The organism is Streptomyces sp. NBC_00385, assembly GCF_035917155.1.
GTDB classification, from domain to species: domain Bacteria; phylum Actinomycetota; class Actinomycetes; order Streptomycetales; family Streptomycetaceae; genus Streptomyces; species Streptomyces poriferorum.
This window is the reverse complement of the sequence record NZ_CP107951.1, coordinates 686,686-744,356: the sequence shown is the minus strand read 5'-3', so window position 1 is coordinate 744,356 and position 57,671 is coordinate 686,686. Positions and strand designations below refer to the sequence as shown.

Sequence of the window (57,671 nt, the reverse complement as noted above, 5' to 3'; positions counted from 1 at the left end):
GACGGGCGGCCGCTGGACGGGATGACCGTGGTGGTCACCGGAGCGATGACGGGGGCCCTGGAGAAGCTCTCGCGCAACCAGATGAACGAGCTGATCGAGCGCGCCGGCGGGAAGTCCTCCTCCAGCGTCTCCAAGCGCACCACACTTTTGGTCGCCGGTGAGAAGGCGGGGTCCAAGCGCACCAAGGCGGAGGACCTGGGCGTGCGGATCGCCGGCCCTGAGGAGTTCGCCGAACTGATCGCGGAGTTCCTGCCGTCCGAGGGGTGACGGCGCGAGGCCGCCGGGCAGGGGGAGCCCGGCGGCCGAAGGCGCGGGCGGCCGCGCGTACGGAACCATTACTGCCCCCGCCGCGTCCCCCTGGCACCACGCGGCATGCCCCGTCCTTCGATTCGGGGAGGGAGTGGCTTTCTTTGCCTCCCTATTGCATAGTGAGGGTTCGGCCATGCCTCGCTATGTGCGGGTCAATGGGTGTGTGTGAACGGCCGCGTGAGCGGGCCGGGGGTGAGGGGCGATGCGTTCTTTGCGCGACGGACAGCGACAGGCTCGTTCCGTTCACCGGCACCACGGGCAGCAGCACCGGGGCCTCACCCGCGGCCTCGCGCTCGACCTCGGCAGTTCCCGCACGCGCGCCTGGATCCCCGGGGAGGGCGTCGTCGCGGACACCGGATCCGACCCCGCCGCTGACTACGGGCACGGCAGCCGTCCGGTCCGGCGCGGACGCATCATCGACGCGGAGTCCTGCGGCCGGATGCTCGGCCGGATTGCCGAGACGGCGCTGGGCGCCGACCGCAGCGACACGGTGATCGTCCTCAGCCACCCCGTTCTCGCCGGATCCGGACACCGCGCAGCCGCCCGGGACCTCCTCACCGCGCTCGGCCCGTCGCGCGTCATCGTCCTCGACAGCGCGAGAGCCGCAGCGGCCTGCGCGGGACCGCGGGACGGCGGCCCGCTCCTCGTCGTCGACATCGGCGCCGACCTGACCGAGGTGACCCTCCTCGTCGACGGAAGGGTCCGTGACGCGCGCCTCGCCGAGACGGGGACCAGCGACCTGGAGCCCGGTGAGGCACCCACCGCCGTCGTCCGGGCCGTCATCGACATGGTCATGGGGATGTGGCGGCAGGACCGGCACGGCGCGCTGCTCGGAGCCCTGCGCCGGGGCCCGTTGCTCGCCGGAGGCGGTGCGCTGCGCCCGGACGTCACCAACCGGGTAGCGCTCCGCCTCGGCGTCCCCCTCCGGCTCACGGACGACCCGGCGACCACGGTCGTGCGCGGTGCCGGGCTGATCCTCAGCTCCGTGCTCCGCCACGCCTCGGCCGCACCGGCCCTGCCCGGCCGATCCGGGTGAACCCACTCCCGGGGCCGCCCCCGGGGAACGCGCCCCCCGGGAGCAGGCCGGACGCCCCGGCGCACCGCGGACGCACGGCGGCGGCACGGCAGTTCCTCGCCGCGCTGCTCCTCGCCGTGCTCGCCGTCGCCGGCGGCGCACCCGTGGCCGCCGGAGCCGGCCTCCCCGTCCGCTCACCGGCCGGACCGGCAGCCACGGCCGAAGGCCCGGCCGGAAGCCGTCCGTCCCCCGCCCACACCGACCGCTCCCCGCGTACGGACCGCACCGTGCGGACCCACCCGGCAGGCCGGACGCCGGGCGCCCGCGACCCACGCGATGCCCGCGACACGCGCGAAGCCCTCCGCCGCACCGGTGCCGCCACCGCCGCGGGTGCCCACCGTCCGGGACCGGCAACGGGACCGCAGCCGTGGGCCGCCGCGGAGCATCCCCGTACCCCGCAGCACCTTCCGCCGCCCGGACCCGGCACCCTGCCACCGCTCCCGCCCGGGATCCCGCTACCGCACCCCGTCCCCCTTTCCGCGCCCGTCCCGCCCTCCGTAGCCGCCGAGCGTTTCCGCGCGGCGCTCCCCGGTGTGCGCGGGCCTCCGAGGGCCGCCGTTCCCCGGCCCGGGGACCACTCACCGGTCCCGATCTCCAACACCGTGCCGCTTCCGCCGTCCTGACGCCCCTCGCGGCGACCGGGGAGGGGCGGGTGCGGCCGCCCCTCGGAGGAATCACGCATGACCCGCGCCACCACGGTGCGGGCAGTTCTGGCTGCGGCCGTGCTGCTCGTCTCCGTGCTCATCACGCTGACCATGTCCCCCAGACTCGGCCTCGATCTCCAGGGCGGCACCCGCATGGTGCTGCAGGCCAAGGACTCCGACACCGCGAAGGCCGACCGGGAGAGCACCGACCGCACCCTGGAGGTGCTGCGCAAGCGCATCGACTCGCTCGGTGTCACGGAGCCGACCCTGACCCGTTCCGGCGAGGACCGGATCATCGTCGAACTCCCGGACGTCCAGGACCCGCGCAAGGCCGCCGACGTCATCGGCAGGACCGCCCAGCTCACCTTCCACGCCGTCCAGGGCCCCGGCGACCCGGCCGGCGACAAAACGGTGCTCCCCGACGAGGAGGGCAGCACCCTCGCGCTCGGCCCCGCCGCGATCTCGGGCGCGGGAGTCAAGGAGGCATCCGCCGCGTTCGACGCCCAGCAGGGCGCGGGATGGTCCGTCTCCCTCGACTTCCACAAGGACGCCGGCCGGGACTGGACCCGGCTGACCGGCGACGCGGCCTGCCACCCCGTCCAGGACGAAAGGCGCCGCGTCGCCATCGTCCTCGACAAGAAGGTGATCTCCTCGCCGCAGGTCTCCCCGACCGTCGCCTGCAACACCGGGCTGCCTTCCGGATCGACCCAGATCACCGGCTCCTTCAGCGCCGGCGAGGCCCGTGAACTCGCCCTGCTGATCCAGGGCGGAGCGCTGCCCGTGCCCGTCGAGATCGTCGAGCAGCGGACGGTCGGCCCGACGCTCGGCGCCGATGCCATCGACGCCAGCGCACGCGCCGCCGTCATCGGGGCCGCGGCCACGGCGCTGTTCATCACCGTCGTCTACCGGCTCTTCGGCGCCCTCGCCGCCGTGGCCCTCGGCGCCTACGGGGTGATCTCGTACGCCGCGCTGGTCGCGCTCGGCGTCACTCTCACCCTGCCCGGCCTGGCCGGGTTCGTCCTGGCCATCGGGATGGCGGTCGACGCGAACGTGCTGGTCTTCGAACGGGCCAGGGAGGAACACGCGCTGCGCCCGGGCAAGTCGCTGCGCACCTCGCTCACCGCCGGGTTCCGGCACGCCTGGAGTGCCGTCGCCGACTCCAACGTGACGACGCTCATCGCGGCGGGCCTGCTCTTCTTCCTCGGCTCAGGCCCGGTCAAGGGCTTCGGCGTCACCCTGGGCATCGGCGTCCTCGCGTCGATGTTCTCCGCGCTCGTCATCGCCCGCGCCCTCACCGAGACGGCGGCCCGCTCACGGTTCGTCAGTGACTACCGGGGTGTCAACGGCATCGCGAGTCCGGGCCGGGTCCGGAGCTGGATCAACCGCCGTGATCCGCAGCTGATGCGTTCCCCCCGGCGCTGGCTGCTGATCTCCGCCGTCCTGATCGCGGTCGCGGTGGCGGGCATCCTGGTGCGCGGCGTCAACCTGGGCGTCGAGTTCACCGGCGGCCGGCTCGTCGAGTACTCCACCAGCCGCCCCGTCGACGTGGAGAGCGCGCGTACCGCACTGGCCGGTGCGGGCTTCGGCGACGCCGAAGTCACCACGGCGGGCGCCGGCGACATCTCCGTGCGCACCGGAGACCTCGACAACCACGACGAGTACGCCCTGCGCGCCGCCCTCGCCGAGGAAGGCGGCGAGACCACCAAGGTCCGCGACGAACTCATCGGGCCCAGCCTGGGCGACGAGCTGCGGCGCAACGCCCTGATCGCCCTGGCCATCGCGGTGCTCGTCCAGCTGGGGTATCTGGCGATCAGGTTCCGATGGACGTTCGCCGTCGCCTCCGTCGGGGCGCTCGTCCACGACGTCGTCATCCTGGTCGGGGCCTTCGCCTGGCTGGGACGCACCGTCGACGGCATCTTCCTGGCGGCGCTCCTCACCGTCATCGGGTACTCCGTCAACGACTCCGTCGTGGTGTTCGACCGGGTCAGGGAGCTGTGGGCGAAGGCCCGTGGGAAGCCGCTGTCCGACGTGGCGAACCGGGCGGTCCTGCAGACCGTCCCCAGAACCGTCAACACGGGGATGGGCGCCCTGTTCATCCTTGTCGCGCTGGCGGTGCTGGGCGGCGACTCCCTCGCGGACTTCGCCCTCGCCCTGCTGATCGGCATCGTCGTGGGGACGTACTCGTCGGTCATGACGGCCGTCCCCGCCGCCCTTCTCCTGGAGCGCGGCAGCAAGGCCCCGCCGCCCGCGCACACCCGGCGCAAGAAGTCCGGGGCCGGGCGCCGCGATCCTCTCGACAACGGGGCCCGCGTGTAGCTCCGAGCCCTGCCGGGCCGTCGTCCCTGCGCCGTTCGAGCGGCGCGGGTACGACGCGCCCGGTCGCGCCCATGGCTGGGGACACGACGGGACCATCCTGATCAACCGTCCCGCGATCGGAGCGCGCCCGTGCCGATGCCCGTGCCCGTAGTGCTGCGTGAGGCATGGACCACGCTCGTACCGGACATGAACGACCGGCACGGGCCGCTGCCGCCGCTGATGCTCGCCCTGACCGTCGTCACCGGGCTGGTCGATGCCGTCAGCTATCTGGAACTGGGCCGGGTCTTCGTCGCGAACATGACCGGGAACGTGGTCTTCGCCGGGTTCGCCTTCGCCGGAGCCCCCGGATTCTCCCTGGTCGCCTCGTTCGTCGCGCTCGGCGGGTTCGTGGCCGGGGCGGTGACCGGGGGACGGTTCGTCCACCGGTCCCACGCACACCGCGGCCGCATGCTGCTGCACGCACTGTGCGCGGAGACGGCGTGCGTCCTGGCGGCTCTCGTCGTCACGCTCGTCTCGGGCAGCCCGTACACCGGCGGTGTGCGCTTCACCCTCATCGCGCTGCTCGCCCTGGGCCTCGGTCTGCAGAACGCCGTCGCGCGGGCACTCGCCGTTCCCGACCTCAAGACGACCGTGCTCACCCTGACCATCACCGGTATCGCCTCCGACGGACGGCTCGCCGGAGGGCCCGGCAGCAAGGCGGGACGCCGGGTCCTCTCGGCGGCCGCCATGCTGGCCGGAGCTCTCGTCGGCGCCATGGGCGTCCTGCACGGGCACCCGGTCCTGCCGCTTGTGCTGGCCGTGGTGATCCTCGCCGTGGCCTGCCTGGCCGCCTGGGTCCTGGCCCGGGCCGACGCCCCGTGGACCCGGCCCGTAGTCAGTCGATGAGCGACCGCAGATACGCGGCGGTGGCCGCGTCCGCCGGCAGCAGCGTCTCGATGGCCAGCTCCGCGACCGTCACGTCCATCGGGGTGTTGAACGTGGCGATGGAGGCGACGAAGGAGAGCACCCGTTCTCCGTGCTCGATGACCAGGGGCAGGGCGAAGGGCACCGAGGACGAGGGCGCGCAACGGTCCGCTTCACCCGCCGCCCCGTCCGGGACGGGATAGCCCGCGACCTCCTCGTACAGCGCACGCAGTTCCGCCGAACGGACCAGCGCGATCTGACGCTCCATCTGGGCCAGCAGATCGGCCCGCCACTCCCGCAGATTCCGGATGCGCGGGGCCAGGCCCTCCGGGTGCAGAGTGAGCCGCATCGCGTTCAGTGGCGGGGCGAGCAGATGCTCCGCCACCCCGTCCAGCATCCGGGTCATCCCCTGATTGGCCGCCACCACGGTGTACAGGCCGTCGACGACGAACGCCGGATACGGGTCGTACCCCTGAAGCAGCCGCTCCATGCCCTCCCGCAGCGCCCCCATCGCCGGGTCGTCGAGCGCGGTCTCCGTGAAGCGTGGGGCGTAACCGGCTACCACCAGCAGGGCGTTGCGTTCCCGCACCGGCACGTCCAGATGGCCGGCCAGCCGCAGCACCATCTCCTCGCTGGGGCGGGAGCGGCCCGTTTCGATGAAGGAGATGTGCCGGGCCGAGGAGTCGGCCCGCAGCGCCAGCTCCAGCTGGCTGATCCGGCGTCGCTCCCGCCAGCTGCGCAGCAGCGGCCCTACCCCCGTGTCAAGCGCGACAGTTGTCATACCGAGACCGTAACGTCACCGGCATCGTCGACCGATACCCCCGAGTGAGACCGACACCCGCTAGTGAGGGAGCCACCGCATGCCCGCCGCACCGCTGCCGAAGGACGAGATCGAGCGCCGGCTGCGCGACCTGCCCGGCTGGAGGCTGGAAGGGGACCGGATCACCCGCACCTACCGGCTCCCGTCGCATTTCGCCGCCGCCGCACTCACCGTGCATGTCGCCCGGATCCAGGACGAGCTGAACCACCACTCCGACCTGACGCTCGGTTACAACACCGTCGCCCTCTCCGTGAACTCCCACGACGCGGGCGGCAGGGTCACCGAGAAGGACCTGGCCCTGGCCGCCGCGGTCGAGGACGTCGCCCCCGGGCACGGGGCGGAGTAGACCCGTCCGGAGGTCAGGACGCGGCACCGAAGCGGGGGTGCGCGGCGAGCCAGCGCGTGTAGCTGTCGCTGCGCTCCACCGCCTGGGCGTACGCCGCCCGGGTGTGCCCGCTCACCGCTCCCGCCGCCGCCGACGCGGCAGGGGACCGGGGGTGCCAGCCCAGCAGATGGCGCCAGCTGAGCGGTGACCCGGTCACCGGGCGGGTCACCACGCCGGGCGTGGGCGGGAACGTCGCCCGGCACAGTCCGACCGCCCGGCCCACCTGCACCAGATGGACGACGGACGCGGTGTCCGTCTCGTACACCGACACCGGGCTGAAGCCGGCCCGTGCACAGGCGCCCACGAAGCAGTCCGCGAAACAGCCGTCGCCGGGCACATCCACCCAGCACTCGTCGGCCAGCGCGGAAAGCTCCAGTTCGGCCTCGCCGGCCAGCGGATGGTTCTCCGGCAGCATCACGAAGACCGGGTCGATCCCGATGACCTGCCACTCCAGCCGGTCGGGCACCGGCGGCGGACTCTCACCGCACGCCCCGATGAGGACGAAGTCCAGTCGGCCATCGACCAGTTGGGAAGCCAGTTCGGTCACCGACCAGGCGGTGTACGTGGACACCGGTGCCGTCGGGTGCGCCGCGGCCAGCCGGTCGACGAGCCCGCCGAGCAGCGGGCCGTGCGTGCCGCCCAGCCGGAAACGCTCCATGGCGCCCCACGCGTTGGCGAACCGCACCGCCTCCTCCTGGAGCTCGCTGACCGCGGGCAGCACCACCCGGGCCCGCTCCAGCACCAGTTCGCCCAGGAGCGTCGGCCGCGCACCCGTGTGGTCCCGGTCGAACAACGGGCCGCCCAGCGCCTTCTCGATCCGCCGCAGCTGCGCACTCAGCGCAGGCTGGGCGAGGCCGAGCGCGGCGGCCGCCTTGGTGAGGCTTCCGGTGTCGGCGATGGCACGTACCGTTCGCAGATGGCGCAACTCCAGCTCCATAACCGCAAGTTATGGCCCCGTTGGCCCGCTGGCAATCGGGATCGGGTGTTTCGGTGGTCAGGCTTTCCCTCGACGAACCTCCGGGCCCGTCGGCTCGGGCCGACGGGCGACCGGGACCGGCGACGGCTCGGGGCCAGGCGGGTCGGGTGCCCTGCCGCCCGCCGGCGTCGGCCTGGCGGCCGTCCGGACCGGCGAACGCGACGACGTCACGCAGGGACGGCGAGCGGCGGGTGCTCAAGCACGCGGGGCCGGTACTCGACCAGTTGGATGCCGCCGTCGAAGGTGCGGTGCCCGATCATGTCGAGGGCGACGTCCGGATAGCCGTCGTAGATGCGTTCTTCACCCGTGGCCCCGGTGATCACCGGGAACATCACGACCCGGAAGCGGTCGACGAGGCCGGCACGCAGCAGGGACCGGCTCAGGCTGAGGCTGCCGATCGTGCTGAGGAGCCCCGATCCACCCGACTTCATGGCGCGGACCGCCTCGACGGCGTCTTCGCGGACGAGCGTGGAGTTGGCCCACGTCAGGGGTTCTTCCAGCGAGGAGGAGAACACCACCTTGGACGCCTGCGTGAGCTCGTCGACGGATGTCTCCTCCTCGGGCCTGAACTCGTCCTGGCCACTCGGGACCTCGCCTGCGGCGAAGCCCGACATCAGGCGGTAGGTGTTCGCTCCCATCAGATAGGTGACCTCGGGCTGCTCACCGAGCCATGCGAGGTACTCCGGGCCCTCAAGGCCCCAGAACCCGGGCCACCCCTCTCCCGATGCGTGGCCGTCGAGGGAGGTGATGAAGTCGACGAGAAGCTCCGACATGGCGGTGTCCTTTCCTGAGGTCTCACGAGTTTGGACCGGCGGGGAGCCACAAACTCATCGGCCACGCTGCGGAGCGACAAGAAGACGGTCCGGCCACCGCCAAGCTCAGCCGGGCCTTGCCGTAGATCGCGCAGGGGCCAACTTCGGTGCTGAGCCCCAGCGGAACCAGCCCCAGCTCTTCACCGCAGCACGCTTCCGTACGACGCAGGCACCGTGTTCTAGAGTTGTTCGAATGCTGAACTACGACGACGAGGCGGCCGTCTACGACGCCACGCGCGGCGGCGTGCCCCGGGCGGAGGCGGCCGCGGGTGCGGTGCTCGGCCTGGTCCCGCCGGACGCCCGCACCCTGCTCGACATCGGCTGCGGTACGGGGATCGTCACCGAGCGCATCGCCGGTGGCCGCCCCGGTCTGCGGGTGTTCGGCTCCGATGCCGCTCACGGCATGGCCCGCGTCGCCCGGCAGCGGGTCGCCGGTGTGGTGCTCGCCGACGCGCGCCGGCTGCCGCTGGCCGACGCGGCGGTCGACGCGGTCACGGCCGTCTGGCTGCTGCACCTGCTGCGAGAGGAGGGCGCCGCGCGAGCGGTGGTGGCGCAGGCGGCCCGGGTGCTGAGGCCCGGTGGGGTGTTCGTCACCACGGTCGACAAGGACGCGGGGCACGACGTCGGGAGCGACATCGACGAGGCGTTCGCGCCGTACCTCGTGCCGGCTCCGTCCGACGGTACGGATCGGATCATCGAGTACGGCGCCGCGTACGGCCTCGACGTGGTGGGCAGTGCGGTGTTCCGGGGGCACGGGCAGGGACGGACCCCGCTGAGCGCCGCACGCGGGGTGCGGCGCGGCTACTACGCCTCGCGCCTCGCACTGCCCGGCGCGGCGGCGGAGGAGCTCGGCCGGGTCCTGGCCGCGCTGCCCGGACCCGACCTCCGGCGCGCGGACCCGCAGTACCGGCTGCTGGCGTTCCGCCGCCGGTAGGCACGGAGGGCGCCCCCGACCGCGCACCGGGTGGGGAGGGCCTTTCGTCCGATCCGAACGAGAGGCCCTACGCGTCCCAGGCACCGTTGCGCGCCGCCTCGGCGGCGAACGCGGCGAACGGCTTCGGGGCGCGGCCCAGAGCCTGTTCGACCCCATCGGTCACCGGCGCGTTGTGCCCGTCCAGCAGGAACGTGAACAGTCCGGCGAGGAACCCCGCTTCGGCCTCCGGGACCCCGTACCGCTGCAGCATCGCCGCGTACTGAGGGCCCGTCACCGCGACGTAGCGCACCTCCCGCCCCGTCGCGCCGGTGAGCTCGGCGGCGGCCTCGGCGAAGGTCAGCGCACGGGGACCGGTCAGCTCGTGGACCGTGCCCCCGCCGCCGTCCCCGCACAGCGCCGCGACCACCACGTCGGCCAGATCGTCGACGTCCACGAACGGCTCGGTACATCCGCCCGCCGGGAACACGACCTCACCGCCCAGCACCCCGTCGAGCAGCGCCCCCTCGCTGAAGTTCTGCGCGAAGAACGCCGAGCGCACCACCGTCAGTTCGGCATCACCCGCAGCCGCGCGCAACGCCTCCTCCGCCACCACGGCCTGCGGCTCGCCCCGCCCCGAGAGCAGCACCAGCCGCCGCACGCCGCACCGCCCCGCGATCTCCCCGAAGGCACTCATCGCCTCCGGTGCGCCGGGCGCCGCAAGGTCGGGGTAGTACGCGACGTACGCCGCGTCCGTGCCGCTCAGCGCGGCCTCCCACCCGGACGGGTCCGACCAGTCGAACGGCACCGCGCCGCTGCGCGATCCGGCTCGCACCGGCACCCCGCGCGCCGCCAGCCGTGCGGCGACCCGGCCGCCCGTCTTGCCCGTCCCGCTCGTCACCAGCACCGGTCGTGCGCCGGGGGATTCCTGCTTCTGGTTCTCCGTGTTCCGTGTCATGGCTCAAGACTCTCCGCCCCGCCCCGCGCGCTCCATCCCCGAGCCGCTCAGCTCCCTACGCGTGCGTCTACGCTGCCCTGCATGGACGCACTCGCCGGACTGCTGGACGGGCCGCGGGCCCGGGGCGCCTTCCTGCTGCGGATGGTGATGGAGCCGCCCTGGTCCGTACGGATCGAGGACCGGGCCCCGCTCTGTCTGATGTCCGTGACCGCAGGCGAGGCATGGATCGTTCCCGCCGCAGGCGGCGAACCCGTGCTGCTGCGCCCGGGAGACCGGGCCGTCGCGCGCGGGCCGGAGCCGTACACCGTCGCGGACCTGCCGGACACCGAACCCCGCGCACGGATCGGCCCGGGCGGGACCTGCACGACCCTGCACGGGGAGCCGCTGTCCCAGTCGATGGACCTGGGGGTCCGTACCTGGGGCAACGCGCCGGACGGTTCGACGACCGTGCTCGTCGGCACGTACCTGCTGGACGGCGAGATCAGCGGACGACTGCTCGACGCGCTGCCCCCGCTGCTCGTCCTGCCCTCCGGCGGCCGGCCGGGACCGTTGCCGGCGCTGCTCGACGACGAGATCGCGCGGGACGAGCCGGGCCAGAGCGTGGTGCTGGACCGCCTGCTGGACCTGCTGCTGATCGACGCCCTGCGCACCTGGTTCTCCCGGCCGGGCGCGGAGGCCCCGGCCTGGTACCGGGCCCTGGGGGACCCCGTCGTCGGCCGGGCGCTGAGGCTGCTCCAGAACGAACCCGCCCACCCCTGGACGGTAGCGGCGCTGGCCGGCCGGACCGGCGTGTCCCGGGCCGGGCTGGCCCGGCGCTTCACCGAGCTCGTGGGGGAGCCCCCGATGGCCTATCTGACCGGCTGGCGCCTCGCCGTCGCGGCGGATCTGCTCCGCGAGACGGACGCCACCGTCGAGGCGGTGGCCCACAAGGTCGGCTACAGCCAGGCGTTCGCCTTCAGCACCGCCTTCAAACGCGTCCGGGGGGTCAGCCCGCAGGACTACCGCAGAGGCAGCGGCTTGCCGTAACGGCAACAAATTTTGCCCCACGGTCATGCTGTGGTGACGCTGTTCCCATGAGCAACCACACCGGGCACGGCCACCACGACGCCGGCCACACGCACGACCACCAGCACGGCGGCACGCAGGGACACCACCACGGACCCAGCGACCCCGACTGGGACGTCATGGGGCCGCTGCTGGAACAGAACGCCGAACTCAGCAGCGAGCAGTACGCGCAGGCGGCCCGCTGGATCGCCGGCCTGCCCGACGCGCCGAAGGTGCGCAGGGTCCTGGACATCGGCAGCGGACCCGGCGTGATCTCCTGTCTGCTCGCCGAGGCGTTCCCCGACGCGGAGGTCGTCGCGGTTGACGGCACCCCGGCCCTGCTGGAGCGCACCCGCGCCCGCGCCGAGCGGCTCGGGCTCGGGGACCGGGTCGCCACCCTGCACGCCGAACTTCCCGGCGAGCTCACGGGGCTGGGACAGGCGGACCTGATCTGGGCGGGCAACACACTGCACCACATGGGCGACCAGCGCGCCGTGCTGGCCGGCTTCGCCGGGCTGCTGAACCCCGGCGGCACCGTCGCGCTCGTCGAGGGCGGGCTGCAGCCCCGTCAGCTCCCGCGCGACCTCGGCTTCGGCCGGCCCGGCCTGGAGGCCAGGATGGAGGCGGTGCAGGCCGAGCTCTTCGAGGAGATGCGCGCGGACCTGCCCGGCGCCCGCCGGGAGAACGAGGACTGGGCCGCCCTCTTCACCGCGGTGGGCCTCGCCCCGCAGGGCACCCGCAGCTTCCTGCTCGACCTTCCCGCGCCGCTCGGCGACGTGGCGCGCGAGCACGTCGTCGCCGAACTCACCCGCCGACGCGACGGGCTGCGCGAGCGGCTCGCCGCCGACGACCTCGCGGTGCTGGACCGGCTGCTCGACCCCGAGGACCCGGCCGGGCTGCACCGGCGCCCCGACACCTACCTGCTGCTGGCCCGCACGGTCCACCTGGGCCGCCGCGCCTGAGCGGGAGAGCTCACGGGGAGGCCGCGCCGGACACCGGCTCCAGCCGCCACCACTGGCCGGGGGAGTCGGTGTCCTCCCACTGCTGGACGGGCGCAGCCTTCGCCGTACTGCCGTCGGCGACCTCCAGGACCAGTCCGCTGACGAAGCTCACCAGCGTCACCGTGCCGGGTGCCTCCAGATGCCGTTCGACCAGCCACTCCTGGGCGCCGAAGTTGTTCGCCCGCCACTGCTGGACCACGGCCCCGTTCTCCGTGGAGGCTCCGCGCACGTCCAGCCGTTTGCCGCTGTGGGCGTTGACCACGTGGTGCAGGGCCGCGCCCTCGTGGACGGGGGTGAACTCCCATTGCTGGGAGGCCGAACCGTCGACGTCGTTCTGCTGCACCGGTGCGCCGCCGCCCTTCGCGGCGTCCCGCACCTCCAGCACGAGCCCGCTGCCCACGTTGCGCAGCCGGTAAAGGCCCGCCCCGACAACGGGCGCGGTGTCCCCGGTCATGTCCGGTGTTCCCTTCGTACGCCTCGTACGGCGAAAACCGCCGCCCGGCTCCGGGCCGGGCGGCGGTCACAGGTGGTTCAGCGGCGGTACGTCAGGCCTCAGGCGCCGGCGTTGAACTCGCCCGGGTTCGGGCCGAGCCGCTTGCCCTCGTCCAGCGCCGCGAACGCGGCCAGGTCGTCGGCGTCCAGCTCGAAGCCGAACACGTCGATGTTCTCCGCGATCCGTGACGGCGTCACGGACTTGGGGATCACCACGTTGCCCGTCTGGAGGTGCCAGCGCAGCACCGCCTGGGCGGGGGTGCGGCCGTGCTTCTGCGCGACCGCGACGACCGTCGGGACCTCCAGGAGGCCCTTGCCCGAACCGAGCGGGGACCACGCCTCGGTCGCGATGCCGTGCCGGGCGTGCAGCGCACGCGACTCGGCCTGCTGGAGCTGCGGGTGCAGCTCGATCTGGTTGAGGACCGGTACCACGGAGGTCTCGCCCAGCAGGCGCTCCAGGTGCTCGGGGAGGAAGTTCGACACACCGATGGCCTTCGCGCGGCCGGCGGCGTAGATCTTCTCGAACGCCCGGTACGTGTCGACGTAGGCGTCCTTGGCCGGCACCGGCCAGTGGATCAGGTACAGGTCGACGTAGTCGAGGCCCAGCTTGTCGAGGGAGGCGTCGAAGGCGCGCAGCGTCGCGTCGTAACCCTGCTCCGAGTTCCACAGCTTCGTGGTGACGAAGAGCTCCTCGCGGGCGACACCGGAGGCCGTGATGGCCTTTCCGGTGCCCACCTCGTTCTGGTAGATCGCGGCGGTGTCGATGCTGCGGTACCCGGACTCGATGGCCGTGGCGACCGCCGCCGTGGCCTCGTCGTCCGGCACCTGCCAGACTCCGAAACCGAGCTGCGGCATCTCGACGCCGTTGTTGAGGGTGAGGGAGGGGACCTGGCTCACGAGCGGTCGATCCTAACGTTGTGGGGTGGGACTCCCAGAGTGAACGATCAAGACGGCCAGCACATTCCCGTACGCGCGCCGTTCTCACCGGAAACGGTACTCCCGCGGGGTGCCGCCGGAGCGGCACGCGCACCGAGCCGCGCACCGGCCGGGCCCGGTCAGCGGTAGAGCGCGTCCACCTCGGAGGCGTACGCCGTCTCGATCGCCTTGCGCTTGAGCTTCAGCGACGGTGTCAGCAGGCCGTGCTCCTCGGTGAACTGGTGGGCCAGGATCCGGAACGTACGGATCGACTCGGCCTGGGAGACCGCCGTGTTCGCGGCCACCACCGCGCGCCGGACCTCCATCTCCAGGTCCGGGTCCCGCACCAGTTCTCCCGGGGTCAGCGCCTGCCGCCCCTGCATCGCGAGCCAGTGCTCCACGGACTCCTGGTCGATGGTGACCAGCGCCGCGATGTAGGGCCGGTCGTTGCCGACCACGATGCACTGCGCCACCAGCGGATGGGCCCGCACCCGCTCCTCCAGGCCCGCCGGCGAGACGCTCTTGCCGCCGGACGTCACGAGGATCTCCTTCTTGCGCCCGGTGATCGTCAGATAGCCGTCCTCGTCCAGCGCACCCAGGTCGCCGGTGGCCAGCCAGCCGTCGTTGAGGACCGCGGCGGTGGCCTTCGGCGCGCCCAGGTAGCCGCCGAACACATTGGCGCCGTACACCCACACCTCGCCGTCGTCGGCGATGTGCACGGTCGTGCCGGGGATCGGCTGTCCCACCGTGCCGTACCGGGTGCGCTCCGGAGGGTTGGCCGTGGCCGCGGCCGTCGTCTCGGTCAGGCCGTACCCCTCGTACACGGTGACGCCCGCGCCCGCGAAGAACAGCCCGAGCTGCCGGTCCATCCCCGAGCCGCCCGACATGGCGTGCCGGATCCGGCCCCCCATCGCCTCGCGCACCTTCCTGTACACGACCTTGTCGAAGAACTGGTGCTGCATCCGCAGCCCGGCGGACGGTCCGGGACCGGTGCCGAACGCCCGTGCCTCCATCGCCTCCGCGTACTTCACCGCGATGTCGACGGCCTTGTCGAAGGGACCGATCCGTCCCTCCGCCTCGGCCTTGCGCCGGGCACCGTTGAAGACCTTCTCGAAGATGTACGGCACCGCCAGGATGAACGTGGGACGGAACGACACCAGGTCCGGCATCAGCGCCTTCGCCGACAGCTCCGGCTGGTGCCCCAGCTTCACCCGGCCGCGGATCGCCGTGACCTCCACCATCCGGCCGAAGACGTGCGCCAGCGGAAGGAAGAGCAGCGTCGCCGCCTCGTCGCCCGGCCTGGAGTGGAAGACCGACTCCCAGCGGGACGCCATCGTCTCCGTCTCGAACATGAAGTTGGCGTGCGTGATCACGCAGCCCTTCGGGCGTCCCGTGGTGCCCGAGGTGTAGATGACGGTGGCCACCGACTCGGGGGTCACCGCGCGCCGGTGCCGGTGCACGACCTCGTCCTCGACATGGGCCCCGGCCTCGACGAGCTCGCTCACCGCTCCGGCGTCGAGCTGCCACAGCCGCCTCAGCTGCGGCAGCCGGTCGATCACCGACGCGATCGTCATCGAGTGGTCCTCGTGCTCGACCATGACCGCGGACACCTCGGCGTCGTGCAGCATCCACAGGACCTGCTCGGCCGACGACGTCGGATAGACCGGTACGGACTGAGCGCCCACCGCCCACAGGGCGAAGTCGAAGAGGGTCCACTCGTACCGTGTGCGCGACATCAGGGCGACCCGGTCGCCGAACCGCACGCCGTGGGCGATCAGCCCCTTGGCCAACGCCAGCACCTCGTCACGGAACGTCGCCGAGGTGACATCCCGCCAGCGTCCGTCCGCATCTTTCCGGCCGAGCGCGACCCGGTGCGGATCCTCCTCGGCGTAGTCGAACACGACATCGGCGAGCCCGCCTACGTGGGGCGCGGCCGCCATGGGTGGGACAGTGAACTCACGCAATGACCTGCTCCTTGTGGCGCTCCGCACAGCGCCGTGACGCTACCCCACCGGACGCCGCGCCGGGAGTGCCGGGAGAGGCCCGTACCAGGTTCGATATGCACGGGTCAGGTGGTGAAATCCGGCCAGATGGGCAAGGCCCGGGCACGCTTCTGACCATGGAGTAAGTGGCTCGCGCGGGAATCTCCACCGAATCTGTACGCGGCGATCACGCGGTTGTGTACGGGTATGGGCGATCCGTCCGCCACTGTCGGGCCGGCCGGGCCGGGCCGCTCCGGGAGGCGCCGCCGCGTCCCGTTCATTCTCCCCCTCCCGGCACCCCGTCATGCGCGGTCCTGCGGACCGATCGCCCCCACACCGCCGCGCGGACGGATCAGCCGGTCGCCGCCCGCCAGGATCGCCGCGGCCAGCGCGTCCGCCGCCTGCTGCGCACCGTCCCGCCGCCGACCGTGCAGCAGGACGAAGTCCACGTCGCCGAGGTCCGGCAGTCCCGCCCTGGCCGCCACCGGGACGAGCCCCGGCGGGACCAGGCCGCGGCTGTGCGCCATCACTCCGAGCCCCGCATGGGCGGCGGCGATCAGCCCGCTGAGGCTGCCGCTCGTGCAGGCGACCCGCCATGAGCGGCCCTGCTCCTCCAGGACCTCCAGTGCGCGGGCCCGGGTGATGCCGGGCGGCGGGAAGAGGATCAGCGGTACCGGCCCGTCCGGGTCGATCCGCAGCCGCGGGGCGCCGATCCAGACCAGCGCGTCCTGCCAGACCAGTTCCCCGTGGGTGTCCCCGGTCCGCCGTTTGGCCAGTACCAGGTCCAGACGGCCCGCGGCCAGCTGCTGGTGCAGCGTCCCGGACAGCTCGACGGTCAGCTCCAGCTCGACCTCCGGATGGTCGCGGCGGAACGACTGGAGGATCTCCGGCAGCCGGGTCAGCACGAAGTCCTCCGAGGCTCCGAAGCGCAGCCGCCCGCGCAGCCGGGTGCCGGTGAAGAAGGCCGACGCGCGTTCGTGGGCCTCCAGGATCGTCCGCGCGAAGCCGAGCATCGCCTCGCCGTCCACCGTGAGATCGACCCGGTGCGTGTCCCGGGTGAACAGCTGACGCCCGGCCGCGCCCTCCAGCCGCCGCACATGCTGGCTGACCGTGGACTGCCGCACCCCGAGCCGGCGCGCGGCCGCGGTGAAGCTGAGCGTCTGGGCGACGGCGAGGAAGGTGCGCAGCTGTGCCGGGTCGTACATGGCGCCAGGTTATCGCGAACCGTGATCACAGTCAGAGCGGTATACGGGATTCCCGATGTGGGTGATCAGGCGCAGGATGGTGGGCGCACGCTTCTGAACGAGAGACACGTGGAGCACATGAGCCGCCGAACCCCGCGATTGCCGTCCTGGCTGCCGGTCGACCCGTACATCATGGCGTTGATCGGTACCGTCGTACTGGCGGCTCTGCTGCCGGCCTCGGGCGCCGCGGCCGATGTGGCGGGCGGGGCCTCCACCGGGGCGGTCGCGTTCCTGTTCTTCCTCTACGGCGCCCGGCTCTCCACCGCCGAAGCCGTCGAAGGACTCAAGCACTGGCGGCTCCACCTCACCGTCCTGGCCTGCACGTTCGTCGCCTTCCCGCTGCTGGGCCTGGCGAGCCGGGGGCTCGTGCCGTACGTCCTGACGCCCCAGCTGCAGAGCGGCCTCCTCTTCCTCTGTCTCGTCCCCTCGACCATCCAGTCGTCGATCGCCTTCACCTCGATCGCCCGAGGCAACGTGCCCGCCGCCATCTGCGCGGGCTCCTTCTCCTCGATCGCCGGCATCTTCGTCACCCCGCTGCTCGCGGCGGCGCTCCTCGGCAACGACGGTGGCGGCTTCTCCGCGGACGCCCTGCTGAAGATCGGCGTCCAGCTGCTGCTGCCGTTCGTCGCGGGACAGCTGCTGCGCCGCTGGATCGGCGGCTTCCTGACCCGCCACAAGAAGGTCCTCGGCCTCGTCGACCGGGGCTCGATCCTGCTGGTCGTCTACACCGCGTTCAGCGAGGGCATGGTCGCGGGCATCTGGCACCAGGTCACTCCGGCCCGGCTCGGCGCGCTGCTCGCCGTCGAAGCGGTGCTGCTGGCCATCATGCTGGCGGTGAGCTGGTACGGGGCGAAGCGGCTCGGCTTCGGCCGCGAGGACCGCATCGCGATCCAGTTCGCCGGATCGAAGAAGAGCCTCGCCTCGGGGCTGCCGATGGCCAGCGTCCTGTTCGGCGCGCAGGCGAGTCTCGCCGTGCTGCCGTTGATGCTCTTCCACCAGATGCAGCTCATGGTGTGCGCCGTGATCGCGAAGCGCCGGGCCCGGGATCCCCTGGAGGACACCTCCGGCAGCGCGGCGTCGCGGGAGGCCGCCCCGGTGGGCTGAGGGGCCGGGAACGGTCACGGGCACCTCAGCCCCGCACGGCCGGCGCCTCCAGGGCGATGCGGTGCTCTCCCGCGTACACGTTCATGGAGGGCCCCCGCAGGAACCCGACCAGGGTCAGTCCGGTCTCGGCCGCCAGGTCGACCGCGAGGGACGACGGCGCCGAGACGGCCGCCAGCATCGGGATACCGGCCATCACCGCCTTCTGGGCGAGCTCGAACGAGGCCCGGCCCGAGACCAGCAGGATCGCCCGGGACAACGGCAGCCGGCCGTCGGTCAGGGCCCGCCCGACCAGCTTGTCGACCGCGTTGTGCCGGCCGACGTCCTCCCGTACGTCGATGAGCTCGCCCGTCTCCGAGAACAGTGCCGCCGCGTGCAGGCCCCCCGTCCGGTCGAAGACCCGCTGCGAGGCGCGCAACCGGTCGGGGAGGGCGGCCAGCAGCTCGGGTGCGACCCGGACCGGCGGAGTGTCGGCGACCGGGTGCCGGGTCGTGGTGCGGACCGCGTCCAGGCTGGCCTTGCCGCACAGACCGCAGGACGACGTCGTGTAGACGTTGCGCTCCAGCGTGATGTCGGGGACCACGACGCCGGGCGCGAGCTTCACGTCCACCACGTTGTAGGTGTTCACCCCGTCGGCCGTCGCTCCGGCGCAGTACACGATCGACTGCACCTCGGAGCCCTCACCGATCACGCCCTCGCTCACCAGGAAGCCGGCCGCGAGCGCGAAGTCGTCGCCCGGGGTGCGCATGGTGATGGCGAGCGGCTTGCCGTTCAGCCGGATCTCCAGGGGCTCCTCGGCGACGAGGGTGTCCGGGCGGGTGGAGACGGCTCCGTCCCGGATGCGGAGGGTGCGGCGGCGCTCGGTGACCCGTCCCATGACAGTCAGCCCCGATTCTGTGCGTGAGGGAAAGCCGAAACGGCTCTTGGTGCAGAGGATGCCGTGGATCACCGGGTCCCGTGCGGCGAGGTGACCCCGACGATGTCATTGTCCCGCACGGGGAGCGGGGAGCCGGAGGCACCGTGAAATCGACAGAATTTTGCCTACGGTATGCGGTGAGGAGGCTCGGGGCTGTTGTCAAGCCTCCAACCTCCGGGCGGTATTCCTGTGGGATCACGTGCCCTTGTACCGGGCGGTAGCGACCAAGACTGGATGGTTCCTGCCATATGTAGCGAGGGGAACCTGAATATGACCGGCTCACGTGTCGTGGCGCTCGGCCACTATCAGCCCGCCAAGGTGCTCACCAACGATGATCTGGCGGCCATGGTCGACACCAGTGACGAGTGGATCACCAGCCGCGTCGGCATCAAGACCCGGCACCTCGGCGGCCCCGACGAGCCGGTGGACGAGCTCGCCGCGCACGCGGCGGCCAAGGCGCTCGCCGCCGCAGGGCTCCAGCCGGCCGACATCGATCTGGTCCTGGTCGCCACCTCCACCGCGATCGACCGCTCGCCCAGCATGTCGGCCCGGGTCGCCGCTCGCCTCGGCATGTCCTCGCCCGCGGTGATGGACATCAACGTGGTCTGTTCAGGTTTCACCCACGCCCTCGCCACCGCGGACCACGCCGTCCGGGCGGGCGCCGCCACGCGTGCGCTCGTGATCGGCGCCGACAAGATGGGCGACATCGTCGACTGGACCGACCGCTCCAGCTGTGTGCTGATGGGCGACGGTGCCGGTGCCGCGGTCGTGGTCGCCGACTCCGGTGCGGCCGGCCGGCCCGGGATCGGGCCGGTGCTGTGGGGTTCCGTGCCGGGAATGGGGGACGCGGTACGGATCGAGGGCACGCCGCCGCGTTTCGCCCAGGAGGGGCAGTCCGTCTACCGCTGGGCCACCACCCAGCTGCCGCCCATCGCGCGCAAGGTGTGCGAGAAGGCGGGGGTCACCCCCGAGGATCTCGCCGCGGTGGTGCTGCATCAGGCCAATCTGAGGATCATCGAACCCGTTGCCCGGAAGATCGGTGCCGTCAACGCGGTCATCGCCCGGGATGTGGTGGATTCCGGTAATACGTCCGCGGCCTCGATCCCGATGGCCCTGTCCAAGCTGGTGGAGCGGGGCGAGGTCGCCACCGGCGCTCCGGCGCTGCTTTTCGGCTTCGGCGGGAACCTGAGCTACGCGGGACAGGTGATCCGCTGTCCCTGAGGGGGAGTGAGATCAGTAGACTGTAGACGATAAGCAATTGCTCGTCGCCCGGAGGGGGACCGCGATGTTGTCCACAGGACTGCCGCAGGGGGCTGTGCCGAAGCTGGAACGGCCCGGTCCGCTGCGCGAGCGCGTCTACGAGGCGCTGCTCGAACTCATCACCACCCGGGCACTCCGTCCCGGCCAGCACCTGGTCGAGAGCGAGCTGGCCGGGCTCCTGGGTGTGTCCCGGCAGCCGGTGCGTGAGGCGTTGCAGCGGCTCAACACCGAGGGCTGGGTCGATCTGCGGCCCGCCCAGGGCGCGTTCGTCCATGAACCCACGGAGCAGGAGGCGGACCAGCTGCTCTCGGTCCGCATGCTCCTGGAGGCCGAGGCCGCCCGCCTCGCAGCCGCCCACTCCACCCCGGCGGGCATCGCCGCGCTGGAGGATCTCTGCACCAAGGGTGAACGGGCCGTCGCCGACGACGACGTGGACCTGGCGGTGGCGACCAACGCCGCCTTCCACGCCAAGGTCATGGAACTGGCGGGCAATGTCGTCCTCGCCGAACTGGCCGGGCAGGTGGACCGGCGGGTCCGCTGGTACTACACCCCCGTCGCCCGGCAGCGCGGTACGCAGTCCTGGATCGAGCACCGTTCCCTGATCGCCGCGATCTCCTCGCACGACGAGCGACGGGCGACGGAGATCATGCGGACCCACACCGAGCACACCCGTCAGACGTACCACCAGCGCGAAGAGGCGTAGAACCTCGCCGCTCACGTCCTCGATCGCCGGCGCCGCCGCGGTCGGGGACGTTTCCATGTCCCGGCCCGGCGGCGGACCCGTCACCCCCCTTTGTCCTCAGGGTGGAGAAAGTTGTAGCGGATTCCTGCGCAACTTCTTCCCACTCCCGGCAACCGCTGCTACGTTCCCCTCCAAAGCCCGACGGACAGGCCGATGTGGCGGGGAGGGGCGCGTGAGACGAATGACGGCACGACCCGCGAATGCGCATCAGGCGCGACTGCTCCGGCTGTTGCGCGACGGCGGGCCCAACTCACGGGCACAGCTGGGGGATCAGGTCGATCTCTCCCGCTCCAAGCTCGCCGTCGAGGTGGACAGACTGCTGGAGACCGGCCTTGTCGTGGCCGACGGACTCGCCGCATCCCGCGGCGGGCGTCGCTCGCACAACATCCGGCTCGCCCCGGCACTGCGCTTCCTCGGCGTCGACATCGGCGCCACCTCGGTCGACGTGGCGGTCACCAACGCGGAACTGGAGGTCCTGGGGCACCTCAACCACCCCATGGACGTACGCGAAGGCCCCGTCGCCATCTTCGAGCAGGTGCTGTCCATGGCGGCCAAGCTCCGGGCCTCCGGGCTCGCCGAAGGGTTCGACGGCGCGGGCATCGGCGTACCGGGACCGGTCCGCTTCCCCGAAGGCATCCCGGTCGCACCGCCGATCATGCCCGGCTGGGACGGCTTCCCGGTCCGCGAGGCGCTCAGCCAGGAACTGGGCTGCCCCGTCATGGTGGACAACGACGTGAACCTGATGGCGATGGGGGAGCAGCACGCGGGCGTCGCCCGCTCCGTGGGCGACTTCCTCTGCGTCAAGATCGGCACCGGCATCGGCTGCGGCATCGTCGTCGGCGGAGAGGTCCACCGCGGTACGACGGGCAGCGCCGGCGACATCGGCCACATCCAGGTCGAACCCGACGGCCGTCCCTGTGCCTGCGGCAACCGGGGCTGCCTGGAGGCACACTTCAGCGGCGCCGCACTGGCCCGCGACGCCGAGGACGCGGCCCGCGCCGGTCAGTCCCTGGAGCTCGCGGCCCGGCTGGAGGCGTCCGGGAAACTCACCGCCGCCGATGTCGCCGCCGCCGCGGCCGCCGGCGACCCCACCTCGCTCGACCTGATCCGTGAAGGCGGCAACCGGGTCGGACAGGTCATCGCGGGACTCGTCAGCTTCTTCAACCCCGGTCTGGTGGTGATCGGCGGCGGGGTGACCGGACTGGGCCACACGCTGCTGGCCAGCGTCCGGACCCAGGTCTACCGGCAGTCCCTGCCGCTGGCCACCGGAAACCTCCCGATCGTGCTGGGCGAGCTCGGACCGGCCGCCGGAGTCATCGGCGCGGCCAGGCTCATCAGCGACCACCTCTTCTCACCCGCCTGATCCTTCACCGCCTGTTCCCTCACCTGCCTGATCCCGCACGATCCCGCACCCGCCCTGCCCTCCACCGGCCCGCATCGAGGCCCGACGGCACCAAAGGCACCGCCCCGCGCCCAGGCCGGGGTCCGGGGAACACCCCCGGGACCGCACTGCGTCCTGCCCGCTCACCGGCCCTTCCCCCTGCTTCCGGACTCGCCCGCGCAGGGGCACCCCATCCGCCGAGGGGATTCGTCATGGCTCCAGAACCACCGCTGCTCACCATGTCCGGCATCACCAAGTCCTTCCCCGGTGTGCGCGCCCTCGACGGCGTGGACCTGGAGGTCCAGGCCGGCGAAGTCCACTGCCTCCTCGGCCAGAACGGCGCCGGCAAGTCCACGCTCATCAAGGTCCTCGCCGGGGCCCACCAGCCCGACGACGGCGAGATCACCTGGTGCGGTGCGCCGGCCGTACTCAAGTCGCCCATCACCGCGATGCGGCTCGGGATCGCCACCATCTACCAGGAACTCGACCTGGTCGAGGGCCTGTCGGTCGCCGAGAACGTCTTCCTGGGCCATGAACCCACCAGCGCCGGCTTCGTCGTCCGCACCCGCGAGGGCCGCGCGTCGGCGGCCGCCCTGCTGAAACGGCTCGGCCATCCGGAGATCGACCCGGCCCGCGCGGTCGGTGAACTCTCCGCGGCGCAGCAGCAGATCGTGTCCATGGCCCGGGCGCTCTCCCACGACGTACGTCTCATCGTGATGGACGAGCCGTCAGCCGCTCTCGACCCCGACGAGGTCGACAACCTCTTCAGGATCGTCGCCTCGCTGACCGCGGAGGGCGTCGCCGTCGTCTACATCTCGCACCGCCTGGAGGAGATCCGCCGGATCGGTGACCGGGTGACCGTCCTCAAGGACGGCCGGGCCGTCGCGGTCGGGCTCCCCGCCGAGTCCACGCCGACGCGCGACATCGTTGCCATGATGACCGGGCGCAACGTCGAGTACGTCTTCCCGCCCCGGCCCGAAGCCGCCCCCGAGGACGGCAGGCCCGCCCCCGCCCCGGTCCTCACGGTCCAAGGCCTCACCAGGAAGGGCGAGTTCGCCCCCGTCGACCTGGAGCTGAGGCCCGGCGAGATCGTGGGCCTCGCCGGACTGGTCGGCTCCGGGCGCTCCGAGATCCTGGAGACCATCTACGGCGCACGCAAGGCCACCGCAGGACGGGTCACGGTCGCGGGCAGGCCACTGCGGTCCGGCAGCGTACGCGCCGCCGTCGCCGCCGGTATCGGCCTCGCCCCCGAGGAACGCAAGGCGCAGGCCCTGCTGATGCTCGAATCCGTCACCCGCAATGTCTCCGTCTCCTCCATGTCCCGCTTCTCCAGGGCCGGCTGGGTCGACCGGGGAGCCGAACGCAAGGCGGCCCGCGCCGCCACCCGCGAACTCTCCCTGCGCCCCGACAACCCGGACACCCCCGTCCGCACCCTCTCCGGCGGCAACCAGCAGAAAGCGGTCCTCGCCCGCTGGCTGCTGCGCGGCTGCCGGGTGCTGCTGCTCGACGAACCGACCCGCGGAGTGGACGTCGGCGCCCGCGCCGAGCTCTACGCCGTGATCCGCCGGCTGGCCGACGAAGGCCTCGCCGTTCTGCTCGTCTCCAGCGAAGTGCCCGAAGTCCTGGGCCTCGCCGACCGGGTGCTGGTCCTCCGCGAAGGGCGGGTCGTCCATACGGCGGACGCCGGGGAACTCGACGAGCACCGCGTACTCGACCTCGTGATGGAAGGGAGCCCGACGTCATGACGCAGCCCGTCTCCTCGGCGCAGCAGAGCGGGACGGACAAGGGCGCCGTGCCCGTGTCCGTCCCCGCGTCCCCGAAGAAGGACCGGCCCCCGCGTGCCTTCGGGCTGCGCGCGGACGTCCGCAACCTCTCCCTGCTCGGCGTCCTCGCCGCGCTCGTCGTCGTCGGCGGGATCACCGAACCCGACGCCTTCCTGGACACCGGGAACCTCCAGCTCATCCTGACCCAGGCGTCCGTCATCGGTGTCGTCACCGTAGGCATGACCTTCGTCATCATCGGCGGCGGCATCGATCTGTCCGTCGGCGCCATGGTGGCCCTCGCCTCCGTCTGGGCGACGACGCTCGCCACCCAGGACTTCGGCTTCGCGGGCATCCTCTTCACCGCCGTCCTGGTCGGCCTCGGCGCCGGACTCGTCAACGGTGTGCTGATCGCGTACGGCAGGCTGGTGCCGTTCATCGCGACGCTGGCGATGCTCGCGTCCGCCCGCGGACTGGCCCTGAACATCACGGACGGCAAGACGCAGATCGTCACCGTCAAGTCGGTCCTCGACCTGGGACTGCCGGACGCGTACGTCCTCGGTATCCCGCCGCTGGTCATGATGTTCGCCGTGGTCACCGTCGTCGGCTGGCTGGTGCTGAACCGTACGACCTTCGGCCGGCGCACGGTCGCCGTCGGCGGCAACGCGGAAGCGGCCCGGCTGGCCGGGATCGACGTACGCCGCCAGCGGCTCTACCTCTACCTGCTGTCCGGGCTCTGCTGCGGCATCGCCGCCTTCATGCTGATCATCCTGTCCGGCTCCGGCCAGAACACCAACGGCAACCTGTACGAGCTCGACGCCATCGCCGCCGCGATCATCGGCGGCACCCTGCTCAGCGGCGGCCGCGGCACCATCGTCGGCTCGGTCCTGGGCGTCCTCGTCTTCACCACGATCACCAACATCTTCGCGCTCAACAACCTGCAGAGCGATGTCCAGCAGATCGCCAAGGGCGCGATCATCGTCGCCGCCGTCCTCGTCCAGCGCCGGACGTCGGCCCACGGGGAGACCTGACCCCTCGTCATCCCCCGTCCCCTCCCGTTCGACCCCACCTGTTCCGCATCCCGTGCCGCATCGGATGAAGGGTTTGACAGCCATGCCAGAAACCAGCCGCAGAGGACTGCTCTTCGGTACCGCCGCAGTCTCCGCCGGCGCCCTGCTGAGCGCCTGCACCAGCAACGATCCGAAGGAGAAGGACACCGCCGCGCAGAGCAACGCGCCCGCCGCGGACGACAAGCCGGGCAAGCCCGTCACCATCGGCTTCGCGGGACCGCAGGCCGACCACGGCTGGCTCAACGCCATCAACGAGAACGCCAGGTCGCGGGCGAAGAAGTACTCCGAGGTGACCCTGGAGACCACCGAGGGATCCAACGACACCGCCGCCCAGATCGGCCAGGTCAAGACCCTCATCAACAAGAAGGTCGACGTCCTCGTCATCCTCCCGGCCGACGGCAAGGCGCTCACCCAGGTCGGCCTGGAAGCCATGCGGGCAGGCATCCCCGTCATCAACCTGGACCGCATCTTCGCCTCGCCCCAGGCCTACCGCTGCTGGGTCGGCGGGGACAACTACGGCATGGGGCTCAACGCCGGTACGTACATCGGCGAACAGCTCAAGGACAAGTCGAACGCCAAGGTCGTCGAGCTCGCCGGCATCGACAACCTGGAGCTGACCAAGCAGCGCAGCAAGGGCTTCGCCGACGCGCTGAAGAACTACTCCAACATCGAGCTGGTGGCACGTCAGGCGGCCGACTTCACCGTCGAGTCCGGTCAGGCGAAGATGTCCCAGCTCCTCCAGGCCCAGAAGCAGTTCGACGCCCTGTGGAACCACGACGACGACCAGGGCGTCGGTGCGCTCCGCGCCATCCAGCAGGCCGGCCGCGACGAGTTCCTGATGGTCGGCGGCGCCGGGGCCAAGTCCGCGATGGACGCCATCAAGGCGGACAACAGCGTGCTGAAGGCCACCGTTCTCTACCCGCCGACCATGGCGGCGTCCGCCATCGACCTCGCCCGGGCGCTCGGCCAGGCCAAGGGGGTGGCGGGGCTCGCCGAGCTGGAGATCCCGACCAACCTCACCCTGTACTCGGCCGTGGTCACCAAGGAGAACATCGACCAGTACCTTCCGACGGGCTTCAGCTGAGCCGTCTCGCGGGAGGGTTCTGACCCTCCCGCCGCACCCACCGAACCACCGACGAGGAGGAAGCCCGGATGGCCCGTAGGGAAGAGACGGAGCAGGAGGCGGCCGCGCCGCCGACGTACCGGCCGATGGCGAGCGCACCGACGCTCGGGGTCGGCATGGTCGGATACGCGTTCATGGGCGCCGCCCACTCGCAGGGATGGCGCACCGCGGGCCATGTCTTCGAGCTGCCGATGAGGCCGGTGCTCGCCGCGATCTGCGGACGCGACCGGACGGCGGTCGAGGCGGCCGCCGACCGGCACGGCTGGGCGGCGGCGGAGACCGACTGGCGGGCGTTGATCGCCCGGGACGACGTCCAGCTCGTCGACATCTGCACCCCCGGCGACAGCCATGCGGAGATCGCCATCGCGGCCCTGGAGGCGGGCAAGCACGTGCTGTGCGAGAAACCCCTCGCCAACACGGTCGCGGAGGCGGAGGCCATGACCGAGGCGGCGGCGCGCGCCGCCGCCCGCGGCCAGGTCGCGATGGTCGGCTTCAACTACCGCAAGGTGCCCGCCCTCACCTACGCCCGCAAGCTCATCGGGGAGGGCCGGCTCGGCACCCTGCGGCACGTCCGGGCCACCTACCTCCAGGACTGGCTCGTCGACCCCGCCTCCCCGCTCACCTGGCGGCTGAAGAAGGAGCACGCGGGCTCCGGCGCGCTCGGCGACCTCGGCGCGCACATCGTGGACCTCGCCCAGTACCTGGCGGGGGAACTGCTGGTCGGTGTCTCCGCGGTGAGCGAGACCTTCGTCCGCGAACGCCCGCTGCTCGCCGGCCCCGCGGGGGGCCTGGGCGGCGTCGCGGCCGCGGAGGAGTACGGCACGGTGACGGTGGACGACGCGGCGCTGTTCACCGGCCGGCTCGCCTCGGGCGCGCTGGCCTCCTTCGAGGCGACCCGGATGGCGGCGGGGCGCAAGAACGCGCTGCGCCTGGAGATCAACGGCGAGCTCGGTTCGCTCGCCTTCGACCTGGAACGCCTCAACGAACTGTCCTTCCACGACCACACCGAGCCCGCCACCACGGCAGGCTTCCGGCGCATCCTGGTCACCGAGCCCGAGCATCCGTACCTGGAGGCCTGGTGGCCGCCGGGGCACGCGCTCGGCTACGAGCACACCTTCATCCACCAGGCCCGTGACGCGGTGCGGACGATCGCCGAAGGCGCCGCCCCCGTGCCGTCGTTCGCCGACGGACTCCAGGTGCAGCGGGTGCTGGCGGCGGTGGAGGAGAGCGCCGCGAAGAACTCCGTACTCACCCCCGTACAGCTCTAGGAGGTCCTGCGCATGCCCCGTCCCTTCACCCTGTTCACCGGTCAGTGGGCCGATCTTCCCCTGGAGGAGGTCTGCCGGCACGCGCGTGACTTCGGCTACGACGGCCTCGAACTGGCCTGCTGGGGAGACCACTTCGAGGTGGACAAGGCCCTGGCCGACCCCGGCTATCTGGAGAGCCGGCACCAACTGCTCGACAAGTACGGGCTGAAGTGCTGGGCGGTCTCCAACCATCTGGTCGGCCAGGCCGTCTGCGACAGCCCGATCGACGAGCGTCACCAGGGCATCCTGCCCGCCAGGATCTGGGGGGACGGGGAGCCCGAGGGAGTGCGCCGGCGGGCCGCCGAGGAGATCAAGAACACCGCACGGGCGGCGGCCGCCTTCGGCGTCGACACGGTTATCGGCTTCACCGGTTCGTCGATCTGGCACCTGGTGGCGATGTTCCCGCCGGTCCCGCCGCACATGATCGAGCGGGGGTACGAGGACTTCGCGGAGCGATGGAACCCGATCCTCGACGTCTTCGACGCGGAGGGTGTGCGGTTCGCCCATGAGGTGCACCCGAGCGAGATCGCGTACGACTACTGGACGACGCACCGCGCTCTGGAGGCGGTGGACCACCGGCCGGCGTTCGGGCTGAACTTCGACCCGAGCCACTTCGTCTGGCAGGACCTGGACCCGGTGGGCTTCCTGTACGACTTCCGGGACCGGATCTACCACGTGGACTGCAAGGAGGCGCGCAAGCGCTTGGACGGCCGCAACGGCCGGCTCGGCTCCCACCTCCCGTGGGGCGATCCGCGCCGCGGCTGGGACTTCGTCTCGGCGGGGCACGGGGACGTGCCGTGGGAGGACGTGTTCCGGATGCTGCGGTCCATCGGCTACGAGGGCCCGGTCTCGGTGGAGTGGGAGGACGCCGGCATGGACCGCCTCGCGGGCGCTCCGGAGGCGCTGACGTCGCTGAAGAGGTTCGACTTCGACCCGCCGAGCGCGTCGTTCGACGCGGCGTTCGGCGGCAAGGACTGAGCCTTCTCGGGGGCGCTGCCCCCGAACCCCCGCTCCTCAATCGCCGGAGCGGCTCAGTACGCGGCCTCGCCGGCGTCTGAGGCGCGGGGTCCGGGGCGGAGCCCCGGTTACGGGAGGGGGCGGGTGGGCGAAAGGCCCCCGCCTCCAGCCCAGCGGCACCCGCACACGCCGCCGGGCCGCTCCCCCCTGCCCATATCTCTCTTTGTCCTGGGCAAGGAAAAAGTTCGACAACACCGCTGCACAAGGGCTTTCCGTCCAGGACGAACAGGTCTACCGTCCAAGACGTGTACATGACATTGACCGGCTGACCTGCGCGGCAGTCCCCGCGCTCACGGCACGGCAGCACCCGCCCGTACCCACCGGCACTCCCCGGAGGACACTCGTGCACAGAACCCGCAGCAGGACCAGAACAAGGCTCCGCCTCCGTAAGTCCCTCGCTCTGTTCACCGGTGGCCTTCTCGCCGCCGCCACTCTCAGCCTGAGCGCCACAGCGGGCACGGCCGCCGCCCACGACGACCATCCCGCCCCCGCCCCGGCCGCCGAGGACTTCCAGCAGGTCACTCTCGCCAAGGGCGCCGCCGAGACCGGCGAGCCCATGTCGCTGGCCGTGCTCCCCGACCGCAGCGTGCTCCACACCTCGCGCAGCGGCGAGCTGCGCATCACCGACAGCGCCGGCAACACCCGGATCTCCGGCGTCATCCCCGTCTACTCGCACGACGAGGAAGGCCTCCAGGGCATCGGCGTCGACCCGGACTTCAGCGAGAACCGGGCGATCTACCTCTACTACGCGCCCCCGCTGGACACTCCCGCCGGGGACGCCCCCGAGACCGGGACCGCCGCCGACTTCGCCCCGTTCGACGGAGTCAACCGGCTCTCCCGCTTCGTCCTCAACGAGGACGGCACGCTCGACCTCGGCAGCGAGAAGAAGGTCCTCGACGTCCAGACGTCCCGCGGCATGTGCTGCCACGTCGGCGGCGACATCGACTTCGACGCGGACGGCAACCTGTACCTGTCGACCGGCGACGACTCCAACCCCTTCGCCTCCGACGGCTTCAGCCCCATCGACGAGCGCCCGGACCGCAACCCGGCCTTCGACGCCCGCCGCTCCGCGGGCAGCACCAACGATCTGCGCGGCAAGATCCTCCGCGTCAAGGTCGCCGACGACGGCTCGTACACCGTCCCGGACGGCAACCTCTTCGCGCCGGGGACGGACAAGACCCGCCCCGAGATCTACGCGATGGGCTTCCGCAACCCGTTCCGCTTCTCCGTCGACAAGGCGACCGGCATCGTCTACGTCGGTGACTACGGGCCGGACGCCGGCGCGGCCGATCCCAAGCGCGGACCGGCCGGGCAGGTCGAGTTCGCCCGGGTGACCAAGGCCGGCAACTTCGGCTGGCCGTACTGCACGGGGAACAACGACCCCTTCATCGACTACGACTTCGCCACCAAGACCTCGGGCGCGGCCTTCGACTGCGCCGCACCGAAGAACACCTCGCCGCACAACACCGGCCTCGTCGACCTGCCCCCGGCCCAGGCCGCCTGGATCCCGTACGACGGAGCGTCCGTCCCGGAGTTCGGCACCGGCTCGGAGTCCCCGATGGGCGGACCCGTCTACCACTACGACGCCGACCTCGACTCGCCCGTCAAGTTCCCCGAGGCGTACGACGGAGACTTCTTCGCCGGCGAGTTCGGCCGCCAGTGGATCAAGCGGATCGAGCAGGACGCCGACGGCAAGGTCCAGTCCATCAACGACATCCCGTGGTCCGGCACCCAGATCATGGACATGGCCTTCGGGCCCGACGGGGCGCTGTACGTCCTGGACTACGGCCTCTCCTGGTTCGGCGGCGACGAGAACTCCGCCCTCTACCGCATCGAGAACGCCACCGGGGGACGCTCCCCGATCGCCGAGGCCGCGGCCAGCAGGACGTCGGGCATCGCACCCCTCAAGGTGCAGTTCTCCTCCGCCGGCACCACCGACGGTGACGGCGACGCCCTCACCTACGCGTGGGACTTCGGTGACGGAGGCACCTCGACGGCCGCCAACCCCGCGTACACGTACAAGAAGAACGGCACCTACACCGCCACCGTCACCGCGAAGGACCCCACGGGCCGCACCGGATCGGCCAGCGTGCATGTGACCGTCGGCAACACGGCACCCACGGTGAATCTGGAACTCCCGGGCGACGGGCAGCTGTTCACCTTCGGTGACGACATTCCGTTCAAGGTGACCGTCACCGACCCGGAGGACGGCACGATCGACTGCTCCAAGATCGAGGTCCGCTTCGTCCTCGGCCACGACAGCCACGGCCACCCCATCACCTCGGAGCACGGCTGCACCGGCACCATCAAGACCGAGATGGACGGCGGGCACGACCCCAACGCCAACATCTTCGGCGTCATCGACGCCTCGTACACCGACGGCGGTGGCGGCGGCCAGGCCGCACTGACCGGCCACGACCAGGCGCAGCTCCAGCCGCGCCACCGCCAGGCCGAGCACTTCAACGACTCGTCGGGCATCAACACCTTCGACAAGGCGAACGCCGAAGGCGGCAAGACCGTCGGCGACATCAACAACGACGACTGGATCTCCTTCAAGCCGTACATCCTCGGTGACTCCACCAAGCTCACCGCCCGGATCTCCTCCGGCGGCGTGGGGGGCTTCCTCGAGGTACGCGCCGGCTCGGCGACCGGGAAGATCCTCGGCTCCGCACCGGTGCCGGTGACCGGCGGCTGGGAGACCTTCCAGGACATCGACGTCCCCCTGCGCGGCGCCCCGAAGAAGGCCACCGAGCTGTTCCTCGTCTTCAAGGGAGGTGAAGGAGCGCTGTACGACATCGACGACTTCGAGCTCTCCAACACCCCGCCCGACAAGACCGCCAAGCGCGTCCTGGTCTTCTCCAAGACCGCCGGCTTCCGCCACGACGCGATCCCCGAGGGCATCGCCGCACTGAAGGAACTCGGCAAGGACAGCAACATCACGGTCGACGCCACCGAGGAGGCGGGCCAGTTCACCACCGCCAACCTCGCCCGCTACGACGCCGTCGTCTTCATGTCGACGACCGGTGACGTTCTCAATGCCGACCAGCAGAAGGCCTTCGAGAACTACATCGCCACCGGGGGCGGCTTCATGGGTGTCCACGCCGCCGCCGACACCGAGTACGACTGGTCCTTCTACGGCGGACTCGTCGGCGCGTACTTCTCCGGCCACCCCGCCATCCAGCCCGTCACGGTCCGCGTCGAGGACCACGCCCACCCGGCCACCACCCACCTGGGCGACGCCTGGGAGCGGACCGACGAGCTGTACAACTACCGCACCAACCCCCGCGACAAGGTGAAGGTACTCGCCACACTCGACGAGACCACCTACACCGGCGGCACCATGAAGGGCGACCACCCGATCACCTGGTGCCAGTCCTACGAGGGCGGCCGTTCGTTCTACACCGGACTCGGCCACACCAAGGAGTCGTACGCCGACGCGGACTTCCGGGGGCTCCTGCTCGGCGGGGTGCGGTACGTGGCCGGCCAGGTCAAGGGCGACTGCAAGCCCGACACCGGCTACCGGTCGATCTTCAACGGCAAGACGCTCGAAGGCTGGAAGCAGGCAGGACCCGGCACGTTCGACGTCGTCGACGGCGAACTCCGCTCCCAGGGCGGCATGGGCCTGCTGACCTACCAGGCCAAGGAGTTGAAGTCGTACTCCCTGAAGCTCGACTGGAAGATGGCGGGCGACGACAACTCCGGCGTCTTCGTCGGCTTCCCGGAGTCCGACGACCCCTGGTCCGCGGTGAACAACGGCTACGAGGTCCAGATCGACGCCTCCGACGCCGTCGACCGCACCACCGGTTCCGTCTACACCTTCAAAGCGGCCAACACCAAGGCACGCGACCAGGTGCTGAGGCCGCCGGGCCAGTGGAACAGCTACGAGATCAAGGTGCAGGGTGAACGGCTCCAGATCTTCCTCAACGGAGTGAAGATCAACGACTTCACCAACACCGACCCGGTCCGCAGCCTCAAGGACGGCTACATCGGCCTCCAGAACCACGGGGCGGACGACCAGGTGTCCTTCCGCGACATCCAGCTGAGGGAACTGCCCTCGGCGTAGGGCACTCACCCGGCCGGCGGCGGACGGGGCGAGCACGCCCCGTCCGCCGCCCGCGGCCCCTCACGTACAGCGCCACCAGCTCTGCCCAGCCAGGACCCCCAGCCAGGGAGGCAGCCCGTGTCAGCAATCGCCGTTCGTACCGGAGTCTGGTTCATCGGAGCACGCGGCTCCGTCGCCACCACCGCCACGGCGGGATGCGCAGCGGTCGCGGCGGGACTCCACCCGGCCGCCGGCATGGTCACCGAGACCGCCCCGTTCGCCGACAGCGGCCTGCCACCCGTGGCCTCCCTCGTCTTCGGCGGCCACGACACCCTGGACTGCCCCCTCCCCAAACGGGCCGAGGCGCTGGCCGCCGGGGGAGTGCTGCCGCACGGACTCCCGTCGGCCGTACGGTCCGAACTCGCCGCAGCCGACGCGGAGATCCGCCTGGGCGGACCCCTTCCCGGCGACACCCGCACGGACGAGGAGCTCATCGCCGCGTTCGCCGCCGACCTCACGGACTTCGGCCGCAGGGGCGGCCTGGCCAGGACCGTCGTCGTCAACGTCTCCTCCACCGAACCGGCACCCGCCCCCGACGCCACGCGGCTGCCCGCCAGCTCGCTCTACGCAGCCGCCGCGCTCCGGGCCGGCTGTCCGTACGTGAACTTCACCCCCTCCACGGGGCTGCGCGCGCCCGCCCTCCAGGACGCCGTCACGGCCTCGGGACTTCCTCACGCGGGCCGCGACGGCAAGACGGGCCAGACACTGCTGCGCTCCGTGCTCGCCCCGATGTTCGTCCAGCGCGCCCTGCCCGTACGCGCCTGGTCCGGCACCAATCTGCTGGGCGGAGGGGACGGGGCGGCGCTCGCCGACCCGGCCGCCGCCGCAGCGAAGAACGCCGGCAAGGAACGCGTCCTCGCCGACACCCTCGGCGCCGCCCCCGAGGGCGAGGTCCACATCGACGACGTCCCGGCGCTCGGCGACTGGAAGACCGCCTGGGACCACATCGCGTTCGACGGGTTCCTCGGAGCCCGCATGGTGCTCCAGACCACCTGGCAGGGCTGCGACTCCGCCCTCGCCGCGCCCCTGGTGCTCGACCTGGCCCGGCTGCTGGCCAGGGCCCACGAGGTGGGCCTGACCGGCCCGCGGCCCGAACTCGGCTTCTACTTCAAGGACCCGGACGGCGGACCCGCCGCGCTGTCCGAGCAGTACCTGGCGCTGCTCGCCTTCGCCGAACAGCTGCGAGGCGAGCGGTGACCGTCCGCGCCTGGGCCGAACTGCTCAGGATATCCGCCCTGTTCACCGTCCCGGGCGACGCCCTCGCGGGCGCGGCCGCCGCCGGTCTGCGGCCCAATCGCTCCACCGCCCTGGCCGTCGGTGCCTCGCTCTGCCTGTACGAGGCGGGCATGGCGCTCAACGACTGGGCCGACCGCGACGAGGACGCCGTCGACCGCCCGCACCGGCCGATTCCCTCGGGCCGGATCTCACCCCGCGCCGCCCTCACGGCGGCCGGCGCCCTGACCGCAGCCGGTCTGGTGCTCGCCGCCCGCGCGGGCCGCCCGGCCCTCGCCGTGGCCACCGGACTCGCGGCCACGGTCTGGGCATACGACGTGCGCCTGAAGCACACTCCGGCGGGCCCGGCGGCGATGGCGGCGGCGCGGGGCCTGGACCTGCTGATGGGCGCGACGGCCACGGGGGCGGCCCCGTCGCCCCGAGCGGCCCGCGCCGCACTGACCGCCGCCGCCCTGCTGAGCACCCACACCTACGCGGTCACCGCCGTCTCGCGCCACGAGACGCAGGGTGGCTCCACCACCGCGCCGCTCGCCGCACTCGCGGCCGTGGCCGGAATCGGCGGCGCTGTGGTGCAGGAGAGGCAGGCTCCCCGGAACGCTCCCGCCCGGCTCCTCCTCACCGCGCTCACCGGCGCCTACCTCCGCACCGCCGCACGCCCCCTCGCGCACGCCGCGCTCAACCCGTCGCCGCCCCTCACCCAGGGCGCCGTCGGCAGCGGCATCCGGGCGATGATCCCGCTCCAGGCCGCGCTCGCCGCCCGCGCCGGAGCGGCCGGTTCCGCGCTCGCAGTCATGGGCCTCGTCCCGCTCGCCCGCGCTCTCTCCCGGAAGGTGAGCCCCACATGACCCTCCGCCTCGGCTACGGAACCAACGGGCTCACCGACCTCCGCCTGGACGACGCCCTCGGACTCCTCGCCGACCTCGGCTACGACGGCGTCGGCCTGACCCTCGACCACATGCACCTCGACCCGATGGCCCCGGACCTCGCCGCCCGCACCCGCCGGACCGCCTCCCGGCTCCAGGAGCTGGGGCTCGGCGTCACGGTGGAGACCGGGGCCCGCTACGTCCTCGACCCGCGCCGCAAGCACGGCCCCTCGCTCCTGGACCCGGACCCCGACGCCCGCGCGGCGAGGACCGCGCTGCTCGTCCGGGCCGTCGACGTGGCCGCCGGCCTGGGCGCGCACGCCGTGCACTGCTTCAGCGGGGTCATGCCGCCGGACACCGCACCCGACAACGCGTGGCAACGGCTGACCGGCGCACTCGCCCCCGTCCTCGACGCGGCGGAGCGAGCCGGGGTGCCCCTCGCGATCGAGCCGGAACCCGGACACCTCCTCGCGAACCTCGCCGACTTCCACCACCTGCGGGTACTGAGCGGCGACCCCGAACCGCTCGGGCTCACCCTCGACATCGGCCACTGCCAGTGCCTGGAGCCCGCCCTGCCCGTCGACTGCGTACGCGACGCCGCCCCCTGGCTGCGCCACGTCCAGATCGAGGACATGCGCCGCGGAGTCCACGAGCACCTCCCCTTCGGCGACGGCGAGATCGACTTCCCACCCGTGCTCGCCGCACTCGACGCCCTCGGCGACACCGGATACACCGGTCTCACCGTCGTCGAACTGCCCCGCCACTCCCACGCGGGTCCCGAACTCGCCCGCACCTCACTCGACTTCCTGAACAAGCACCGCCCGTCGAACCACCCGGGCCCTGGGAGCACGACATGACCCCGCCCTCCCCGCTCCTGTCCCGCAAGGAACTCGACACCTTGCTCGGCGGAGCCGCACGCGCCTGGCTCGACGAGGCCCTCGCCGAGGCCGCCCACGCGGCAGCCCACGGAGACACCGCGCCCGCAGAGCGCTACGCCGTACCCCCGTGGGAGCTGCGGTACGCCGCCGCCGGCCGGCACTGCGGACTCGAACACGCCGACTCCGTACGCGCCCTGCTGCTCACGGAGGCCCAGGCCGGGCTGCCCGCCCTGACCCGCCTCTACGAACAGGGCACCGCCGCCGAACGCCGCGCCGTCCTGCTCACCCTGCCCGCACTGGACCTCGGCGCCACCGCCCTGCCGCTCGTCGAGGACGCCCTGCGCACCAACGACACCACCCTGGTCGCCGCGGCCGTCGGCCCCTTCGCCGCCGCCCACCTCGACCCGCACAACTGGCGCCACGCCGTCCTCAAGTGCCTGTTCACCGGCGTCCCCGTCGAGGCCGTCGCCGAGCTGGCCCGAAGATCACGAGGCGACGCCGAACTCGCCCGGATGCTGGGCGACTTCGCGTCCGAACGCATCGCGGCCGGCCGCCCCGTCCCCGCCGGTCTGCACCACGTACTCGCCCTCACGGCCCCCGGCCCCGCCGCACCCGCCGCCCCCACGGAGGAGTCCTGATGCGCATCTTCGACCCCCACATCCACATGACCTCCCGCACCACGGACGACTATCAGGCGATGTACGACGCCGGGGTCCGCGCGCTCGTCGAACCCTCCTTCTGGCTCGGCCAGCCCCGCACCTCACCGGCCAGCTTCTTCGACTACTTCGACGCCCTGCTCGGCTGGGAGCCCTTCCGCGCCGCCCAGTACGGCATCGCCCACCACTGCACGCTCGCCCTCAACCCCAAAGAGGCGAACGACCCCCGCTGCACCCCCGTACTCGACGCGCTGCCCCGCTACCTCGTCAAGGACTCCGTCGTCGCCGTCGGCGAGATCGGCTACGACTCGATGACCCCGGCCGAGGACCACGCACTGGCCGCCCAGCTCCAGCTCGCAGCCGAGCACGGGCTGCCCGCGCTCGTCCACACCCCGCACCGCGACAAGCTCGCAGGCCTGCGCCGCACCATCGACGTCGTACGCGAATCCGGCCTGGACCCCGAACGGGTGCTGCTCGACCACCTCAACGAGACGACCGTGAAGGACGCCCGCGACAGCGGCTGCTGGGCCGGGTTCTCCATCTACCCCGACACCAAGATGGACGAGGACCGCATGGTCGCCGTCCTCCAGCTCCACGGCACCGAGAAGGTCCTCGTCAACTCCGCCGCCGACTGGGGCAGAAGTGATCCGCTGAAGACCCGCCGGGTCGGTGACGCGATGCTCGCCGCCGGCTTCACCGAGGACGACGTCGACCAGGTCCTGTGGCGCAACCCCGTCGCCTTCTACGGGCAGAGCGGCCGCCTCCACCTCGACACCGCGGCCCCGGAACCCCTCCACGAGGGCAACTCCATTCTCCGCGGCGGGGAGTGAGGCCATGCGCTTCCGCCACCCCGACGGCTCCGTCGCCCACCTCGCGTACTGCACCAACGTGCACCCCGCCGAGACCCTCGACGGCGTCCGCACCCAACTGCGAGACCACTGCGAACCCGTACGCAAACGGCTCGGCCGCGACCGTCTCGGCATCGGTCTCTGGCTCGCCCGGGACGCCGCCCGCACCCTGATCAACGACCCCTCCCAGCTACGGTCCCTGCGCGCCGAACTCGACCGCCGCGGCCTCGAAGTCGTCACCCTCAACGGCTTCCCGTACGAAGGATTCGGCGCCGAGGAGGTCAAGTACCGGGTCTACAAGCCCGACTGGACCGACCCCGAGCGCCTGGCCCACACCACCGACCTCGCCCGGCTCCTCGCCGCGCTCCTGCCCGACGACGTCACCGAGGGCACCATCTCCACCCTGCCGCTCGCCTGGCGCACCCCGTACACGGGCGACCCCGAAGCGGCCCGCACCGCCCTCGCCGCGCTCACCACCCTCGGCGAACGCCTCGACGCGCTCGCCGAACTCACGGGCAAGTCCATCCGGATCGGTCTCGAACCCGAACCCGGATGCACGGTCGAGACCACCGCCGACGCCATCGCCCCCCTCACCGCCGTCGGCCACCCACGCATCGGCGTCTGCGTCGACACCTGTCACCTCGCCACCTCCTTCGAGGACCCGGACACCGCACTCGACGCGCTCACCGCGGCGGGCATCCCCGCCGTCAAGACACAGCTCTCCGCGGCCCTGCACGCCGAACACCCCCACCTCCCCGAAGTGCGCGCCGCCCTCGCCGCCTTCGCCGAACCCCGCTTCCTGCACCAGACCCGCGTCGCCACCGCCGCCGGACTGCGCGGCACCGACGACCTCGACGAAGCCGTCACCGGCGAGGCCCTGCCCGACAGCGCCCCCTGGCGCGCGCACTTCCACGTACCCCTGCACGCACCGCCCGCGCCCCCGCTCACCTCCACCCTTCCCGTGCTCCGGTCCACGCTGAGCCGGCTCGTCGGCGGTGCGCGCCCACTCACCCGGCACCTGGAGGTCGAGACGTACACCTGGCAGGCACTCCCGGCGGAACTGCGCCCCCGCACCCGCGCCCAGCTCGCCGACGGCATCGCCGCCGAACTCACCCTCGCCCGCGACCTCCTGGTCGACCTCGGCCTCAAGGAGCTGCCATGACCACCGCCGGGACGACGCCCAGCCCCACACCGCTCCTCGTCCTCGACGTCGTCGGTCTCACCCCGCGCCTCCTCGACCACATGCCCCACCTCAAGGCCCTGGGACAGTCCGGCACCCACGCCCCGCTCGGCACGGTGCTCCCCGCCGTCACCTGTGCCGCCCAGTCCACCTTCCTCACCGGCACCACCCCCGCCGAGCACGGCATCGTCGCCAACGGCTGGTACTTCCGCGAACTGGGCGACGTCCTCCTGTGGCGTCAGCACAACGGACTCGTCGCCGGCGACAAGCTCTGGGACGCGGCCCGCCGGACCCACCCCGGCTACACCGTCGCCAACATCTGCTGGTGGTACGCCATGGGCGCCGACACCGACTACACCGTCACCCCGCGCCCCGTCTACTACGCCGACGGCCGCAAGGAACCCGACTGCTACACCCGCCCACCCGCCCTCCACGACGAACTCACCGAGAAACTCGGCACCTTCCCCCTCTTCCACTTCTGGGGACCGGGCGCCGACCTCGTCTCCTCCCAGTGGATCATCGACGCCACCCGGCACATCCTCGACACCCGCCACCCCGACCTCGCCCTGTGCTACCTCCCGCACCTCGACTACGACCTCCAGCGCTACGGCCCCGACGACCCGCGCGCCTTCGAGGCCGCCGCCGACCTCGACCGGGCCGTGGCCCCGCTCCTGGACGACGCCCGCCGCGAGGGACGTACCGTCGTCGCCCTGTCCGAGTACGGCATCACCCGCGTCGACCGGCCCGTCGACATCAACCGGGCGCTGCGCCGTGCCGGGCTCCTGGAGGTCCACACCCAGGACGGCATGGAGTACCTGGACCCGATGACGTCGCGGGCCTTCGCCGTCGCCGACCACCAGATCGCGCACGTCTACGTACGCCGTCCCGAGGACCTCGAAGCGGCCCGCGAAGCCCTGGCCGGCCTTCCGGGCATCGAGCAGCTCCTCGACGACGAGGGCAAGAAGGCACAGGGCCTGGACCACCCGCGCTCCGGCGAACTGGTCGCCGTGGCCGAACCGGACGCCTGGTTCACGTACTACTACTGGCTCGACGACGACCGCGCACCCGACTTCGCCCAGCTCGTCGAGATCCACCGCAAACCCGGCTACGACCCCGTCGAGCTCTTCATGGACCCCCAGGACCCCTATGTCCGGGTCAAGGCGGTCACGGCCGTCGCCCGCAAGAAGCTCGGCATGCGCTACCGCATGGCGGTCGTCCCGCTCGACCCGTCACCCATCCGAGGCAGCCACGGCCGCCTCCCCCCGAGCGAAGAAGAAGGTCCGCTCATCCTCTGCTCCACCCCCCACGCGTTCACCGGACCCGTCCGGGCCACCGAAGTGAAGTCCCTGCTCCTCACGCTGGCCGGCCTCGCATGAGACCGGCCCGTTCACAGCGCTGCGAGCATCTTCGAGAAGGAGAGAGACCGTGACCGTGTACAACGACGCATCCGGAACGGACGGCGCCCTGCGCCGCAGCCTCGGCATCGACCGCCGCCGCTTCCTCAGCACCTGCACGGCCGTCGGGGCGGCGGCGATCGCCGCGCCCGTCTTCGGCGCATCGCCGGCCTTCGCCGGGCCTGCCTCCGGTCCGGGGCACGACCACGGTCATGGCCACGGACACGGTCACGGCCAGGCTCTGGTCCCGGCGCACAAGCGCGGAATCATCCTGTACACCGTCCGCGACGCCACGGGCCGGGACCCGCTCAGCACGACCCTGCCCTCGGGCTTCCGCGCTGTCTTCAAGGAGCTGGCCCGCTACGGCTACAAGCAGGTCGAGTTCGCCGGGTACGGCCAGCACGCCAACGCACCGGGCGGAAACAACCTGGAGTCGGTGGAAGGCGCGAAGCTGCTGCGCTCCTGGCTGGACGACTACGGACTGCGCGCCCAGGGCAACCACGGCTTCATCCCGGGATCCTGGCCCCTCAGCCAGAGCGACCTCGACCAGTTCAAGCGGCACCTGGAAATAGCCAACATCCTCGGCATGGACCACATGGGCACCGGTGGCGACCCCACCGGCAGCGCCTACCGCGCCGACTGGGACGTCGCCGCCGACAAGTGGAACGCGCTGGGGCAGATCGCCCACCGCGCGGGGATCAAGCTGTACACCCACAACCACGACGCGGCCTACGGCTTCCTGCTCGACGGCGGCCCGCTGGACGCCCAGGGACGGCCCACCCGCAGCTCGGGCATCCGCAAGCTCGAGTACTTCCTCAAGGTCACCGACCCGAAGACCGTATGGCTGGAGATGGACGTCTACTGGGCGCACGTCGCCCAGTACAAGTTCCACACCTACACCGCGCTCGACGGCTCGGTGCGGGAGAACGTCTTCGACCCCGCGGCCGTGGTCCGCCGCTACAACAAGCGCTACCCGCTGTTCCACGCCAAGGACGGCGTCATCAACACCGCGAGCGGCGACGGCTACGACATGGTCCCCTTCGGTACCGGGGTCATCGACTACCGGACCTTCTTCCGCCGCGTCGGGGAGGCGCAGTACCGCAACCCGATGGTCGAGCAGGACACCGCACCGAGCTCCACGGACCTCGCACAGTCCCTGAAGCAGGCGCGGATCAGCTACGAGGGCATGGCGGCACTGCGCAGGTAGAACCAACGGCGGCCCGCCCTCCCCATGAGGTACGGGGAGGGCGGGCCGCACCCGCGCCCAGCCGCCTCACCCGATCCCCTGCCGGTCGGGCAGCAGCGCGAACTCCCGCTCGGCGGCATCCGGAACCGTGCGCTCCACCGCCTGCACCAGCAGCGCACGGTGGCGGAGCAGCGGCCCCTGCCTCTCCGGCCCGGCCAGTGCCACCAGGTCATCGATCCCGGCCAGCAGCCGCCGGGTGACCTGCGGGCTGTCCGTGGCACACCGGCGGATCTCCTCGAACCCGAGATCCACGAGGTCCGCCCACCCCGGCACATCCTGCACGAGGCGCACCGCGCCCTTGCGGTCACGGTGGTGGACGACGCCGAGGGGGAGCGTCGCCACGGCCGCGAGGAACTGGACGATCCGGTCGAGGCACTGCACGGCGGTGGTCGGATCGTTCACCGCCGGCGACAGGGCCCGCAGCGCGATGTCCGACAGCTGCCGCAGCCCGAACGCCAGATCCTGGTGGAGCGTGCGCTCGACGCCGACCCACACCGTGTAGCGCAACGCGTGCCGGGCCGGCCCGTCCCCGCCGTGCACCGCCAGCACCGGAGTGCCCGGCACGACGAAGTCCCCGAGCCGCGGGATGAGCCGCAGCACCACGCCCTGCCTCCGGGCGACACGGACCAGCCGCGCCACGTTCACGTCCCGCAGTACACCGGCGCGTCCCGCGTGCGGGATCTGCCCGGTCTCGGCGGGCAGCACTCCTTCCTCCCGCGGCCCGCCGACGGGCATCCGCCGCAGCACATGGAAGGAGTCCCGGGTGATCCGGTCGACGACGGGCCCGACCTGCATCAGGCGCAGCGTCGAGCTCACGTACGCGATGAAGAGGAGCAGGCTGAGCCCGACGAGCACGGCGGTCAGGATGCTCTGCAGAAAGGGGACGGACACGACGCGGCGTGGATCGACCGTGCTCTCGTACGAGCTCAGGACCAGCAGCGAGAACACGAAGGTCGCCAGGAAGACGGACAGCGTGAGCTTGCTGATCCGGCTGCGTACGAAGATCCGGACCACCCGGGGCGTGAGCTGCCCGCTCGCCATCTGCACGGCCACCAGCGAGATGCTGAAGACCACACCGATGAAGGTCATCATCGCCGAGCTCACCGTGACGACGATCGTCTTCGTGTCCTCGGCGATCGAGACCAGGTCCGCGATCTCGTCGTACGCCCGCTCGTCCTGGAGGTAGGCCACGATCTGCTCGTCGACGGCCGAGGCGACGAGCCAGAGCACGACGGCGCAGACCAGCGTCAGGGTCGGAGCGAACCAGAACGTTTCGCGCAGGTGCTCGCGCAGGGGCGACAGCGCGCGGGGTGGCCGGTAGCCGCGATCACTCATGCCCGCGAACGTAACCCGCCCCGCCCGCACACCGGCGGACGCCGTCGCCGACCCTCCGGTCGTACGGTGTGTGCGCGATTGCCCACGCAGGGTGCGCGCGTGGCGGCCGGGGCCCCCGTCTGCGTACCGCCGGGGCCCGCGTACCGCACTGACCAGGGCGAAGACCGCCGGATATGCAGGTGAGAGCCACCCCGAACCCCTGGTATTGTTTTCTTTGTCGCCACGGGAAACCGGGGCCGACCACCTGGTCCGGGTGGCGGAATGGCAGACGCGCTAGCTTGAGGTGCTAGTGCCCTTTATCGGGCGTGGGGGTTCAAGTCCCCCCTCGGACACCAGCTGGGACCCCTGTTCATCAGGGGTCCTTCTGCTTTTCCGGGCGGCTGCGCGGTGCGTTCCAGGAGCGAGTCCCTGCCCCGGTCAACGGCGGCGACGACGTCGGAAAGGGCTACGGCTGAGATGACCGTTCCCTCTCAAGCCGGGATCCGGCCCTGACGGCGCCGCCCGCACGCCTCCGGCCTGCCCTGCCACGACCTGCGGCGCACCTCAGGTCCAGGGGAGCGTGCGCCACGGGCCGGCCGGGTCCCCGGTCAGGGCACGGTGGGTCGCGAGGGCGGTCTGGTACCACTCGCCGAACTCCTCTTCGTCGAAGTGCAGGCAGCGGCCGAGAATGTAGGCGGCCGAGAAGTTCTCCCACGAGCGGTAGTTGAGCTGGACGAGACGGCCGGCGCGGACCACGGCCGCCTCCGCCTCCTGGAGGGAGCACAGGCGGGCGGCGAGGCCCCAGCGGGCCATGCCGGAAGCCCGGCCGTAGTCCCAGGCCTCGACGCTCTGGACGAAGCCCCCTTCGGGTAGCAGGCCGTCGGCGCGGAACCGTGCCTCGTAGCGGGCGATACGGCCGATCAGCCGCTGCACGCCGGTCACTTGCCCCTCCAGTTCTGCGGCGCTGACGGTGCGGCCCTGGGTGACGCCGTCGGCGGTCAGGGAGGGTTCGGTGGCGGCCTCGGTGCGCCGGCGCACCACATTCGCCGCGGCCTGGCGCCAGTGGTCGACGTCGATGGGGCCCGCGAAGTCCAGGGCCATGGAGCGCCGCAGTTGCAGGACGAACTCCCAGACGCTGCTGACCATCCCGGCGCTCAGCAGCCGCTCCTGCGTGTCCTGCCAGTCCTCGCGGGTGCTGACGCTCCACCAGCGTTCCAGCGTGCGCTTCTCGTCGCGGTAGCCGCTGCCGTGGTAGGCCATCGAGTTCCAGTAGTGACCGTTGCGCACGTTGATGTGCGCGCCGACCGCGAGGCCGAAGGCGACGGGACCGCTGCGTGGGCCGCCCACTTCCAGGGTGTGGACGACGCCCTGGGCCAGCCCGGGCCTCTCGACCGGGGCGGAGTGGCGCTGCCACAGGGCGCGGCCCTCCGGTCCGGCCGGCAGTATGCCCTCGCAGGGGCTGCCGGGGTTGACGACGAGGTAGGGCGGGTCGTTCTGGTGCCAGGTCTCCGCGAACCAGCCCAGGTCGTAGCAGTTGTAGACCGGGTCGGCGACGGGCGGCGGCAGCATGCCGCCGGTGTGGACGGCCAGGCACAAGGTCTGGGTCTGCGGGCTCCAGTAGGGGTGGAAGCGGGTGTTGCCCGGATTCGCGTCGACGTACGCCCGCGACTGCATCATGTACAGGTCGGCCCGGGCGACGAGGTCGTAGTATGCGGGCCAGTCGCCGCGTGCCTTCGCCTCGTACAGCCCCCGCTCGACCGCGCTCGGCGCCTGCCAGCCCTGTGCCGGGGCCGTCGGACCGGGCAGGGCTCCTCCTTCGTGACCTGCTGTCAAACCCATGGGCAAACCTTAAGGGGTGGTTCGGCACGGTCGGCGTGCCGGACCCTTGGGGCGGCGACCGGCCTGACCGAGGGCGCCGAGGCGGCCCCGTCCGGCACGAGCACCCGGGCCGCTCCCCGCACGGCACCACCTCGGATGCGCGGCAGCACGACTGGGACGCGGCAGTGCCCCGCGGTCAGGCGGAGGAGAGCTGCTCCGCTATCTCCTTGATCCAAGCGGCACTCTTCGCCGGATCGTCGAGGGAGTCCGCCCACTCCTCCGCTGTCAGCCGCTGCTGCGCGGGGCCCGCTTTGAGTGCGACGAGAAGGGCTCGGGCCGAGTCCCGCATCCCGGGGTTCGTGTCGCCGCTCCCCTTGATGTCCGGGCCCGCCGCCAGCCCGTAGATCTTCCGCGCCATGGCCTGGCGTTCTCCGTTCTCCACCTTCTTCCAGAACTTCAGGGCCTCCTTCAGCGCGTCCTCGCGGGAAGCGGGCTCCGCCGGCGTCGCGTCGCCGTCCGCCCAGCGCTCGGGGTGGCGGGCCCCCTCGTACCGCTTCATGCCGGCGCGCCCCGCCTTGTAGGCGGTGACGCCGAGGATGAGACCGGCCGCACCCGCGGCGAGACCCCATCCGACCGGGTTGCTGGCCAGTCCGGCTCCTCCCGCGGTGGCGGCGACCGCCGTGACGATGCCGCCCGCCGCCTTGGTGGACTCGCCGACGGCGGTGAACGCCTGCTTGCCCATCTTGTTGCGCTGCTTGCCGAGCGCGTACGTGTGCACGGTGTTCAGTGTGTTCACATCCTCGGCCTGCCGGAGGTCCCTGGCGGCATCCCGGACGCTGCCCATCGCCGCCCAGGCCACATCGATGGCCTCGGAGACGCGCTCCACCCGGTCCTCGCCCTCATGGTCCCAGTGGGCGTCCATGGCGACGTACGCCTCCGCGGCGGCCCACTCGGCCGTCTGCCGGGCCTGGTTCAGCCGGTCCAGTGCCCCCTCGTCCGTACGGTCGGGCCTTTCGAGCCCCTTCAGCGCACGGTACTTGCGGGCCGTGAGCCCGACGCGGCCCGCCGCGCGGGCGCCCTTCACCGCGCCGACGACGCTGGAGCCGATTCCACTGGCCTCACTCGCTGCCATGGCGTGCGCGGCCTTCTGGGCCTTGGTCAGCTCCTTGGCGATACCGAGGGCGTAGTTTCCCGCCCCGGCGGCGCCGATGACCGCGTCGGCCGTCTTGGTGTTGGCCTTCTTGTCCGCTCCGTGGAAGGCCGCCCCGCTCTTGTGCTGCGCGGCGTCCTTCCTGGCCTTGGCCGCCTCCATACCGCTGAGCACGGCTCCCGCGGTCTCCGTGACGAGGTTCTCCGAAGCGGCGGCGGTCCCCGAGGAACCCGCGGAGTGCTTGAGGCCGTCGTTCGCCGTTGCGGAGGCCTGCTGGGAGAAGCCCGCGTTGGCGGGGACGTGGACGCCCTTGACGAAGGTGTCGATGAACTCGAGATGCTTCTTGGCCTTGTCGAGGGCGGCGGCGATCCGGTCGCGATAACTCGTCGAACCGGCGGACGCGTTGCCGTCCTCCGGTGCTTTGCCCTTCGCCGCGTCCTTGGCCCGCTGCACCGCCGCGGTCGCGGCCCGGTTGCCGATGCCGGCCTGGATCTCCGGGAGGGGGCGCTCCAGCGGCACTCGGGACGCACTTGCGGCCCGGCTCGGGTTCCCGGCCTGCCGGGCCGGAATCGGGGCAGCCATGGACTGCCGGGTCGAGGTGCGGTGGACCGGGGTGTTCATGACGTGCCTCTCCTGTGCCGGACCGGGCGAGTGGAGAGTAGTCAGGCAGGACCAACAGGAGGGGAACGGCGGGAGGATCGTTCGAGTATGGGCTGTCCCGAGCACGGATCACGGTGCGAGATCCGAGAGGGTGGCGAAGTAGCCGGACAGGGCCTTCGCGGTGCCCGGGAGCGGGAAGCGTGCACCGAGCTGCCCGTCCGGGCGCACGAGGAAGCCGGTCGGGCCTTCGGGGCGGTAGAGCCTGGCGAACTCACCGGCGGCATCGCGGTATGCGGGCGTGACCGGCGGGCAGTCACGCCCGACGACGGTGACCGTGTGGAGCCCGCCCGTGCCCGTGTCCGCTCCCTCGGTGTCCGCGTACGTCCGCGCGTACCGCACCAGCACATGCCCCGTGAGTCCGCGCAGGACGTCGAGCAGGCGCAGCGGGTAGGTGGCCACCGGCGTGGTCAGTCCTGCGCAGTCCGGGGCCCGGTCGCCGGGCTGGGGTGCGTCGTCCGGCCCGCACGGGGCCCCGACGATCGGGCCGTCCCGGTATCCGACGAGCAGCTGGGCCTCGCGGAGCATCAGCGTCGTGATGTCGTCGGCGTCGTTCTCGATGCCCCGGGTCGCATGCCGGACGGTCCTGCCGACGACCTCCTCGCCGACCGGGCGGCGTTCGGCGTCGTAGCTGGTGAGCAGGGCGGGACCGGCTTCCCCGCGCACGACGAGGGCGAGTTTCCAGGCCAGGTTGCAGGCGTCCTGGATACCGGTGTTCATGCCCTGCGCCCCGGTCGGCGGATGGATGTGGGCGGCGTCGCCCGCGACGAAGACCCGGCCCTCGCCGTACCGGTCGACGATGCGGTGGCTGATGCGGAACACGGAGGCCCAGCGCATCCCGGACAGGGACGCCGGGCGGGGAGCCAGGCGGTCGGCGACGGCCTGGATGTCGGCGAGCTCCGGAACGCGTCCGCCCTCCAGCCCGTGCGCCACCTCGCTTCCGCCCGTCGCTCCGGCGGTGAGTCCGGGCGGGACCAGCATGGACATCCGGTAGCGGCCGGTTCCGGGAAGCGGGATGCAGACGAGCAGGTCATCGGTGGAGCCGTCGTCACCGGTGTGGCTCGCCCGCACCCCGTAGCCGTACGGCAGGTCCCAGTCGGCCACGACGTCGGCCAGCATGTACTCCTCGGCGAACGCCCCGCCCTCGAACGCCAGCCCCAGCCCCTTGCGTACGGTGCTGTGCGCCCCGTCGCAGCCGACGAGGAACCGGCAGCGGACCTCCTCGTCGCCGCCGGGTCCGGTGCTGAGACGTGCCGTGACCCCGTCCGCGTCCTGGGCGAACGAGACCAGCTCGGTCCCGCGCTCGACGCGGGTGCCCAGGCCCGCCACGTACTCCTCGAGGATGCGCTCGGTCTCGTACTGCGGCAGCGCGGCGAAGCCGTAGGGCACCTCGGGCGGCAGCGTGAGATCGATCCGGGCCACCTCGCTCCCGTTGACGTGGATCAGCTGGCCGCGCATCGGGACAGCGGCCTCCAGCATGGTCCGCACCAGGCCCATCCGGTCCCAGATCTCCAGCGTGCGCGGCTGGATGCCCACGGCCTTGGCGTACGGGAGCCGGGCCGCCAGCCGCTCGACGAGGCGGCACGACACCCCGCGGCGGCGGAGCTCGGCGGCCGCGCTCAGCCCGACCGGACCGGCGCCGACGACGATCACGTCAGTCGTGTGGTCGTGTGCCACGGATACCTCCCGCGCCTCGCCCCCGGCCGGTTCCTTCTCCATGGTCGCCCGAGGAGGTACGGGCGGCGAGCCGGGGAGCGGGGACCGGGGTGCGGCGCCGGATCCGTCCGACCGGCTAGCGCGCGGCTGCGACGACCGGGTAGTGGTCGGAGAGGTTCGTGTACGTGTAATCCGTGCCCCAGCTGGAAACGGTCCAGGGCGCGCTGTCCTCCTTGACCACCTCGTTCGTCCACCCCGCCGGCTTCGCATGGCCCGCACGGTGCAGCACGTAGTCGAGGTCCTCGCGCGGGTCGTCGGAATAGCGGTCGGCGGCGATCGAGTTGTCCTGTGTGTCGAAGGAGTACGGGTGCCCGGTACGGGCGTCCGCCCCGGTCAGCCCGGCGTCCGCCAGCAGCGACGCGTACTCGGGGGAGTGGGAGTCGACGTTGAGGTCACCGGCCACGATGACCTGCTCGGACGCCGGGATGCTCTTCGCGTCGAGGAACGCGTCGATCTGCCGGAACTGCCGGCCCCGGATCTCCGCCGCCTCGCCCGCACCGCATCCCGGATCCGTGGACTGGGTGTGGGTGCCGACGATGTGCACCCGGGCACCGTTCACGTTCAGTTCGGCATAGGCGAAGCCCTTGTTGGACCACCAGTCGCTGCCGCAGGCGTCCTTGTAGATGTGCTGCTCCTGCCGCACGATCGGCCACTTGCTGAGGACGGTGACGCCGCCGTCCTCGGGCGTCGCGGCGGAGTAGGACCCGCTGGTGGCGTCCCATCCGCTCCTGCTCCGGCCGACCACCGGGGTGTGGAACGGGTACTGGGCCGAGGCGCCGGCCGTCAGCGCGTCCGACGAGGCGTTGTCGAAGGCCTCCTGGAGCACGACGACGTCGTTGCCACGGAAGAACGCGGTCTTCGGTATCTCCGCCGTCCGGTGGGCCTGGCCCCAGTTCGGGTAGAGGCTCGTGCTCATCAGGAACGTGTTGTACGTGAGCACCCGCAGGGACGGGGTGCCGGCGGCGGCCGACGCGTGCGGGGCGCCGGCGGTCAGGGTGACGGCGGCGAGCGCGGCGGACAGGGTCACGCCGGAGATGCGGCGAAGCGAGGAGTGGGGCACCTGGACTCCTGATTCTGCTGTGGCAGTTGGGGGGTGGTAGGTCCTGGCCCCATAAAAGCAGGGGGAGTTACCCGTGGGTAGACACCGGGTGCCGGGAGTCCTTCGTGTCGCCGTCCATCGTGTGCCGTCAGTCATCCGGCCGGGCGTCCTGATGCCCGTCTCTTCCTTGGCGCGTACACGAAGGGGTTGCCCATAGAGTGCCCCTGGGTGTCAACGCACCGGCGCAGGTGATCAGCCTCAGCGCACTCCTCGTGGTGTGTCCGTATACCCGTGCAGTCGGGAACTGCTTCTTGCGGCCACTGCCGACTAAGTGGCTGAGGGGTGGTCAGCCGTTTTGGCGGCCGGTGGCGTGGTGGCGCAGGACCACGGTTTACGCCCGCGACCAGGCGGGCCACCACGGCGGGGCCCGCCTGGTCCCGTACGGCGGTTGCCTGAATCTGTCGCTCGTTGATGCCCAGAACCACGGCAAGCGACCCCATCGTGCCCACCCCACCCGTACGCGCCGATACCCCGACGAAACGTGCCGCTAAGGGCCCGCCGTCACCGGGATGAACTCGCTCGCCTCGCCGCTCCACGAAACCCGCAGCGCCTCCCGAGCTCGTGTGCAAGCGACGAACAGCAGGCAGCGCTCGCGCAGCAAGTCGCCCTCATGCTGCAGCGCATCCACCTCGGCCGGGGTGATTTCCCGGGTGAACGGCACCACGCCCGCCGAGACACCGAGCACGGCGACCGCGCGGAACTCCAGTCCCTTCATGGCGTGCATCGTCGCAAGACGTACACCCTCCGAGCCTGGCGGGAGCGCCCCTCTGACCCTCGCGACGGGGATCCCGGCCGCCCGCAGGTGGTCCGCGGCCTTGTCGAGGGTCAGATTGAACCGTGCACAGATCCCGATCTCGGCCGGTGCGACGCCGTCAGCGATCCACTCCTGGATTCGCTCCGCCAGCGCCAACGCCTCCTCCTGCTGGCTTGTGCAGCCCACGGTTTCCGGGCGGCGGCCGTGCAGCAAGGAGCGGTAGCCTGCGAGCGAGTCGTTGCCCTCGCCGTCCATGGCCTCCACCGTCACCGGCGCCAGGAGCTGCGCCGACCAGGCGAGGATCTCCTCTGTGGAGCGGTAGTTGACGCGCAACCGAAAACTGCGACCGGCGGTCTGCACCCCGAGAGACCCGAGCGTGACGCGGGAATCGTAGATCCGCTGGTGAGGATCGCCGGTGAGGAAGAGATCGTCCGTTCCGACCGCGACGGCTTTGCGCAGCACCCGCCATTGAGCGGGGTGCAGGTCCTGTGCCTCGTCGACGACGATGTGCCGGTAAGCCGGGCCATGCTCGCTCAGCAGTTCGGCGGCGCGGGCACAGACGCTCAGGTGCGTGGTCTCCCCCCGCTCCCGCAGCAGCCGTTCGAATTGTCCGACCGCTTCCCACACCAGGTTCCGCCGGCCAGGACCGAGGGCCGTTCCGCGACCGCGGCGCGAGGCTGAGAGGTATGAGTCGAGGTCACGGAGATTCTGCCCGAGGATGATGTTCCGGTACTCCTGTGCAAGGAACTGCTCGCTGAACGGCAGCCTGAGCCGTTTGAGGACCTTGCCCCACAGCTGCCGCTGTTCCCGGTCACCGACGGGCTGTGCAGGCCGCGCGTCATGCTTCCGGACGACCGTGTTCGCGAACGAGTCAACGGTGGTGATGTCGACGCGCTTCAGTAGATCCTGGTCGTCGTCCAGGAGCAGCGCGAGGTTCTCGCGCAGACCGGCGGCCAGAGCGTTGGTGAAGGTTGTCAGGAGAACACGACTCTCGCCGTCACGACCGAGCAGGTGTTTCACACGGTGCAGCGCGGCGACCGTCTTGCCCGTCCCCGGGCCACCGGTGACCTGCACCGGACCACCGTAGGAGGTGCGGTAGGCGACGCGGCGTTGCGACGGGTGCAGGAAGACGCGCCACGCGGCGAACGGCTTCTCGAGCATCTCCTCGAGCTCCTGCGGTCCGGTGACGAGCCGGATGCGCGCGGAGGTGTTCGCGATCACGGTCGCGAGGTCCTCGACCGGTTCCGCGGGTGCGTCGACCGGCCGGCGTACGGCGACGACGTCGCGGTAGACCTCGTCCGGGCCGAACCCTTCGGCGAGGTACTGCAGCACTTCCAGCTGGTCCTCGGGCAGAAGCGTGGCGAACGCCTCCAGCTGTGCTTTGTCCGCGATTGAGCGGACCGCGCGCAAAACCTGCTGATCAATGCCGAGCTCACGCAGCGCCCCGTCCGAGACCTTGGCGAAGAGCAGCTCCGGTGCTGTCCGCGCGGCCTCCTCGTACAGGGGGGTCAGCTGGTCGAGCGCGACCGCGTTGCGAACCTCCAGGGCGCGCGTCGCGGTGTTCGCGCTGTATAGGCGCTTGGCGGCCCAGCTGTACGCGTCGTCATGCGGAAGTACGTTCACCAGCAGGAAGACGTCACTGCCGTCATCCGGGGCGAGGACGACTCCACGCCAGAAGTCGCTGATCCGGATCGTTCGCATCCGCGGGTCGCGGGCCCGCTCGACACCCTCCAGGTGGAGACCCTTGTCGGCGTTGAGCTCGGCGACGGTCATAGCCTGGAACTTGGCCATCGCCTTGCGCACACCAGCACGGATCGGCTTCTCCAGACTGTCGTATCCGTCCCAGAAGCTATTGGCGAATGCGAGACGTGGCATCAGATTCCCCCGGTGGGTGTGAACACGGATCACGTGCATGGATCGTGTACTCGTAGATCATTGTTGATGGTGGTCGGCCGCCAGGCGGGCGGCCAAGCCTCTGAACGTGTCCAGCAATTCGGACGGGTCCCGGTCCAGGTCCACCACGTGCTGGTACAGGCGCACGCCCCCGAGGACGCCCGGTCGGCCGCTGCCGCGCACCTCGTGGACCCGCTCTCCGTGCTGTCCGGCGGCGTAGACCAGGTGTCCCTCGCCCAGGCCGAGAACAGTGCAGTAGGCGAGCATCTGATACAGGTCCGCGCTCGGGTACGATCCTGCCTTCTCCGTCTTGTACTTGGCGTCGACGACCGCAGCCGGGGTACGTCCGTCCGGCTGGTGGACGACCAGGTCCGGGCGCATCCGGACCTTGCGGGCGATGTCGAGGTGATGCGGGTCCTGGAGCCGGCCCGTGAGTCCGTGCTCACGGACCGCCTCGCGCAGGGCTCCGGTGACGAAGTCCTCGAAGAGGGCGTTCATGTCGAAGAGGAAGCCGTTGATGGGGAGTTCACCGGCCCGGTGCTCGGGTGACGTGCCGCGGATCACGGCCTCGGCGAGCGGTAGTGCGCGCTGGTAGCGGGCGTTGAGCCGGGACGGTGTCCAACGGGGCAGTTCCCGACCTCTGACCAGCGGCGCGGCATCAGCGAGCCGCACCCGTTGATGGCTCAGCCGCCGCCGCACGTCGCTGGGGACATCAGGAAGCCGTAGCAGCGCCTCGCAGGCCGCGCGCAGGATCCGGTTCTCGGGGATGTCCGGGGTGTACGCGTCGTACGCGATCTCGATCGGCGGGGTCCGGCCGAAGTGACGTCGGATCTGCTCCGCCTCGCGGATCCGCCCTCGTACGACTAGCGCTGATTCCTCCACCCGCTGATACCCCTGAAGAACGCCTTGACGCAAGGCGCGGTCGATCTGCCGCTCCACGGCGTACGCGAGCGCGGGCACGACGTCCTCGTGCGCGCCGACGTCGACGCTGCCGTCCTGCTCCTGCCGCCAGGCCCGTGCGGGGTCGAGGCTGAAGCCGAGGAGAAAGAACAGGCGACGGACGGGGGTCTTCGGCACGATGCGCAGGGTCAACGCATCGCGTGCCCAGGCGCCCGGGGAACGCGGGGTGGGGAGCGGAACGCGGATGGCCCCGACACGGCTGCCTGCCCGCAGGAGCCAGTTGCCGGGCCGTTCGGGATCGGGGGTGGCTGTCTCCAGCACGCGGGAGACAGCCAGGGCGCGACCGGTGACGGTGTCGAGCGGGATGGAACGGGCCGTGGCGTGCTCGCGCAGCGTGATCACCATGCCCGAGCCGTCGGCGTGATGTGGTGATGCCAGTGAGGTAGGAGAGCCTGCGCTCCTCGGGGTGGTCACCCTTGCGCTTTCCGCAGGGCATCGAGCCCGTACCTGTCCTCGATGTCGATGCCCTCGCCGTAGTGGTACTCGTTCAGCAGCGGAAGGATCTTCGTCCGCCACGTGCGATCGAGGCCACCGGTGCGATAGACGCCGGGCTTCATCAAATACGAGGGGCCGATGGCGAAGTCGGGGTCTGCCAGGCGGTCGTTGAGGGTGCCGAGAAGGCGGGCGGGCTCGTCGTCCTTGCCCTCCCGCTCAAGCCAACGGGCCAGCAGGCCGCGCGTCGGTTCGGTGCGAGGGGAGAGCTCTATGAAGGCGAACCGGCGGCGCATCGCGGCATCGACGAGAGCGATGGAGCGGTCGGCGGTGTTCATGGTGCCGATCACGAAGAGGTTCGGCGGCAGGGCGAAGTCGTCCCCGGAGTAGGTGAGGCGGACCGTCTTCTTGCGGTACTCGAGCAGGAAGTACAACTCGCCGAACACCTTGGCCAGATTGGCGCGGTTGATCTCGTCGATGATCAGGAAGTGCGGGATGTGCTTGTTGCCGTCGCGCGATGCGAGGTCGGCGAGTTCGCGCAGTGGGCCGGCGGTCAGCCGGAACGCGACCTCGCGGGTCTCCGGATCCTCGACGGGCCGGAACCCCTCGAAGAAGTCCTCGTACGCGTACGACGGGTGGAACTGCACCAGCTTGACCTGCTCGGGGCCGCCCCCGAAATGCTCGGCGAGCTTCATCGCCAGATAGGTCTTGCCGGTTCCAGGTGGCCCGTAGAGCACCAACTGCCGATCGTCCCAAAGAAGTTCGCGCACATCGTCGAGCCAAGCCCGGTCGTGGACCAGGAGATCCGAGGCGAGATCGTCCGTGACAGGGACCAGTGTCAGTTCCTTCGTCGGCGCCGGGGGCACTTCCTCGCCCGCGATCGGGGCCGGGGCGCCGAGCGCGGCCAGCGAATCTGCGACAGAGGTCAGATCCACGACGTCGTGCTGCACGGAGAGCTTCTGTTGTAGTTCTTCCGGAAGTTCGTCGTACGGATGCCCCTGCTGCTGCCACGAGACAGTACGGCGCAGGTTGGTCAGCCCGCCGGGGGAGTCGGTCTGCTGGGCCTCGCCGGTGATCTGTCCGAGAAGGAGTTGCCCCTCGGAGAGGGTTGCGAGGGTGTCTCCGACGCGCATCTGCGTCAGGAAGGCGTGCAGGTCGTCGACGAGGCCACGCTTCTGACTGTAGGAGGCGGTGCCTTCGTAGCCGTCCTCGACATATCGGCGCAGGCTGCTCTTCGTCGGGTCCTGCTCGTCCAGTGGCGGCAGGTGGGCGCCGGACAGGGAGACGAGCCCTTCGCTCAACCACATCCGGCGCACGAGGTCCCTGCCGGACACGTTGGAACCACGCACCAGCCAGGACTTGCGCGGCGCGCGCCAGCTCGGGGTGAGGTAGTCGGAGAGAGGATGCCCGGAGGTGTCGCGCCACGCCTCCGGGCCGCTCACGCTGTAGCCGATAACGAGTGAGGCGGCGGCGGAGGCGGAGTTGCATTCGATGTCCCGGGCCGCCAGCCAGTACCGGCTCGGGCCTTCGGGAGCGTCGGTGAGGGATCCGTCGGCGCGGAGTTCGGCCCGCTGCCGCCGGGTGTACTCGCTCAGACCCGGCCATTCCGAGGCGCTGACAGGCGACCCCTGGCGCACCAGGAACCTCAGAGAACCGTTGTTCCCGAATTCGGCGAGGAGGCGTCCGTACGCGGTGGGGCCGTCGCCGGGCAGCTTGAGGCGGAACTCTGGGTAGTCGGGGTGCTCCATGGAGGACGGCCTTCCGGGCTACGAGGGCGAGCTTGGCTGCGGACAGTGTATCCGTTGACGGTGCTAACGGTACCTGTCTCGCACGAATAGGCGATGCCGTGCCTCGGGTGGGTTGCAGCGGCGCCCCGTAGGCCATCCTGGGCTGGGATCTCGCTTACGGGCGCGTGCGCAGGGGGCGCTTTCCCCGCGAATCTGTTGACGATGTAAACGAGCCGACTTTACCGTGTGGCACCCCAACCCGCTCCCTTCTCGGCGGTGAGAAGGCTCTGGGTGTCGGGGGTACGTAATGGTGGGGACCTGGACACGGTGCGGCGGGCCGTCGCTGCGGAGTTGCCGTCCGTCATCGAGCGGCTGAAGAGCGTGCGTCCCGTGCGGGCGTGGTGAGTCGGCGTGCCTTCGTTGCGGACCCCGCCCAACCTGGCCATCCGTCAGGAATTGGACGTCAGCCGACTATGCCGAGGCCCTGCCCCCGGCGCACCGCGATTCGCGCGGGGAGCGTGTCACGCGCCCGCACATCCGCACGGCCAACCGACTCGGCGAGAGATTGGATCCGCAAGAAAGCAGCCGTGGGTTCGGGCTGAGTGGAGGTCAGTGCGCATTTTCCCTGAGCGCGCCCAGGAGCGGATTATCTATGTTGACTCTGAGCCTGACCCCTGAAGTCGATACGAAGCAGGCGGTGCTGCCTTGGAGGTGAATCTCCTGAAATGGATTCGACTCCTCCAGGAAGACTGTCCAAATAAGCGATTTCTCTCTATTTAGGCGAGCAACGAAACCCTCGGACCCGTATGATCCTTCCCCAGCCCAAAGGAGGTCACCGCCATCGAGCACCACGGAACAAAGTCCGTCGATATCGGATACCCAATCAGGATTGAGTGAGAGGTCGCTCTCGAGGTCAAATTCCTCCAGGATTTTGTACCCTGCAGAGTCGGCCGGTGAAAGCTCAATTTTGAAAGATGCACCACGGCTGAAGTGCAGGGCATTGCGGATCGGGAGTTGGTAATTTTCCCAGAGTTGCTCGATGGAACTCATCATCTGCACCTCTTCGGATTGTTTCGGACGTGTGTCGGCCTCTCCCGCATGCCCGTTCGGGGTACTGGCTCTCCACGCGAGTTCCTGTTTCTTGGTGAATTCATTCGCCTATTGAATTGTTCATCCCAGGTTCGTCCAGTCGTGGAATCGGGGTGGACCGCATGGGGGTCGACTCGCTCGATGGCTGCGGGGGTACCAACCTCCCGCGCAGCGTCAAGCCTTCGGTTGTCGTAAGAAATTAGTTGCCCATCTCGCTCAATCACCTTGAGGGCCGTTCCTGGGCGTGACCAGTCCCATCCGCCCGAACGCATCATCTCTACGTAATTGTTGGGTGAAACGGTGCGTTGCGAGAAATTTATTTTATTCGGATCAATCCATTCTATCCCGCCATTCGGAGTCAAGCCGAGAGGGTCGGACCAGGTCAGCGGGTTGTGTACATAGCTGATGGGGTTGGGCGCAGGTACGAGGCCGAGGGGGTCCGGGGTGAGGTAGCGGGCGGTTTCGGGGTCGTAGTGGCGGTGGAGGTTGTAGTGGTGGCCGGTTTCGAGGTCGTGGTACTGGCCGGGGAAGCGGAGGGGGGTGTAGGCGGTGGCGCCCCGGTTCCAGGTGGTAGTGCCCCACAGGGTGGTGCGGGTCTGCCAGGCGATCGTGCCGGTTTCGTCGACGAGGTGGGTGGGGGTGCCGATGAGGTCGGTGACGATCGTATGGAAGCGGGTGTCGATCTCGGATGGGGGTGCGTCGGCGGCCGGGATGAAGCGGGTGGTCTGGGCCAGGGGAGTCCGGTTGGTGTCGTCGTAGTCCCAGGTCAGGCTCTGGTGTCCGGGCCAGTCGGGGGAGGTGGCGACCTGCTCGATGAGGGTGGTGCCGTGCCAGGTGAAGCGGGTCTCCTCGACGATGGCGTCGTTGTCGGCGAGGCGATGTTTCGCGGTGCGGCGGCCGAGGGGGTCGTACAGGTAGCGCCAGCGGGTGCCGTCGGGGGTGGCGACCGCCGTGAGGTGGTCCTCGGGGTCCCAGGTATAGCGCCAGGTGTCGGGTTTGCGGGAGTCGCGGGACTTTTGGCGCAGGGTCGTGCGGCCGGCGGCGTCGTGTTCGTAGCGGACGGTGCCGGCAGTGTGGATGCGGGTGCCGGTATAGGTGCGTGGGCCTGCGGCGTCGGAGCCGGGATGTTGTTGCGGCCAGGTCGCGTGGGTTTGGTTGCCGGCCTGGTCGTAGGCGTAGGTCTCGCTCCAGTCGGCGGCCTGGACGGTGGTGACGCGGCCTGTCGGGTCGAGGGTGTAGTGCTCCTCGCCGGTGGAGGTGAGGTAGCCGTCCGGGCGCCAGGTGTACGCCCGCTCGAGGAGTACCTGGCCGGTGGGCGCGGTGTGCTGCGACTCGAGGAGACGTCCTGCGGGGTCCCAGGTTCGGGTCAGCCTCTGGCCGGTGCTCCAGTGATGACGGGTCTGGCGGCCCGCCGCGTCGTAGGCGGTGGTCAGTTCGCGGCCGGCGGTGTTCAGGGTGGTGCGTCGGCCCGATGAGTCGTAGGTGTGGCTGCTTTCGGCGCCGGTGGGGGTGCGGCGGCCGGTGAGCTGTCCGGCCGGGTCGTAGGACAGGTTCAGGGTGTGGCCGTTGACGGTCTCCGAGAGCAGCCGGCCCACACGGTCGTACTCCCGGGAGAGCCGCGCATCCGGGTTGGTGGCTCGGGCGAGGTCGCCGTTGGGGGTCCAGGCGAACGTGGACTGTCGGCCCGCTGCGTCCTTGGCGGTGAGGCGGCCCAGGGCGTCGTAGGTGTAGCGGGTGATCTGACCCAAGGGGTCGGTGTAGGCGCTGAGTTGGCCTGCCGGGTCGTGCTCGTAGGCGCGGGTGCGGTTGTCGAAGTCGGTCTCGGATATGAGGTGCCCGGCCGGGTCGTAGGTGTAGCTCCAAGTCAGGTGCTGGGGGTTGGTGACCTGGGTGAGGCGGGCCTGAGCGTCGTGGGCGAAGGTGTAGCGGGCCCCGTCGGGGTCGGTGCGGGCGGTAAGCAGGTCGAAGTGGGAGTACTCGTAGTACGTCACCCCGCCTGCCGGGTTGGTGTGGCTGGTGCGGTTGCCTTCACCGTCGTAGGCCCACGCTTCGGTGGCCCCGTCGGGGGTGGTGCACCTCAGCAACTGCCCTTCCGGGGACCAGGTGTAGGAGGTAACCGCGCCCAGGGGGTCCGTCTCGGAGCTGACGCGGCCGAAGGCGTCCCGCTCCAGGCGGGTGGTGTGACCGAGCGGGTCGGTG

General features: G+C 71.1%; 46 protein-coding genes and 1 tRNA gene (2 of these 47 only partly in view). 28 read left to right on the top strand and 19 right to left on the bottom strand.

Translation table 11 applies throughout. The annotated features are described in order from the left end of the window. The 5 genes from ligA to OG959_RS03230 form a co-directional block, all read left to right on the top strand. A protein-coding gene (ligA, locus tag OG959_RS03250; protein ID WP_326666184.1) for an NAD-dependent DNA ligase LigA crosses the window boundary here: on the top strand, nucleotides 1-267 show its end. It extends 1,833 nt beyond the left edge of the window; only the last 267 of its 2,100 coding nucleotides appear in the window; the start codon falls outside the window, past its left edge; the stop codon is at nucleotides 265-267. 244 nt (nucleotides 268-511) lie between these two features. After that, nucleotides 512-1,345 (top strand): rod shape-determining protein, encoded by an 834-nt coding sequence (locus OG959_RS03245; RefSeq protein ID WP_326656449.1) that lies wholly within the window; start codon nucleotides 512-514, stop codon nucleotides 1,343-1,345. Beyond that, complete coding sequence (locus OG959_RS03240) at nucleotides 1,342-2,007, top strand: hypothetical protein (protein ID WP_326656447.1); 666 nt, start codon at nucleotides 1,342-1,344, stop codon at nucleotides 2,005-2,007. The genes OG959_RS03245 and OG959_RS03240 overlap by 4 nt, the downstream gene beginning before the upstream one ends. 57 nt (nucleotides 2,008-2,064) lie before the next feature. Next, complete coding sequence (gene secD, locus OG959_RS03235) at nucleotides 2,065-4,344, top strand: protein translocase subunit SecD (RefSeq protein WP_326656446.1); 2,280 nt, start codon at nucleotides 2,065-2,067, stop codon at nucleotides 4,342-4,344. 141 nt (nucleotides 4,345-4,485) lie between these two features. After that, nucleotides 4,486-5,229 (top strand): YoaK family protein, encoded by a 744-nt coding sequence (locus tag OG959_RS03230; protein WP_326666182.1) that lies wholly within the window; start codon nucleotides 4,486-4,488, stop codon nucleotides 5,227-5,229. Here the strand turns inward: OG959_RS03230 and OG959_RS03225 are convergent. Beyond that, complete coding sequence (locus OG959_RS03225; protein WP_326656445.1) at nucleotides 5,219-6,028, bottom strand: helix-turn-helix domain-containing protein; 810 nt, start codon at nucleotides 6,026-6,028, stop codon at nucleotides 5,219-5,221. The two genes, OG959_RS03230 and OG959_RS03225, sit on opposite strands and share 11 nt — an antisense overlap. Before the next feature lie 79 nt (nucleotides 6,029-6,107). On the opposite strand from OG959_RS03225, the gene OG959_RS03220 reads away from it, so the two are divergent. Then, a complete protein-coding gene (locus OG959_RS03220) occupies nucleotides 6,108-6,413 on the top strand; it encodes a 4a-hydroxytetrahydrobiopterin dehydratase (RefSeq protein WP_326656444.1) in 306 nt (101 codons plus the stop codon). 13 nt (nucleotides 6,414-6,426) lie between these two features. Here OG959_RS03220 and OG959_RS03215 read toward each other — a convergent pair whose 3' ends face one another. Next, a complete protein-coding gene (locus OG959_RS03215) occupies nucleotides 6,427-7,389 on the bottom strand; it encodes a LysR family transcriptional regulator (protein ID WP_326656443.1) in 963 nt (320 codons plus the stop codon). 206 nt (nucleotides 7,390-7,595) lie between these two features. Further along, nucleotides 7,596-8,201: a dihydrofolate reductase family protein gene (locus OG959_RS03210; RefSeq protein ID WP_326656442.1), complete on the bottom strand. Its 606-nt coding sequence runs from the start codon at nucleotides 8,199-8,201 to the stop codon at nucleotides 7,596-7,598. Nucleotides 8,202-8,433: 232 nt separating this feature from the next. Here OG959_RS03210 and OG959_RS03205 point away from each other — a divergent pair, with 232 nt between their 5' ends. Further along, on the top strand, nucleotides 8,434-9,174 hold the full coding sequence (locus OG959_RS03205; RefSeq protein WP_326656441.1) for a class I SAM-dependent methyltransferase: 741 nt from the start codon (nucleotides 8,434-8,436) through the stop codon (nucleotides 9,172-9,174). Nucleotides 9,175-9,241: 67 nt separating this feature from the next. Here the strand turns inward: OG959_RS03205 and OG959_RS03200 are convergent, their stop codons facing one another. Continuing rightward, the gene (locus tag OG959_RS03200) at nucleotides 9,242-10,108 is read right to left on the bottom strand and encodes an NmrA family transcriptional regulator (RefSeq protein WP_326656440.1); all 867 of its coding nucleotides are present in this window, start codon (nucleotides 10,106-10,108) and stop codon (nucleotides 9,242-9,244) included. Nucleotides 10,109-10,189: 81 nt separating this feature from the next. On the opposite strand from OG959_RS03200, the gene OG959_RS03195 reads away from it, so the two are divergent. Both OG959_RS03195 and OG959_RS03190 read left to right on the top strand, forming a co-directional pair. Next, nucleotides 10,190-11,134, top strand: coding sequence for an AraC family transcriptional regulator (locus tag OG959_RS03195; protein ID WP_326656439.1), 945 nt, complete (start codon nucleotides 10,190-10,192; stop codon nucleotides 11,132-11,134). 47 nt (nucleotides 11,135-11,181) lie between these two features. Then, nucleotides 11,182-12,114, top strand: a complete 933-nt coding sequence (locus tag OG959_RS03190) for a class I SAM-dependent methyltransferase (protein WP_326656438.1) — start codon at nucleotides 11,182-11,184, stop codon at nucleotides 12,112-12,114. A 10-nt stretch (nucleotides 12,115-12,124) separates the two neighbouring features. On the opposite strand, the gene OG959_RS03185 is transcribed toward OG959_RS03190, so the two are convergent. From OG959_RS03185 to OG959_RS03170, 4 genes are all read right to left on the bottom strand, one after another. After that, a complete protein-coding gene (locus tag OG959_RS03185; protein WP_326656437.1) occupies nucleotides 12,125-12,607 on the bottom strand; it encodes an RICIN domain-containing protein in 483 nt (160 codons plus the stop codon). Between the two features lie 98 nt (nucleotides 12,608-12,705). Beyond that, nucleotides 12,706-13,542: an aldo/keto reductase gene (locus OG959_RS03180; protein ID WP_326656436.1), complete on the bottom strand. Its 837-nt coding sequence runs from the start codon at nucleotides 13,540-13,542 to the stop codon at nucleotides 12,706-12,708. A 158-nt stretch (nucleotides 13,543-13,700) separates the two neighbouring features. Further along, entirely contained in the window at nucleotides 13,701-15,500 is a 1,800-nt protein-coding gene (locus OG959_RS03175; protein WP_326656435.1) for an AMP-dependent synthetase/ligase, read from the bottom strand. Nucleotides 15,501-15,844: 344 nt separating this feature from the next. Beyond that, the gene (locus OG959_RS03170; RefSeq protein ID WP_326656434.1) at nucleotides 15,845-16,747 is read right to left on the bottom strand and encodes a LysR substrate-binding domain-containing protein; all 903 of its coding nucleotides are present in this window, start codon (nucleotides 16,745-16,747) and stop codon (nucleotides 15,845-15,847) included. Nucleotides 16,748-16,864: 117 nt separating this feature from the next. Between OG959_RS03170 and OG959_RS03165 the strand changes: the two genes are divergently transcribed. Beyond that, nucleotides 16,865-17,890: a bile acid:sodium symporter family protein gene (locus OG959_RS03165; RefSeq protein ID WP_326656433.1), complete on the top strand. Its 1,026-nt coding sequence runs from the start codon at nucleotides 16,865-16,867 to the stop codon at nucleotides 17,888-17,890. A 25-nt stretch (nucleotides 17,891-17,915) separates the two neighbouring features. Here OG959_RS03165 and fdhD read toward each other — a convergent pair whose 3' ends face one another. Continuing rightward, a complete protein-coding gene (fdhD, locus tag OG959_RS03160; RefSeq protein ID WP_326656432.1) occupies nucleotides 17,916-18,764 on the bottom strand; it encodes a formate dehydrogenase accessory sulfurtransferase FdhD in 849 nt (282 codons plus the stop codon). 309 nt (nucleotides 18,765-19,073) lie between these two features. Here fdhD and OG959_RS03155 point away from each other — a divergent pair, with 309 nt between their 5' ends. The 17 genes from OG959_RS03155 (at nucleotide 19,074) to OG959_RS03075 (ending at nucleotide 40,824) form a co-directional block, all read left to right on the top strand. Continuing rightward, the gene (locus OG959_RS03155; RefSeq protein WP_326656431.1) at nucleotides 19,074-20,024 is read left to right on the top strand and encodes a beta-ketoacyl-ACP synthase III; all 951 of its coding nucleotides are present in this window, start codon (nucleotides 19,074-19,076) and stop codon (nucleotides 20,022-20,024) included. 64 nt (nucleotides 20,025-20,088) lie between these two features. Continuing rightward, nucleotides 20,089-20,766 carry a GntR family transcriptional regulator gene (locus OG959_RS03150; protein ID WP_326656430.1) on the top strand — a complete coding sequence of 226 codons (678 nt, stop codon included), beginning with the start codon at nucleotides 20,089-20,091 and terminating at the stop codon, nucleotides 20,764-20,766. 220 nt (nucleotides 20,767-20,986) lie between these two features. Then, on the top strand, nucleotides 20,987-22,168 hold the full coding sequence (locus tag OG959_RS03145; protein ID WP_326666179.1) for an ROK family transcriptional regulator: 1,182 nt from the start codon (nucleotides 20,987-20,989) through the stop codon (nucleotides 22,166-22,168). A gap of 230 nt (nucleotides 22,169-22,398) precedes the next feature. After that, on the top strand, nucleotides 22,399-23,931 hold the full coding sequence (locus OG959_RS03140; RefSeq protein WP_326656429.1) for a sugar ABC transporter ATP-binding protein: 1,533 nt from the start codon (nucleotides 22,399-22,401) through the stop codon (nucleotides 23,929-23,931). After that, complete coding sequence (locus tag OG959_RS03135; RefSeq protein ID WP_326656428.1) at nucleotides 23,928-24,977, top strand: ABC transporter permease; 1,050 nt, start codon at nucleotides 23,928-23,930, stop codon at nucleotides 24,975-24,977. The genes OG959_RS03140 and OG959_RS03135 overlap by 4 nt, the downstream gene beginning before the upstream one ends. Nucleotides 24,978-25,059: 82 nt before the next feature. Continuing rightward, nucleotides 25,060-26,100: a substrate-binding domain-containing protein gene (locus OG959_RS03130; RefSeq protein ID WP_326656427.1), complete on the top strand. Its 1,041-nt coding sequence runs from the start codon at nucleotides 25,060-25,062 to the stop codon at nucleotides 26,098-26,100. A gap of 68 nt (nucleotides 26,101-26,168) precedes the next feature. Beyond that, nucleotides 26,169-27,407, top strand: a complete 1,239-nt coding sequence (locus tag OG959_RS03125; protein ID WP_326656426.1) for a Gfo/Idh/MocA family protein — start codon at nucleotides 26,169-26,171, stop codon at nucleotides 27,405-27,407. Between the two features lie 12 nt (nucleotides 27,408-27,419). Beyond that, nucleotides 27,420-28,424, top strand: a complete 1,005-nt coding sequence (locus OG959_RS03120; RefSeq protein ID WP_326656425.1) for a sugar phosphate isomerase/epimerase family protein — start codon at nucleotides 27,420-27,422, stop codon at nucleotides 28,422-28,424. 382 nt (nucleotides 28,425-28,806) lie between these two features. Further along, nucleotides 28,807-32,526: a ThuA domain-containing protein gene (locus tag OG959_RS03115; protein ID WP_326656424.1), complete on the top strand. Its 3,720-nt coding sequence runs from the start codon at nucleotides 28,807-28,809 to the stop codon at nucleotides 32,524-32,526. Nucleotides 32,527-32,643: 117 nt separating this feature from the next. Then, nucleotides 32,644-33,762, top strand: a complete 1,119-nt coding sequence (locus tag OG959_RS03110; RefSeq protein WP_326656423.1) for an inositol-3-phosphate synthase — start codon at nucleotides 32,644-32,646, stop codon at nucleotides 33,760-33,762. Continuing rightward, entirely contained in the window at nucleotides 33,759-34,643 is an 885-nt protein-coding gene (locus tag OG959_RS03105; RefSeq protein WP_326656422.1) for an SCO3242 family prenyltransferase, read from the top strand. Before OG959_RS03110 ends, OG959_RS03105 begins: the two co-directional genes overlap by 4 nt. Next, nucleotides 34,640-35,518 carry a sugar phosphate isomerase/epimerase family protein gene (locus OG959_RS03100; RefSeq protein WP_326656421.1) on the top strand — a complete coding sequence of 293 codons (879 nt, stop codon included), beginning with the start codon at nucleotides 34,640-34,642 and terminating at the stop codon, nucleotides 35,516-35,518. Before OG959_RS03105 ends, OG959_RS03100 begins: the two co-directional genes overlap by 4 nt. Further along, nucleotides 35,515-36,177 carry an EboA domain-containing protein gene (locus OG959_RS03095; protein ID WP_326656420.1) on the top strand — a complete coding sequence of 221 codons (663 nt, stop codon included), beginning with the start codon at nucleotides 35,515-35,517 and terminating at the stop codon, nucleotides 36,175-36,177. The genes OG959_RS03100 and OG959_RS03095 overlap by 4 nt, the downstream gene beginning before the upstream one ends. Next, nucleotides 36,177-37,025 (top strand): TatD family hydrolase, encoded by an 849-nt coding sequence (locus OG959_RS03090; RefSeq protein ID WP_326656419.1) that lies wholly within the window; start codon nucleotides 36,177-36,179, stop codon nucleotides 37,023-37,025. Before OG959_RS03095 ends, OG959_RS03090 begins: the two co-directional genes overlap by 1 nt. 4 nt (nucleotides 37,026-37,029) lie before the next feature. Next, nucleotides 37,030-38,205, top strand: a complete 1,176-nt coding sequence (gene eboE / locus OG959_RS03085) for a metabolite traffic protein EboE (protein ID WP_326656418.1) — start codon at nucleotides 37,030-37,032, stop codon at nucleotides 38,203-38,205. Next, nucleotides 38,202-39,599, top strand: coding sequence for a nucleotide pyrophosphatase/phosphodiesterase family protein (locus tag OG959_RS03080; RefSeq protein WP_326656417.1), 1,398 nt, complete (start codon nucleotides 38,202-38,204; stop codon nucleotides 39,597-39,599). Before eboE ends, OG959_RS03080 begins: the two co-directional genes overlap by 4 nt. Nucleotides 39,600-39,648: 49 nt before the next feature. Beyond that, nucleotides 39,649-40,824, top strand: a complete 1,176-nt coding sequence (locus tag OG959_RS03075) for a sugar phosphate isomerase/epimerase family protein (protein WP_326656416.1) — start codon at nucleotides 39,649-39,651, stop codon at nucleotides 40,822-40,824. Between the two features lie 66 nt (nucleotides 40,825-40,890). On the opposite strand, the gene OG959_RS03070 is transcribed toward OG959_RS03075, so the two are convergent. Then, entirely contained in the window at nucleotides 40,891-42,198 is a 1,308-nt protein-coding gene (locus OG959_RS03070; RefSeq protein ID WP_326656415.1) for a DUF2254 domain-containing protein, read from the bottom strand. 247 nt (nucleotides 42,199-42,445) lie between these two features. On the opposite strand from OG959_RS03070, the gene OG959_RS03065 reads away from it, so the two are divergent. Beyond that, nucleotides 42,446-42,533: transfer RNA gene (locus OG959_RS03065), tRNA-Leu, on the top strand. A gap of 208 nt (nucleotides 42,534-42,741) precedes the next feature. Here OG959_RS03065 and OG959_RS03060 read toward each other — a convergent pair. The 9 genes from OG959_RS03060 to OG959_RS03020 form a co-directional block, all read right to left on the bottom strand. Next, nucleotides 42,742-44,016: a DUF1266 domain-containing protein gene (locus OG959_RS03060; protein WP_326656414.1), complete on the bottom strand. Its 1,275-nt coding sequence runs from the start codon at nucleotides 44,014-44,016 to the stop codon at nucleotides 42,742-42,744. 175 nt (nucleotides 44,017-44,191) lie between these two features. Further along, nucleotides 44,192-45,766 (bottom strand): hypothetical protein, encoded by a 1,575-nt coding sequence (locus tag OG959_RS03055; protein WP_326656413.1) that lies wholly within the window; start codon nucleotides 45,764-45,766, stop codon nucleotides 44,192-44,194. 108 nt (nucleotides 45,767-45,874) lie between these two features. Further along, nucleotides 45,875-47,521, bottom strand: a complete 1,647-nt coding sequence (locus tag OG959_RS03050) for an FAD-dependent monooxygenase (protein WP_442805531.1) — start codon at nucleotides 47,519-47,521, stop codon at nucleotides 45,875-45,877. A gap of 73 nt (nucleotides 47,522-47,594) precedes the next feature. After that, a complete protein-coding gene (sph, locus tag OG959_RS03045; protein WP_326656411.1) occupies nucleotides 47,595-48,578 on the bottom strand; it encodes a sphingomyelin phosphodiesterase in 984 nt (327 codons plus the stop codon). Between the two features lie 526 nt (nucleotides 48,579-49,104). After that, nucleotides 49,105-51,246: a UvrD-helicase domain-containing protein gene (locus tag OG959_RS03040; protein WP_326666178.1), complete on the bottom strand. Its 2,142-nt coding sequence runs from the start codon at nucleotides 51,244-51,246 to the stop codon at nucleotides 49,105-49,107. Nucleotides 51,247-51,303: 57 nt separating this feature from the next. Continuing rightward, on the bottom strand, nucleotides 51,304-52,569 hold the full coding sequence (locus OG959_RS03035) for an McrC family protein (RefSeq protein ID WP_326656410.1): 1,266 nt from the start codon (nucleotides 52,567-52,569) through the stop codon (nucleotides 51,304-51,306). A 65-nt stretch (nucleotides 52,570-52,634) separates the two neighbouring features. Beyond that, nucleotides 52,635-54,404: a DUF4357 domain-containing protein gene (locus OG959_RS03030; RefSeq protein ID WP_326656409.1), complete on the bottom strand. Its 1,770-nt coding sequence runs from the start codon at nucleotides 54,402-54,404 to the stop codon at nucleotides 52,635-52,637. A gap of 588 nt (nucleotides 54,405-54,992) precedes the next feature. Beyond that, nucleotides 54,993-55,436 (bottom strand): hypothetical protein, encoded by a 444-nt coding sequence (locus tag OG959_RS03025; RefSeq protein WP_326656408.1) that lies wholly within the window; start codon nucleotides 55,434-55,436, stop codon nucleotides 54,993-54,995. After that, nucleotides 55,433-57,671, bottom strand: the 3' end of a protein-coding gene (locus OG959_RS03020) for an RHS repeat-associated core domain-containing protein (RefSeq protein ID WP_326656407.1). The gene runs 2,996 nt beyond the window's last position; only the last 2,239 of its 5,235 coding nucleotides appear in the window; its start codon lies off the right edge, out of view; it ends in the stop codon at nucleotides 55,433-55,435. Before OG959_RS03020 ends, OG959_RS03025 begins: the two co-directional genes overlap by 4 nt.

What these genes read in the sequence shown, in the direction of transcription:
- OG959_RS03245 (WP_326656449.1), top strand. Translation starts at nt 512, where the DNA reads ATGCGTTCTTTGCGCGACGGACAGCGACAGGCTCGTTCCGTTCACCGG.
- secD (WP_326656446.1), top strand. Translation starts at nt 2,065, where the DNA reads ATGACCCGCGCCACCACGGTGCGGGCAGTTCTGGCTGCGGCCGTGCTG.
- OG959_RS03225 (WP_326656445.1), bottom strand. Translation starts at nt 6,028, where the DNA reads ATGACAACTGTCGCGCTTGACACGGGGGTAGGGCCGCTGCTGCGCAGC.
- OG959_RS03220 (WP_326656444.1), top strand. Translation starts at nt 6,108, where the DNA reads ATGCCCGCCGCACCGCTGCCGAAGGACGAGATCGAGCGCCGGCTGCGC.
- OG959_RS03215 (WP_326656443.1), bottom strand. Translation starts at nt 7,389, where the DNA reads ATGGAGCTGGAGTTGCGCCATCTGCGAACGGTACGTGCCATCGCCGAC.
- OG959_RS03210 (WP_326656442.1), bottom strand. Translation starts at nt 8,201, where the DNA reads ATGTCGGAGCTTCTCGTCGACTTCATCACCTCCCTCGACGGCCACGCA.
- OG959_RS03205 (WP_326656441.1), top strand. Translation starts at nt 8,434, where the DNA reads ATGCTGAACTACGACGACGAGGCGGCCGTCTACGACGCCACGCGCGGC.
- OG959_RS03200 (WP_326656440.1), bottom strand. Translation starts at nt 10,108, where the DNA reads ATGACACGGAACACGGAGAACCAGAAGCAGGAATCCCCCGGCGCACGA.
- OG959_RS03195 (WP_326656439.1), top strand. Translation starts at nt 10,190, where the DNA reads ATGGACGCACTCGCCGGACTGCTGGACGGGCCGCGGGCCCGGGGCGCC.
- OG959_RS03190 (WP_326656438.1), top strand. Translation starts at nt 11,182, where the DNA reads ATGAGCAACCACACCGGGCACGGCCACCACGACGCCGGCCACACGCAC.
- OG959_RS03185 (WP_326656437.1), bottom strand. Translation starts at nt 12,607, where the DNA reads ATGACCGGGGACACCGCGCCCGTTGTCGGGGCGGGCCTTTACCGGCTG.
- OG959_RS03175 (WP_326656435.1), bottom strand. Translation starts at nt 15,500, where the DNA reads ATGGCGGCCGCGCCCCACGTAGGCGGGCTCGCCGATGTCGTGTTCGAC.
- OG959_RS03170 (WP_326656434.1), bottom strand. Translation starts at nt 16,747, where the DNA reads ATGTACGACCCGGCACAGCTGCGCACCTTCCTCGCCGTCGCCCAGACG.
- OG959_RS03165 (WP_326656433.1), top strand. Translation starts at nt 16,865, where the DNA reads ATGAGCCGCCGAACCCCGCGATTGCCGTCCTGGCTGCCGGTCGACCCG.
- fdhD (WP_326656432.1), bottom strand. Translation starts at nt 18,764, where the DNA reads ATGGGACGGGTCACCGAGCGCCGCCGCACCCTCCGCATCCGGGACGGA.
- OG959_RS03155 (WP_326656431.1), top strand. Translation starts at nt 19,074, where the DNA reads ATGACCGGCTCACGTGTCGTGGCGCTCGGCCACTATCAGCCCGCCAAG.
- OG959_RS03150 (WP_326656430.1), top strand. Translation starts at nt 20,089, where the DNA reads ATGTTGTCCACAGGACTGCCGCAGGGGGCTGTGCCGAAGCTGGAACGG.
- OG959_RS03145 (WP_326666179.1), top strand. Translation starts at nt 20,987, where the DNA reads ATGACGGCACGACCCGCGAATGCGCATCAGGCGCGACTGCTCCGGCTG.
- OG959_RS03140 (WP_326656429.1), top strand. Translation starts at nt 22,399, where the DNA reads ATGGCTCCAGAACCACCGCTGCTCACCATGTCCGGCATCACCAAGTCC.
- OG959_RS03135 (WP_326656428.1), top strand. Translation starts at nt 23,928, where the DNA reads ATGACGCAGCCCGTCTCCTCGGCGCAGCAGAGCGGGACGGACAAGGGC.
- OG959_RS03130 (WP_326656427.1), top strand. Translation starts at nt 25,060, where the DNA reads ATGCCAGAAACCAGCCGCAGAGGACTGCTCTTCGGTACCGCCGCAGTC.
- OG959_RS03125 (WP_326656426.1), top strand. Translation starts at nt 26,169, where the DNA reads ATGGCCCGTAGGGAAGAGACGGAGCAGGAGGCGGCCGCGCCGCCGACG.
- OG959_RS03120 (WP_326656425.1), top strand. Translation starts at nt 27,420, where the DNA reads ATGCCCCGTCCCTTCACCCTGTTCACCGGTCAGTGGGCCGATCTTCCC.
- OG959_RS03100 (WP_326656421.1), top strand. Translation starts at nt 34,640, where the DNA reads ATGACCCTCCGCCTCGGCTACGGAACCAACGGGCTCACCGACCTCCGC.
- OG959_RS03095 (WP_326656420.1), top strand. Translation starts at nt 35,515, where the DNA reads ATGACCCCGCCCTCCCCGCTCCTGTCCCGCAAGGAACTCGACACCTTG.
- OG959_RS03090 (WP_326656419.1), top strand. Translation starts at nt 36,177, where the DNA reads ATGCGCATCTTCGACCCCCACATCCACATGACCTCCCGCACCACGGAC.
- eboE (WP_326656418.1), top strand. Translation starts at nt 37,030, where the DNA reads ATGCGCTTCCGCCACCCCGACGGCTCCGTCGCCCACCTCGCGTACTGC.
- OG959_RS03080 (WP_326656417.1), top strand. Translation starts at nt 38,202, where the DNA reads ATGACCACCGCCGGGACGACGCCCAGCCCCACACCGCTCCTCGTCCTC.
- OG959_RS03070 (WP_326656415.1), bottom strand. Translation starts at nt 42,198, where the DNA reads ATGAGTGATCGCGGCTACCGGCCACCCCGCGCGCTGTCGCCCCTGCGC.
- OG959_RS03060 (WP_326656414.1), bottom strand. Translation starts at nt 44,016, where the DNA reads ATGGGTTTGACAGCAGGTCACGAAGGAGGAGCCCTGCCCGGTCCGACG.
- OG959_RS03055 (WP_326656413.1), bottom strand. Translation starts at nt 45,766, where the DNA reads ATGAACACCCCGGTCCACCGCACCTCGACCCGGCAGTCCATGGCTGCC.
- OG959_RS03050 (WP_442805531.1), bottom strand. Translation starts at nt 47,521, where the DNA reads ATGGAGAAGGAACCGGCCGGGGGCGAGGCGCGGGAGGTATCCGTGGCA.
- OG959_RS03040 (WP_326666178.1), bottom strand. Translation starts at nt 51,246, where the DNA reads ATGCCACGTCTCGCATTCGCCAATAGCTTCTGGGACGGATACGACAGT.
- OG959_RS03035 (WP_326656410.1), bottom strand. Translation starts at nt 52,569, where the DNA reads ATGGTGATCACGCTGCGCGAGCACGCCACGGCCCGTTCCATCCCGCTC.
- OG959_RS03030 (WP_326656409.1), bottom strand. Translation starts at nt 54,404, where the DNA reads ATGGAGCACCCCGACTACCCAGAGTTCCGCCTCAAGCTGCCCGGCGAC.
- OG959_RS03025 (WP_326656408.1), bottom strand. Translation starts at nt 55,436, where the DNA reads ATGATGAGTTCCATCGAGCAACTCTGGGAAAATTACCAACTCCCGATC.